The organism is Lachnoclostridium sp. An14 (assembly GCF_002160755.1).
GTDB lineage: Bacteria > Bacillota > Clostridia > Lachnospirales > Lachnospiraceae > Lachnoclostridium_A.
On the sequence record NZ_NFLE01000013.1, the window covers coordinates 57,672 to 108,598 of the forward strand.

Sequence of the window (50,927 nt, forward strand, 5' to 3'; positions counted from 1 at the left end):
GGCGGCCCTAAAAGAGCCGGGGATCATCGGCCTGGCCAACCGCCTGGTACACGTGGAGCCTCAGTACGAGGGGCTGGCGGACTACCTGTTAGGCCGGGTGGTGGTGGCGGAAAACATCGACTGCGCCATCGCCGTAGCCAGGAAGTACCGCTATTCCCTGCGGATCGTCACCCTGGAAGGCGAGCTGTTGAGCGCCGGAGGTTCCATGACGGGAGGCGCCTTTAAAAACACCAGCAACCTCCTTGGACGCCGCCGGGAGATTGAGGAGCTGGAGGAGGCCTGCAAAAAGGCCCTGGTCCAGGTGGACGAGATCCAGAAGGACCTGGCCTTAAACGAGGGCCTGCTCTCCGAGGAAAAAGAGCATCTGGAGTCCATCAAAAGCTCCAGACAGGACGCAGTGCTGCGCCGGAATACGGTGCAGATCGGCATTTCCGGCCTGGAGGAGAAGAAGGCAGAGATCGCCGAGTCCTCCACCGACATGGTGCGGGAGAATAAGGACCTGGAGGAACAGCTGCGGGACATCGCCGCCAGCCAGAGCGAGCTGGGAAACGAGGAGCGGCAGCTGGAGGAGAAAAACGCCTCCATCACCCAGGAAATCGACGAATTAAACGGCAGGCTGGAGCAGGAAAAGCAGGCCAGCGTCCTGCGGAGAGAGGAGCTGGCGAAGGCCCAGTTAGAGACCTCCGGCCTGCATCAGAAACACCAGTTTGCCTTAGAAAATATCCGCCGCGTCCGGGAGGAGATGAAACGCCTGGACGAGGAAAAGCAGAGCCTTGGAAACGGGGCCGGCGACAGCAGCCAGGCCATCGCGGAAAAGGAGGCGGAGATCGGCCGCTTGACAGAGCTCATCGAAAACGCGGAGAAAAACGCCACCCGCCTGGCAGAGGAGCTCTCCGCCGCCACCCGCGACCGGGAGGAGCGGACGGCCAGGCAGAGCACCTTCTTTGAAAAGCGGGAGGAGCTCTCCGGGGAGGTGTCCCGCCTGGACAAGGAGATGTTCCGTCTCCAGAGCCAGGGAGAAAAGCTGGCGGAGCGTCTGGACAGCTACGTGGACTATATGTGGAGCGAGTACGAGCTCACCTATTCCCGGGCCGAGGCCCTGCGGGACGATGGCCTGCCGGGGCTTTCAGAGTTGAAAAAGCAGGTGGAGTCCTTAAAGGCCGCCATCCGTGCCCTGGGAAATGTAAACGTGAACGCCATCGAGGATTACAAGGAGATTTCCGAGCGGTATGAGTTCATGAAAGGCCAGCACGAGGACCTGGTGAAAGCGGAGGCCGTGCTCTTAAACATCATTGAGGAGCTGGACGCCGGTATGAGGCGGCAGTTTGAGGAGAAGTTCCGGGAGATCCGCGGCGAGTTCGACAAGGTATTTAAGGAAATGTTCGGCGGCGGAAACGGAAAGCTGGAGCTTTTGGAGGACGAGGACATCCTGGAGGCGGGCATCCAGATCATCGCCCAGCCGCCGGGAAAGAAACTGCAGAACATGATGCAGCTCTCCGGCGGGGAAAAGGCCCTGACGGCCATCGCCCTGCTGTTTGCCATCCAGAATTTAAAGCCGTCCCCGTTCTGCCTGCTGGACGAGATCGAGGCGGCCCTGGACGATTCCAACGTGGACCGTTTCGCCAATTACCTGCACAAGCTGACAAAGTACACCCAGTTTATCGTCATCACCCACAGGAGAGGCACTATGGTGGCAGCGGACCGGCTCTACGGCATCACCATGCAGGAGAAAGGCGTTTCCACCCTGGTGAGCGTCAACCTGATCGAGGACGATCTGGACAAATAAAAGGGATACAAAATGGACATGACCGCTAACGCGGTCATCACAAATCATGAAAGCCAGATGGCTCCACGCCTACGGCGTTCCCGCCATCTGCCGACGGTATTCGAAATCCGGGCTGCCGCCCTACTTTCTCATACCGTCTTGCCCGTCTGATGCCGATATATCTATGCGCGAGGGCGCGCCCATCTATATCGTCGCCATCCGGGGCTTTCATAGTAAATAGGAGGAAAAGTGTATGGAGGAGCAGAAAAAAGGATTTTTTGGCAGGCTGGTGGAGGGCCTGACCAAGACCAGGAACAACATCGTGTCGGGAATCGACTCCATTTTCAGCGGATTTTCCGCCATCGACGACGACTTTTATGAGGAGATTGAGGAAACCCTCATCATGGGCGATCTGGGGATCCAGACCACCACGTCCATCATCGAGCACCTGCGCCAGACCGTAAAGGAGCAGCACATCAAGGAGCCTGCGGAGTGCAAGCAGATTCTCATCGACAGCATCAAAAAGCAGATGGACCTGGGGGAAAACGCCTACGAGTTTGAAAACCGCAAGTCCGTGGTGTTAGTCATCGGCGTCAACGGCGTGGGAAAGACCACCTCCGTAGGAAAGCTGGCGGGGCAGCTAAAGGACAGCGGCCGCAAGGTGCTTTTGGGGGCGGCGGACACCTTCCGCGCCGGAGCCATCGAGCAGCTGACGGAGTGGGCCAACCGGGCGGGGGTGGACATCATCGCCCAGCAGGAGGGCTCTGACCCGGCCGCCGTGGTCTACGACGCCGTCTCCGCGGCCAAATCCAGGAACGCGGACGTGCTGATCTGCGACACCGCCGGCCGCCTTCACAACAAGAAGAACCTGATGGAGGAGTTAAAAAAGATCAACCGCATCATCGACAAGGAGTACCCGGAGGCCTACCGGGAGAACCTGGTGGTACTGGACGGCACCACCGGGCAGAACGCCCTGTCCCAGGCCAGACAGTTTATGGAGGTGGCGGACGTGACCGGCATCATCCTCACCAAGCTGGACGGCACCGCAAAGGGCGGCATCGCCGTGGCCATCCAGTCGGAGCTTGGCATCCCGGTGAAGTATATCGGGATCGGTGAGAAGATCGACGACCTGCAAAAATTTGACGCCGGCGCCTTTGTCAACGCGCTGTTCGACATAAAAGAAAACTGAAGAAACGGACCGGAGGGGGAAAAGTATGGGCCGGTTTGATGTGAAGACTCCTTTGAGGAGCAATCTGCATTATTTTTTGAAATGGACATTTATATCCTGCGTCATCGGGATTGCGGTGGGGCTTGTGGGAGCGGTGTTTGGCCGGGCGATCACCTGGGTTACCGCCTTCTGGCATGATCATTCCTGGACGCTGTTTCTGGCGCCTGCCGCGGGCCTGGCCATCGTCTGGCTGTACCGCACCTTCCACGAGGAGGGCAACCGGGGCACCAACCTGGTGCTGGAGGCCATCTCCGCCAACGAGGAGGTATCCCTGGCCACGGCGCCTCTGATTTTCTTAGGGACGCTGCTGACCCATTTCGTGTCCGGCTCTGCCGGACGGGAGGGGGCGGCCCTGCAGCTGGGAGGCAGCCTGGGAAACCAGCTGGGAAAGTGGATGCGGCTGGACGAAAAGGATAAAAAGATCGCCGTGATGTGCGGCATGAGCGCCTGTTTCGCGGCGCTGTTTGGCACGCCCATGGCGGCGGGGATCTTTTCCCTGGAGGTGGTGAGCATCGGCGTGCTGTACTACGCGGCCCTGGTGCCCTGCGTGTTTGCCTCCTTTATCGGGGCGGCCATCTCCCGGCAGTTCGGAAACCTGCCGGAGCAGTTTCTGCTGGAGGGGGCGCCGGCTTTCGGCATTTCGGAGGCGGTGTTTACCGTGGGCCTTGGGGTGGCCTGCGCCCTGGTAAGCGTCCTGTTCTGTATCATCCTGCACCAGTCGGAAAAGCTGTACCGGAAATATTTTCCAAACAGCTACCTGCGGATCCTGGCGGGCAGCGTCCTCTTTGTGGGCCTGACTCTCCTGGTGGGAAACCGGGAGTACAACGGCAGCGGCATCCATCTGGTGGCGGAGATCATGGAGGGAGGACAGGTGGGCCTGTTTGCCTTCCTGTTAAAAATGGTGTTTACCGCCGTGGCCCTGGGCGCCGGCTTTAAGGGCGGAGAGATCGTTCCCACCCTGTGCGTAGGGGCGGCCTTCGGCGCGGCGGTGTCCCAGATCACCGGCATGGATCAGGCCCTCTGCGCGGCCTGCGGCATGGCGGCCCTGTTTGTGGGCGTCACCAACTGTCCCATCGCCTCGGTGATCCTGGCCTTTGAGATGTTTGGCTATGGGGCCATGCCCTACTTTGCCATTATCGTGGCGGTGAGCTTTACCCTGTCCGGCTACTACGGACTGTACAAGAGCCAGAAATTTGTGTACTCCAAGCTGAAGGCGGAGTATATCAATATTCGCTCTCACGAGTGAGGAAACTTGGAAATAGGCTGTCTGTGGGACGGAGGTGAGAATGTCTGCGGTACACGGACAAATGAAGGTGTCCGCAGTACACGGACAGACGGGAGAGAAAGAAAGGAGGCGTTTTCCTGGTGAAGATCATCATTTCCCCGGCGAAGAAAATGGAGACGGAGACGGACCTGATGGAGGCCTTGGGAGAGCCGGTGTTTCTGGAGCGGGCGGAGCGGATCCGGGACGTGCTGCGGGGGCTTTCCAGGGAGGAGTTAAAGGAGCTCTACCAGGCCAACGACAGCATTACGGAGTTAAACTACCGCCGCCTCCAGGAGATGGATGTCCGCCGGGGGCTGACACCGGCGGTACTGTCCTATGTGGGCATTCAGTACCAGTCCATGGCGCCGCGGGTGTTTACGGACCGCCAGTGGGAGTACGTGAGGGACCACCTCTGTATTTTAAGCGGGTTTTACGGCATTTTAAAGGCCATGGACGGGGTAGTGCCCTACCGGCTGGAGATGCAGGCGAAACTGTCTGTGGACGGGAGCCGAGATCTGTACGGATACTGGGGAGACGCCCTTTACCGGGAGCTGACGGCGGGAGAGGAGCGGCCGGTGATCGTAAATCTGGCCTCCAAGGAGTACAGCCGCGCCGTGGAGCCCTATCTGCGGCCGGAGGACCGTTTCATCACCTGTGTGTTCGGGGAGCTGGCCCAGGATAAAAAGGGAAACCCGAAGGTAAAGGTGAAGGCCACCCAGGCCAAGATGGCCAGGGGCAGCATGGTGCGATACCTGGCTGCGGTTCAGGGGGAGGAGCCGGAGGTGATGAAGGAATTCCGGGAGGACGGGTTCCGGTTTTCGAAGGAGCTTTCTGCGGAGAACGAGTACGTGTTTTTAAAGTGAGAGCCGCCGTTTCTCTGCGGAAGGCAGAGGCGGAAAAACGGCGCGGAACAGGGGAGTTTTCCCGTGATTTTCCAGAAGTTTTTCAGGGATTTCACAGAGGGTTTTCCGGAAAAGACTGAAAGAAGGTCTTGAAAAATACCTGGAAAAAATTTTTTCACAGGGGATTGACAAGCCGGAAAAACAGCGCTATGATACACCTAAATTCATAGTTCGCGATGACGAGGAGGAGTAGTCGGACGGGAATCTACAGAGAGCTGCCGGTTGGTGCAAGGCAGTGAGGAAGGTCCGGTGAATATCACCTCAGAGCTTTCGGGCTGAAACGGTTTGCAGTAAGCCTGGACGGAGAACAGCCGTTATCCTGTTGCCCATTGTCAGATGGGAGCGAGTGGCCGTGCAAGCGGCAAAAAGAGTGGTACCGCAGAGGTTTGAGCCTTTGTCTCTTGGAGTAGAGACAAGGGCTTTTTTGTTTCCTGTGAAACAAAACCGCATTTCCGGATTTCCTCCAATCCTGGAAACGCGGCGTTTCCAGGAGGAGGGAAACAGCCATTCCTTTCGCTGCGGAACGGTGTCTGAGGGCAGAGATGCCGGCAGACCGGACGAGAGGTTGTCAGGACGCCCCGGATCAGGTTCCGGGGCGGGTAAAAAACCTGGGTCAGCCGCAGCCGCCCGCCCGGCCCTCGCCGGTCGCGGAGATGGAGAATGATAGGGAAAAGGAGAAACTGTTATGGAAACATTAAAAAAGGTAACCGGATTTGTAAGCCGAAATATGGCAGTGATCGTGATCGCTGTGGCGGCCCTGGCGCTGTTTGCACCCTCCACCGTCAGCTTTTTAAAGACCAGCTACGTCAATCCCCTGCTTGGCATCGTGATGTTCGGCATGGGACTGACCCTGAAACCGGGAGATTTTAAGGTAGTGTTCAGCCGCCCGAAGGACGTGGTCATCGGCTGCATCGCCCAGTTTACGGTGATGCCTCTGCTGGCCTTCGGCCTGACGAAACTCTTTGGCCTCTCCCCGGAGTTGGCCATCGGCGTGATCCTGGTGGGAACCTGCCCCGGCGGCACTTCCTCCAACGTGATGACCTACCTGTCCAAGGGAGATGTGCCCCTGTCTGTGGGAATGACGGCTGTTTCCACGGTGCTCGCTCCCTTCCTCACCCCCTTCCTCACCTACGTTTACGCAGGCGCCAGGGTGGACGTGGATATGATGAGTATGTTTGTCTCCATCGTGCAGGTGGTGATCGTGCCCATCGCTGCAGGTTTCGTCATCAACCATTTCTTCCAGAAGTTTACGGAGGCTGTGGTGGAGGTTCTGCCCCTGGTGTCCACCACCGCCATTGTGGCCATTGTAGCGGCCGTGGTTTCCGCCAACTCCGCCAAGCTTATGACCTCCGGCCTTCTGATCGTGGCCGTGGTAATTCTTCACAACGTGCTGGGGTACGTCCTGGGCTACGGCATCGGCAAGGCGTTAAAGCTGGATGTGACCAAGTGCCGCGCCATCTCCATCGAGGTGGGAATGCAGAACTCCGGCCTGGCCACCTCCCTGGCGGCCACCCACTTTGCCCAGTATCCCCTGGCCACCATTCCAGGGGCGGTGTTCAGCGTGTGGCATAACGTGTCCGGAGCCATTCTGGCAAACTTCTTTGCGAGAAACGCGGAAGGTCAGAAGAATGAGAGTGCCGCGGGCACCGAAAGGACGGCCCAGGCGTAAGGAAGGACGGGACGGAAAGCGGCCCGCTGCCATGAAAAATTTGTTACAGAAATTTGTTATAGAAAACGGTTATAGGAATCTGCCGTAGAAATTTGTCCTGGAGATCTGGTGACATGACGGCAGCAGGAGAGGAAACGGACTGTCTGATCCGCGGAGAAATGGGCCGCGGGCGGGCAGTCCGTTTTGCGCGGAGCCGGGAGGCGGGAAACGCGGGAGGGGATGGGGGAGATGCTGCGGAGAATTTGGTGGCATTTAAAATGCTTTTAAACAAAATTGCTGAAATAACTCTTAAATAAAAATGACATCTTTTTTTGAGAAAATAGTTGACATATACCAATAACAGAGGTATAGTTAACATATGCCAATAATATCCTGGAAGAAGGAGGACACAGATGGCGAGACCGGTAAAGGGAAAGCAGGTGGAGCGGCTGCCCAGATACAGCCGTTTTCAAGCGGAAGGCAGGGGAGAAACGAGCCATGGGATCCGGATGGCGGTGGAGGAGTACGAGACGATCCGTCTCATCGACTATCTGGAGCTGACCCAGGAGGAGTGCGCTGTCCGTATGGGCGTAGGCCGCGGGACGGTGCAGAGCCTGTACGCGTCCGCCAGGAAAAAGCTGGCCAGGTTTCTGGTGGAGGGAGCCGGGCTGGTGATCGACGGCGGTGAGTTTGTGCTGCGCGGGCCGGAGCATCCGGCCGTTTCCGGGATAGGGCCGGCAGGGAAAGGAGATTTTACGATGAAAATTGCAGTGACATATGAAAATGGAGAGGTATTCCAGCATTTCGGACATTCGGAACAGTTTAAGATTTACGAGACGGAGAACGGGGCCATCGTCTCCTCCCAGGTAGTGGATACCAACGGCAGCGGCCACGGCGCCCTGGCCGGTTTCCTGGCGGACAGAGGGGTGGAGGTGCTCATCTGCGGCGGCATCGGAATGGGAGCGAAAAACGCCCTGGCAGAGGCCGGCATCCGCTTATACCCCGGGGCTTCCGGCGACGCGGACCGTCAGGTGGAGGCGTTCTTAGCAGGCAGCCTGTCCTACAATCCGGATACCCAGTGCAGCCATCATCACGGCCACGGCGAGGGACACTCCTGTGGGGAGCACGAAGGCCACGGACATAGCTGCGGCGGCCACGGACACACCTGCGGCTGATGAAAGTGGCGGCGGCCAGAACCCGCTGAGAATAAAGAACGAAGACAAAACGTACCGGCAGAACCTGAAAAAGGCGTTGCCGGTACGTTTTTGTCCGTGGTGGACGTACGTTCGGAAGGGATGAGTGGAGGGAGGACGCAGGGCTTATTTTGCGGTGCAGGCCGGAAAATGCTTTGCGCCGTCCCGTTTTTGCGGTATAATGGGGAAAGCGTTTTAAAGGGGGAACAGATGAGATGACAGCAGTAATCACAGAAAAAATCATGGAGATGGTATTTTTGCTGGCGGTGGGAGCCGCCGTGCTGAAAACTGGGGTGATCGACGGGGCAGCGAATAAGAAACTGTCCAACTTTCTCCTTATGGTGGTTTCCCCGGCCCTGATCATCAGCTCCTATCAGATGGAGTTTGAGCCCCGTCTGCTCACGGAGCTGCTGCTCACCGTTGCCCTGTCGGCGGTGAGTTTCGCGGCCATCATTTTTCTGTGCCATTTCATTCTCCCGCCCCGTCCGGGGTTAGACAGCCCGGTGGAGAAGATGGCGGTGATTTACTCCAACTGCGGCTTTATCGGCATTCCCCTGATCAACGGCATCCTGGGGGCGGAAGGGGTGTTCTGCATGACCGCCTACACCACCGTCTTCAACGTGCTGGTGTGGACCCACGGGGTGATCCTTATGAGCGGAGGCGGGGAGCACGTGCGGGTTCGGGATATGTGGAGAAACCTGGTCACTCCGGCGGTGATCGCCGTGGTGACCGGCCTGTGCCTGTTTCTGACCGGGACCAGGCTGCCGGAGGTGGTGGCAAACCCCATTTCCAGCGTGGGAAATATGAATACCCCCATCGCCATGATCGTGGCGGGGGCGAACCTGGCCCAGGGCAACCTTCTGGACAGCTTAAGGAAGGTCCGGGTGTACTACATCAGCTTTTTAAAACTTCTGGTGGCCCCGGCGGTGACGGCTCTGCTGTTATTTGTGCTTTCCCCCAGCTTTCCCGTGTCCCTGACCATTTTCATCGCCGCCGCCTGCCCGGCCGGCGCCATGGGCACCATGTTTGCCCTCCGCTACAACCGGGACAGCGGCTACGCGTCGGAGCTCTTTGCCGTCTCCACCCTGCTGTCCATGGTGACCATCCCCCTGCTCTCCGCGGCGGTGCTGCCGTTTTTTGTTTAACAGGAAACAGTGCTTCCTGTTAAACAAAAATGCTCCGCAAGGAGGCGCACTCCGCGCCAAGCGCGCACTTTTTTAGGTGAGGACGGGACGGATCACGCCTTCTGTAAAAACCCTTGACAAACCCCATGCCCGTGACTATAATCGAACGTGAACAGAAAACCCAGAAAAGCGAAGATGGGGACAGTACAGAGCAGGCAGCCATGCAGAGAGAGGCGCGTTTGGTGCGAGCGCCTTATGGAGGCAGTTTTTGGAAAACCACCCCGGAGCGTCCCTTAATCGGGAACGGTGATTCCGTTATCATCAGAAATGAAGTGGTCCGGCGCGCGGCGCGCGGCGGGCAAGCAGGGTGGAACCGCGATGAAAGATCGTCCCTTGCCGTAGGCGCTACGGCAGGGGACTTTTTATTATTTAACAGGGAACTGCGTTTCCCGTGACACGAGAGCCTCTGGCGGGATGCGCACATTGTTGCTTTATTTGTTTTCAGAGAGGAGAGATACCATGAAAATTACGTTAAAAGACGGCTCCGTAAAGGAGTACGGACAGTCCATGGCTGTCATTGACATTGCGAGAGACTTAAGCGAGGGGCTGGCCAGAGTGGCCTGCGCCGGCGAGGTAAACGGCGAGGTGGTGGACCTGCGCACGGTGGTAGACCAGGACGCCCAGGTAAACATTCTCACCGCAAACGACGAGGGCGGACTTTCCACCCTGCGCCACACCGCCAGCCATGTGATGGCCCAGGCCATCAAGCGCCTGTACCCGAATACCAAGCTGGCCATTGGCCCGTCCATCTCCGACGGTTTCTACTATGACGTGGATCCGGAGAACCCCCTTACGGCCGACGATATGGCAAAGATTGAGGGAGAGATGAAAAAGATCGTGAAGGAGGCCCTTCCCATCGAGCGTTTCACCCTTCCCAGGGAGGAGGCCATCGCCCTGATGAAGGAGAAGGACGAGCCCTACAAGGTGGAGCTTATCGAGGACCTTCCGGAGGGAGAGGAGATCAGCTTTTACAGACAGGGCGAGTTTACGGACCTGTGCGCCGGCCCTCACCTGATGAACACCAAGGATCTGGGCAAGGCCTATAAGCTGATGAACCTGGCAGGCGCCTACTGGAGAGGCAGCGAGAAGAATAAGATGCTCACCCGCGTGTACGCCACGGCGTTTGCGAAGAAGGCAGATTTAGAGGCCTACATCACCATGATGGAGGAGGCCAAAAAGAGAGACCACAGAAAGATCGGCAAGGAGCTGGGCCTGTTTATGATGCACGAGGCCGGTCCTGGATTCCCCTTCTTCCTTCCCAAGGGAATGGTGTTAAAGAACACCCTGTTAGATTACTGGAGAGAGATTCACCGCAAGGCGGGCTACGTGGAGATTTCCACCCCCATCATCTTAAACAGGAGCCTGTGGGAGACCTCCGGCCACTGGGATCACTATAAGGAGAATATGTACACCACCGTCATCGACGGCGAGGACTACGCCATTAAGCCCATGAACTGCCCCGGCGGCGTGCTGGTATACGCCTCCGAGCCCCGTTCCTACAGAGACCTGCCCCTGCGCATGGGCGAGCTGGGACTGGTACACCGCCACGAGAAATCCGGCCAGCTTCACGGCCTGATGCGGGTGCGCTGCTTTACCCAGGACGACGCTCACATTTTCATGACGCCGGAGCAGATCAAGGACGAGATCAAAGGCGTTGCCAACTTAATCGACCAGGTGTATTCCCTGTTCGGGTTCAAGTACCATGTGGAACTCTCCACCAGACCGGAGGACAGCATGGGAAGCGACGAGGACTGGGAGATGGCTACGGACGGCCTGAGAAGTGCCTTGGACGAGCTGGGACTTCCCTACGTGGTAAACGAGGGCGACGGCGCGTTCTACGGCCCGAAGATCGACTTCCATCTGGAGGACTGCATCGGCCGTACCTGGCAGTGCGGAACCATCCAGCTGGATTTCCAGCTGCCCCAGCGGTTTGAGCTGGAGTACACGGGAGCGGACGGGGAGAAACACCGCCCCATCATGATTCACCGGGTGGCCTTCGGCTCCATCGAGCGGTTTATCGGCATTCTGATCGAGCACTTCGCAGGGGCCTTCCCCACCTGGCTGGCTCCGGTGCAGGTAAAGGTTCTGCCCATCTCCGATAAGCATATGGCTTACGCGGAGGAAGTGACGAAGACTCTGTTTGACGCCGGTATCCGCGCGGAGGTGGATACCCGTTCCGAGAAGATCGGCTACAAGATCCGCGAGGCGCAGATGATGAAGATTCCCTATATGCTGGTGGTTGGCCAGAAAGAGGAGGAGGAGAAGACCGTTTCCGTGAGGAGCCGGTTTGCCGGTGACGAGGGCAGCCTGGAGCTGGCGGCTTTCATTGCGAAACTCCAGGAGGAAATCGCCTCCAGAACGAACCGTCCCGTAGAGAAGGCGGAGGAGAAATAAAAATCATTTGACCGATCCGGTTTTCATAAAAAATGCGTGCATCCGCCGGAGGCTTTTGTGCTATAGGGAACGCGGTTTCCAATGACATGAACGTGTGCGCAGCTGCGCATACCCACGTCAGCAGCTATCTTCCTCTGCGCGGAGCGCGAAAAAACGCCCATGAATAAAATGGGCGTTTTTGCATATCCTAAGGGTGTTTCAGACAATATTCATCACCGAAGGAGGAATGTGCGATGACAAAGCTGGACTGTAATGTGACAAGCTGCGTGCATAACGCGGACAACTGCTGCTGCAAGCAGGAGATCATCGTGGAGGGCAGCTCCGCCAACAAGCGCTGCGACACCTGCTGCGGCAGTTTCGACGAGAGCAGGGACGGTTCCTTTAAAAATATGTTCAAGTCCCCGGAAAGCCGCCTGGAAATCGAGTGTGAGGCGGTAAACTGCGTGTACAACGCCAGCCGGCGCTGCACCGCGGACCGTGTGGGAATCACCGGCCTGGGGGCCAGCAAGGCGGGAGACACGGAGTGCTCCACCTTTAAAGCCAGATAGGAGACTGGAAAGCAATAGGACGAAAAATCAGGAAAGCGGGGCTGTTTCGCGGATTGCTGCGGGGCGGCTCCGTTTTGTCATGTCATAATAGGAAAAAGCGTCCCCCTATGACACAAAAGCCTCCGGCGGGAGGCGCATTCCGCAGGGAGGAAACTGGCCGCTGCCGCAGCCGCGCTCCGGCGCGCGTGTGCGCTGCTGCGCACACTTTTTGTGTTTTCCGGGCGCGGAAGGGCTGTTGGAAAAAGAAAAAGGGGACGGCGTCGCGGCCGTTTCCGGGCGGGGGCCGCTATCTGTTGGAAATTTGATAAAATTTTCTGATTTTTGTGATGGGTCACAGTGAAATCCGGTACACAAATGGAGTAGAATAAAGTATAATCAGAATAAAGCATAAATGCGGGAAGGGGGTAAGAGGATGATCAGGATTCTGACGCTCATGGAAAACCGGATGGGAGAGCACAAAGGGCTGACAGCGGAGCACGGCCTGTCCTTTCTGATTGAGGGGGACGGGAAACGGATCCTTTTTGACTGCGGCAGCGGGGAGAACACCCTGAAAAATGCCGTGAAGCTGAACGTGGATCCGGCATCCGTGGACATTCTGGCCTTCAGCCACAGCCATTACGACCACGCCGCCGGCTTTCTCAGCCTGGCGGAGCAGGGCCTGCGGGCGGAAACGTACATAGGGGAAGGATTTTTCCAGGAAAAGTACGCAGACTGCGGACAGGGAAAATACACCTACCTGGGCTGCGGCTTTTCCGAGGCGTATTTAAGGGACCATGTCTCCTCCCTCACAGTAAACCAGGGAACGGTGCGTCTGACGGACCACTGTGTGCTGGAGACGTCATTTCCCCGCGTCCATGCCTTTGAGCAGGTTCCGTCCCGTTTCGTGAAATGGGATGGGAAGGAGATGGCGCAGGACCTTTTTGAGGATGAACAGTGCCTGGTGCTGGATTTGGGAGAGGAGATCGCCGTGGTGGTGGGCTGCAGCCATCCGGGGATCCTAAATATGCTGTCTGAGGTGCGCCGCCGCTGGCAAAAGCCCATCTGCGCCGTGCTGGGCGGCACCCATCTGGTGGAGGCGGACGAGGAACGGACCAGGCAGACCATCCGGGAAATGAAGGCCATGGGGATCCGGAACCTGGGCTTAAACCACTGCTCCGGCGCCCAGGCGGAGGAATGGATCGACCAGGACGAGACGGTGATCCACACCCACCTGTCGGTGGGGGCCTGTATGTTTATGGAGTAAGGCGCGGATACGAGGGAGAAGGAAGGAGACGGCATGGCGTTTGCGGGATATGCCCAGGACTTTGTGGAGGCCACTTCCAAGCTGGTGAAGGGAAGAACCATCAATATCATGGACCGGAGAGGCTGCATCGTCGCCTCCACGGAGAAGGAGCGGATCGGCACCTTCCATGCGGGAGCCTACGAGGTGCTCCAGACGGGGGAGCCGGTGCTGATCTCCGAGGAAAATGTGGAACGCTACCCGGGAGCCAAAAAGGGATACAACCTGCCCATCTGGAACGGGGACCGGATGGAAGGGGTGATCGGCATTTTCGGAAATCCGGAGGAGGTGGAGGACATCGCGAACCTCCTTCGGGTCTACGTCACCCAGTATTTTAAGACCCGCACCAGCGCCAGGCGGGAGCGCCTGGAGACGGAGGTACGCCAGCAGATTCTCCTCCGCCTTCTCTCCGGAGAGGAGGCAGAGGAGGGGATGGACTGGGAAATGTTGGGGGTGCGGCTCCGTTACCCGGCCCGGGTGATGGCGGTGCGCTCCGGCCAGTACCGGCGGGAGACCAGCTCCTATCCCAGAATTGAAAAGCTGATGTTAGAAAATGCCTTGCTGCGGCCGGAGCGGGATCTTTACGGAATGGTGGGGAACTGCTATATCGCCCTGGTATCCGGCCTTACTCAGGAGCGGCTGCCAGCCTATCTGGAAAGCCTGCGGCTGTTTCTGGAGACCAGGGGATTTAAGGAAGTGCGGATCGCCCTGGGAGAGGAATGCGCCGGAAAGGAACAGGTGCCCATTTCTTATAAGGAAGCAACGGCTCTCTTAAAAGACCGGGATGCAGGAATGGTGTCCTCCATCAGCGACCCCGGCTGCCGGATGCGGTACTACAAGGCCGTGCTGGCCGGCGGGGAGGCGGAGGCGTTTTTAAACCGGCTCCAGCAGCGGGCCCTGGCCGACATGGACCGGGAAAGCCTGTTTCAGTGCCTGGACACGGCAAAGGCCTACTACGGCTGGGACCGAAGCGTCCAGAAGGCGGCGCAGCAGCTCCACATCCACAAGAACACGCTGCTGTACCGCATGGGACGGCTGTATAAATGTCTGGGGCTGGAGGAGGAAGGGGATTACACAAAAGAGTTTTTTATCCGGCTGCTGATTGTGCGGCTGGAGAGATAGAAAAAGGAGGTAGAGAGTATGTCAGGAGCTTTTATGTTTGCGGTGATTATCCTATCGGTGGTGGCTATGGTGCTTGCCATCTCCAAGTGGAACCAGCACCCGTTTCTGGTGCTGACCATCATTGCGGTCGTGGTGGGCCTGCTGTGCGGAATGGACACAGAGACGGTGATCACCACGGTGAAAAACGGATTCGGTAATATTTTAGCCAGCATCGGCATTGTGATCCTGTGCGGCACCATTATCGGAACGGTGTTAGAGAAAACGGGCGCGGCCCTCACCATGGCCAACAGCATTCTGAAGGTGGTGGGAAAGAAAAACAGCGTGCTCACCATGGGCCTCACCGGCTATGTGACCGGCATTCCCGTGTTCTGTGATTCCGGTTTCGTTATTTTAAGCCCCATTTCCAGGGCCCTCGCCAGCCAGTCCAACATTTCTCTGGCAGTGATGGCCACAGCCCTGTCCGGCGGCCTGTACGCCACCCACTGTCTCGTTCCGCCCACTCCCGGCCCCATCGCCATGGCCGGAACCCTGGAGGCGGATCTGGGACTGACCATTTTGATCGGCCTGATTATTTCCATCCCGGCTACGGCGGTAGCCATCCTGTACGCGAAAAAGGTGTCTGCCACCGTACAGATCGACGCCAACCCGGAGTACACCGTGGAGGAGCTGCAGGCCAAATACGGAAAGCTTCCGGGAGTGCTCCACAGCTTTTCCCCCATCCTGCTGCCCATTATCCTCATCGCCTTTAAGTCCGTGGGAGACTTCCCCAGCAATCCTCTGGGCACCGGGATGTTAAAGACGGTGGTATCCTTTATCGGAAACCCGGTGATCGCCCTGTTGATCGGCGTATACCTTTCCTTCACCCTGATCCCGAAGGAGGAGAAGAAAAACACCTTAAAATGGGTGGGAGAGGGCGTCACCAACTCCGCCGGCATTCTTGCCATCACCGGAGCGGGCGGTTCCTTCGGAGCCATTCTTCAGGCTCTGCCCATCGCGGATCAGCTCACCGGTATGCTGGGCAATGTGGGCCCGGTGGCAGGCATTTTAGTGGCCTTTGCCATCGCCTCCTGCTTAAAGCTGGCCATGGGCGCGTCCACCGTTGCCATGATCACCACCTCCGCCATGGTGGCTCCCATGATGGCCGGCCTGGGGCTGACCTCGGACATCGCCAAGGTGCTGATGATTATGGCCATCGGCGCAGGCTCCATGACAGCCTCCCACGCCAACGACTCCTATTTCTGGGTAGTATCCCAGTTCTCCGACATGAACACCTCCCAGGCCTATAAGTGCCAGACCGGCATGACGGCTGTGATGGGAATTACCACGATTATTGTGGTGACAGCGCTGGCGTTTTTCTTCGCGTAAGCGGTATGTGAAAGGGGCGGTCCCAGGCGGGCCGCCCTATGTTTCTGTGCGGACGCGCTGTCATAAAAAAGGTCACAAGGGTGACAAAAAATATAATCTGGAAAAAATAGTTGACAACCAGGGCGGCATATGCTATCATAACAAAAGTTGTGAGAACGACTGACAGGAAAGCAGGTATCCGCCTCACCCTGGCACGAGCAAGTGACCTGGGTTCATATCGCAAGCACCCCGCGGGAAAGCTGATAAAAGGCTTTGCAGGGAAATGGGAATGGCTCTGAAAGGAGAATGTTTGCGGCACAGACGACGGCGGATGGGATGTTTTTTCCCATCTGTTTTTTTGTCCAATTCACTTTGGAGGTGCACGGCTATTAGCGATTTAATGATTAACGAGCAGATTCGCGACAAAGAGGTCCGTCTGATCGGAGAGAATGGGGAGCAGCTGGGGATCATGTCCGCGAAGGAGGCCTACAAGATGGCTCAGGACGCGGAGCTGGATCTGGTAAAGATCGCCCCGACGGCAAAGCCGCCTGTATGCAAGATCATCGACTACGGAAAGTATTGCTACGAGCAGGCGAGAAAAGAAAAGGAAGCCAAGAAGAAACAGAAGGTCATCGAGGTGAAGGAGGTTCGCTTATCTCCCAACATCGACACCAATGATCTGAACACCAAGACCAGCGCGGCCAGAAAGTTCCTGGAGAAGGGCAACAAAGTAAAGGTCACCCTGCGTTTCAGAGGCCGTGAGATGGCGCATATGTCAAAGTCCAAGTACATTCTGGACGATTTCGCGGAGAGCTTATCCGACATCGCTGTCATCGACAAGCCGTCCAAGGTGGAGGGACGGACTATGGTCATGTTTTTAACTGCAAAGCGTTAAAAAATAGACAACTATCAAGGAGGAAAATACAATGCCGAAATTAAAAACAAGCAGAGCTGCTGCAAAGCGTTTCAAAGTAACGGGAACAGGAAAGTTAGTAAGAAATAAGGCTTACAAATCTCACATCTTAACTAAGAAGTCCACAAAGAGAAAGAGAAATCTTAGAAAAGATATTATTACCGACGCTACCAACGCAAAGGTAATGAAGAAGATTTTACCGTATCTGTAAGGATTTTTGAAATTAAGAAGGAGGAAATTGACCGATGGCAAGAGTAAAAGGCGGTTTAAACGCAAAGAAGAAACACAATAGAATCTTGAAGATGGCGAAGGGCTACAGAGGCGCCCGTTCCAAACAGTACCGGATCGCAAAGCAGTCCGTAATGAGAGCTCTGACCAGCTCCTATGCTGGACGTAAGGAGAGAAAGAGACAGTTCAGACAGCTGTGGATCGCCCGTATCAACGCGGCTGCCCGCATCAACGGCTTATCCTACAGCAAGTTCATGTACGGCTTAAAGCAGGCCGGCGTGGAGATGAACAGAAAGATCCTTTCTGACATGGCCATCAACGACGCAGAGGGCTTTGCAAAATTAGCTGAGCTGGCAAAATCCAAGCTGGCTTAAGGAAACCCGGCCCATAGTGCGACGGAAACGAACATCAGAAATAAAGACTGCTGCAGACAGAAGAACCCGCGAAGGGGGCTCTGGCTGCGGCAGTTTTTTGTATTTAACAGGAAACTGCGCTCCCTGCAGCACAAAAAGCCCCCAGCGGGAAACGCACTCTCCGCAAAGGAAACCGGCCGCTGGCGCAGCCGCGCTCCGGCGGGCCGCCCCTCCCAACCGCTCCAGGGCGAAAAAGATTGACAGTATTTGGGAACAGGAGTATAATTTTGAGAAATCAGCCTGTTTTTAGCGGAAAGACATTTGGACGTCACGGAGAGAAGTCCAGGATGAAAAAACGGGCAAATACATAGTTGTGAGGGAAAAGTATGGTTCGATATTTTGCGAAACGGATCGGCATCATGATCATCGCCCTGTTCATGATCGCGCTGGTGACCTTTGTCATCATGCACTCCATTCCAGGCGGCCCCTTTACCAGCGACCGAAAGACGTCGCCGGAGGTGGAGGCGGCCTTAAATGCCAAGTTCAATCTGGACGCTCCCCTTCCGGAGCAGTTTTTCGACTATGTGGGCGGGCTGCTCCACGGAGATTTCGGCCCCTCCTACAAATACCCCGGAAAAACGGTAAACGACTTCATCTACAACGGATTCCCCGTCTCCGCCAAGTTAGGCGGAATCACCATCCTGTTTGTGCTGCTGGCGGCCATCCCCATGGGTGTGGTAGCGGCGGTGAAAAACGGAAAATGGGTGGACATGGCGGTGATGGCCCTGGCCACCATCGGGGTGACGATCCCGTCGTTTATCATCGCCTCCCTGCTCATTTACCTGTTTTCCTACCGGTTAAACTGGCTGCCCACCTACGGCATTGACACCTGGAAGGGCTACATCCTGCCGGTGGTGGCCTTGGGCGGCTATTCCATCAGCTACATGGCCAGACTCATGCGCTCCAGCCTGCTGGAGGTCATGGGGCAGGACTACATCCGCACCGCCAGGGCCAAGGGCCTCTCGGAGGTAAAGGTGGTATTCCGCCACGCCATGAGAAATGCCCTGATCCCGGTGATCACCGTGCTGGGCCCCACCATCGCCAACCTGATGACGGGAAGTTTCGTGATTGAGAAAATCTTCGCCATCCCCGGACTGGGCGGCTACCTGGTAAACAGTGTGACCCAGAGAGACTACACCACCATCATGGGCGTGACCATTTTTTACGCCACCTTTCTCATGGTGATGATCTTTGTGGTGGACATTTTCTACTGCCTGATTGATCCCAGGATCAAATACGAATAGGATGAGGTTAGAAGACATGGATAATAAATGGGAAATGCTCCCGTCCTCCAGCGAGGACCGGGAAAAGATATGGACAAAGAACAGGACCTTTGCCGGGGACGTGTGGTTCCGGTTCCGCCGGAAACCTACGGCCATCGCCGGTTTCGTCCTGATCGTTCTGCTCCTTCTGTTTGCCCTGGCTGGGCCGCTGTTTACGGACTACAGCTATTCCGTGCAGAATCTGGAGGTGGTGAATATCCCTCCGGTGATGAAGGTGTTTGACGCCCCGGACGGAAACGGCTCCCTCTACATCACCCAGGGCTTAAAAGTGCTCTACGTCAACCCGGACGGCACTCTGGGAGACCAGTTAAAGAAGGTGCGGGAGGATTCGGAGATGAGCATGACCATCTACGACTACAACGGCGCGGAGGTGGGCCTCTACTACGGCCAGAAACCCTACGTGATCGCCGATCCCGCCACCAAGGTGATCTATCCCAGCTCCACCGTCCGCAACGCCTCCTACCTGCTGGGCACGGACTCCCTGGGGAGAGACATTCTCACCAGGCTCATGTACGGCATCCGGGTATCCCTGCTGGTGGCCTTCATCGCCGCGGCGGTGAATATGGTCATCGGCGTGCTCTACGGCGGGATCTCCGGCTATCTGGGGGGAAACGTGGACACGGTACTCATGCGTGTAGTGGATATTATCAATACCATTCCCCTGACGCTGTACGTGATCCTGATTGTGGTGCTGCTTGGCTCCGGCCTTCAGAGCATCATCGTGGCCCTGGGAAGCGTGTACTGGGTGGATATGGCCAGAGTGGTGAGAGGCCAGGTGTTAAGCTTAAAACAGCAGGAATTCGTGCTGGCGGCCAAGACCATCGGCTCCTCCACCAAAACCATCCTCTTTCAGCACCTGATCCCCAACGCCATGGGCTCCATCCTGGTGACGGTGACCATGCTGATCCCGTCGGCCATCTTTATGGAGGCGTTTTTAAGTTTCCTGGGCATCGGGCTTCAGCCGCCTTTAGCCAGCCTTGGCACCATGTGCAACGACGCCACGGCCAACCTGCGGACCTGTCCGTACCAGATGTTCATACCGGCCCTGGGAATCTGCCTGATCATGTTCGCCTTCAATTTTGTAGGCGACGGCCTGCGGGATGCCCTGGACCCGAAACTGAAGAAATAGGAGTGGGAAAATGGAACCAATCTTGACCATAGAGAATCTGAAAACATCATTTATGACCAGCAACGGCGAGGTGCAGGCCGTCCGCGGAGTGAGCTTTACCGTGGGAAAGGGGGAGATCGTCGGGCTGGTGGGAGAGTCGGGAAGCGGAAAGAGCGTCACCTCCATGTCCATTTTACGGCTGCTGGCGGACACCGCCAGGATCAAGGAGGGAAAAATCCTCTTTGAGGGGGAAGATCTGGCGAAATGCTCCAAGGCCCAGATGAGAAAAATCCGGGGCGGAAAGATTTCCATGATCTTCCAGGATCCCATGTCCTCCTTAAACCCCCTGATTCCCGTAGGAAAACAGGTGGCGGAGATGATCCGGGAGCACCATCCGGAAAAGAGCGGGGAGGAGATCCGCAAAGAGGTGCTGGAGCTGTTTGCCAGGGTCCGCATCCCGGAGCCGGAAAAACGGTATAAATCCTTCCCTCACGAGTTTTCCGGCGGAATGCGCCAGCGGGTGATGATCGCCATGGCCCTGGCCAACCGGCCGGAGCTTTTGATCGCCGACGAGCCCACCACGGCCCTGGACGTGACCATTCAGGACCAGATTTTAAAGCAGCTGCGGGAGCTGGAGAAACAGTTTGGCACCAGCATCATTTTCATCACCCACGATCTGGGGGTGGTGGCAGAGCTCTGTGACCGGGTGATCGTGCTGTATGGCGGCCTGGTGATGGAGGAGGCTCCCATCGACGATATTTTTGAGAATCCGAAACATCCCTACACCCTGGGGCTATTGGCCTCCATCCCGTCGGTGGACCAGGACAAGAGCCGCAGGCTGCAGCCCATTCCCGGTTCGCCGCCGGATATGACGAAACCGCCGGAGGGCTGTCCCTTCGCCCCCCGCTGCAAATACGCCAGAGTGATCTGCGGGCGGGAGCTGCCGGAAATGACGGAGATCTCCCAGGGGCACCGTTCCCGGTGCTGGCTGCTGGATCCGGAGGCGCCGGCGGAGAACAACCCGTTCGCGGAGACGGGAGAGAGGGGGGAGAGCCATGAGTGAGACGGCCATGCTGGAGGTGAAAAACCTCACCAAGCATTTCAAGGCGGGCCGCGGACAGGTGGTCCACGCCGTGGACAATGTGAGCTTTGTGCTGAAAAAGGGAAAGACCCTGGGGCTGGTGGGAGAGTCCGGCTGCGGCAAATCCAGCTGCGCCAGGACGGTGATCCGCATCTATGAGCCCACGGAAGGAACCATCCTTCTGGACGGCCAGGACATTTCCCATATGAAACAGAGGGAGTTAAAGCCTCTGCGGCGGAAAATGCAGATGATTTTCCAGGATCCCTACGCCTCCTTAAACGCCAGGATGACGGTGCGGGACATTATCGCCGAGCCCCTTCTGGCCCACGGGGTGGTGAAGAAGAAGGACCAGGCCAACGAGCTGGTTTACCCCATGCTGGAGCGGGTGGGGCTCACCAAGGAGCACGCCAACCGCTACGCTCACGAGTTTTCCGGGGGCCAGCGCCAGCGGGTGGGGATCGCCAGAGCCCTGATTTTACAGCCGGAGCTGGTGATCTGCGACGAGCCCATTTCCGCCCTGGACGTGTCCATCCAGGCCCAGGTGATCAACCTGCTGCGGGATTTCCAGGAGGAAAAAGGAGTTTCCTACCTGTTTATCGCCCATGACCTGTCCATGGTGCGCTACGTGTCCGACGACGTGGGAGTGATGTACTTAGGACAGCTGGTGGAGGTGTGCGAGTCGGGAGAGATCTATAAAAATCCCCTCCATCCCTACACGAAGGGCCTTCTCGGCAGCATTCCCATCGCCAACCCCAGGCTGGCGCGGGAGAAGGAAAAGAGCAGCATCGAGGGAGACATTCCCAGCCCCATCGCGCCTCCGTCCGGGTGCCGGTTCCACACCCGCTGTCCCTTCGCGAGACCGGAGTGCGGGGAACGGGCGCCGGTGTTAAAGGACGTGGGAGGCGGCCATATGGTGGCCTGCCATTTATACGGATAAGGCGCGTCGGGATCCCCATATTATGATTTCCTGGATATGGACAGGAGATCTGGGTGAAAAGGTTGAACCGGCCCCTTCACCGGGGCCGTGGCAATAAAAAGAAAAAAGGAGGAGTTTAATTATGAAAAAGAAACTCACCACCGTGCTGGCCCTCGGTCTGGCCTGCACGGCTATGCTGGCCGGCTGCGGCGGAGGAACCACGGAAACCCAGCCTCAGACCATCGCGGAGCCCACATCCGCGGCAGAGACAGAGACCGCCGCGGAGACGGCAGAGCCCACGGGAGCTCAGGAGCTGACCTTCGTGCTCAACAATGAGCCGGACAGCTTAGATCCGTCCTACACCAGCAATTCCTTCGCCTCCCCGTTTATCACCAACCTGTTTGAGGGCCTGGTGACCTACGACGAGAACGGCGAGCTGGCTCCTGGAAACGCGGAGTCCTGGGAGGCCAACGAGGATATGACGGTCTACACCTTCCACCTTCGGGAGGGCTTAAAGTGGAGCGACGGCAGCCCGCTGACGGCGCAGGATTACGTGTATTCTGCCCTTCACGTGATGACGCCTGCCACCACGGCGCAGTACGTGAACATGATGACCGACTACATTGTAAACGGCCAGGAGTACTATGACGGCACCGCGGCCGTCGAGGATGTAGGCGTAAAGGCCCTGGACGACAATACCATCCAGTACACCTTAAAGCAGCCCACCCCCTTCTTCGCGGATGTGGCCAGTATGTGGGTGTATGCCCCGGTACAGGAGGCCACAGTAGAGGCCAACGGCGACAAGTGGTCCACCGCGGCCGACACCTACGTTTCCAACGGCCCGTTCAAGGTATCTGAGATCAACATGGGTGAGAGCGTAGTGCTCACGAAAAATGAAAATTACTGGAACGCGGAGAATGTGACTCTGGAGAAACTGACCTTCCGCTACATTCTGGATCTCTCCACTGCCCTGACCGCCTATGAAAACGGCGAGGTAGACGGCGTGAGAAACATCCCCGCCGGAGACATTGCCCGCTTAAAGGCAGAGGGCGCCGGCACCCACACCGCCAATATCTACGGCACGGTGTACTACAACTTCAACTGCCAGGCTGAGCCCTACAACAATCCTCTGGTGCGCAAGGCCTTAAACCTGGCCATTGACAGAGAGTCCCTGATCAACAACGTGGCTCAGGTAGACGCCCAGCCTGCCTACAGCATCCTGGCTCCCGGCTACGTGATGGATGGCAAGGACATCCTGGAGGGACGCTCCGACTTTGAGCTGTCTCCCAACGCGGACGTGGAGGCGGCCCAGGCAGCCCTGGCTGAGGCCGGCTATCCCGGCGGCGAGGGATTCCCCACGGTACAGCTGTCCTTCTATTCTGATGACACGGTGAAGAAGGTGGCGGAAGCCATCAAGGAGATGTGGGAGACCAACCTGGGCATCAGCGTGGAGGTGACCTCCGCGGAGTGGGCCGTATTCTACAGCGCCGTTCAGAGCGGAGACTACGAGGTAGCCGCCATGGGCTGGAGCGCCGACTATATCAACCCCATGAGTTTCCTGCCTCTGCTGTCCACGGACAACGTGCTCAACACCACCTCTTACAGCAACGCAGAGTACGACGCCCTGGTAGAGCAGGTGAAGGTGGAGAGCGATCCGGCCAAGTTTGCGGAGCTGGTGAATCAGGCGGACGCCGTAGCCTCCTCCGAGTATCCGGTGATGCCGCTGTACTACAAGGCGGACACCTACCTGTTAAAGGACTACGTAACCGGCGTTTACATGGATTCCTCTGCCCACCTGTTCTTCAAGAACGCCAAGGTGTCCAAGTAAGATGATGAAATGTGTGATTGAGACAAAGGGATTCGGGAACATGGTCTTTGACCTGTTCCCGGAGCTGGCTCCGATAACGGTGGAAAATTTCGTAAAGACGGCGGAGAGCGGCTTTTACGACGGTCTGGCCTGGTGCCGGATCGTGAAGGATTACGTGATCCAGGGCGGTTCCCCGGACAATGACATCATGACGGACAGCGACTGGCATATCAAAGGGGAGTTTGCGGAAAACGGGATTGCCAACCCCATTCCCCACTGCCGCGGAGCCATTTCCATGGCCAGAGATCCCGGTTTTGATACCGCTGGCACTCAGTTTTTCGTGGTGCACAAGGACGCTCACAAGCTGGACGGCCGGTATGCGGCCTTCGGACAGATGACGGAAGGGTTTGACGTGCTGGACCGGATCGCGGAGGTCCCCACCAGCGGGAAAGAGACCTGGAACCGGCCTTTGGAGATGCCGGTGATCGAGCGCATCTGCATTGTGAGAGACGGAGATGACGGAGTAAAATAAGAAATTCCCAGATTACAGATCAGCCTCCTCCCGGAGGTTCCGGCCTTTGGCCGGGATTGGACGGGGGGGAGGCTGATTTTTTTGTGTCAGTAGGAAACGAAACTGCGTCCCCTATGACACAAAAGTTTCCGGCGGATGCGCACACTTGTTTATGACATAGGAAACGGTTCAGGGCCGGAAGGAGATATTGAGGCTCTGGATGTAAGCGGATTCCCGGAGAACAGAATTTAAGGCCGCGTTGGGGTACTGGGCCAGGAGTTCCTGGACGATGGCCAGGCCGTGGCCGCGGCCGGTCCCTTTGCTGGTGGTTCCGGGGCGGATGCCCGTCCGTTTCCGCTCCTCTGTCACCGGGTTTTTCAGGATGTAGGAGCAGCCTTCACTGCTGCCGGCCACCTTGAGGGAGAGGACGCCGCCGGGGATGAGGGCCGTTTCCTCCATGGCGTTGTCCAGAAGGATGCCTAAGATCCTGGTCAGGTCGATGATGTCCATGCCAGTCTGAAATTCCTCCGGGAGAAGGGACACTTCCAGCTGAACGGAGACGCCCTGCTGGGCAGACTGGGCCGTTTTCAGATAAAGGAAGGCCCGCAAAGATTCTGAGGGGATCTTCCACAGGCGGGACTGGAGCTCGCTCTGGCGGATGGCCGTCTCCGAGTAGGGGTAGATGGTTTCCCAGAAAAACTGTTTCATTTCCGGATCATCGCTTCGATCCACAAAATTTCCCATGGTAAAAAAGATATTTTTGATGTCGTGGCGCAGTCCCTCCATGGCAGAGACGGATGCCTGCAGGTTTTGGTAGTAGGAAACCATGTTTTCCCGCTCCCACCGGTGGAAGGTGTCGCTGTCCCGGTAGAGGGCGACGCGCAGCAAAAGGGTGATAAAGAGCGCCTGGGCCGCGAGGAAAAACAGGCAAAGGGCGGGAATCAGCAGGGCCACAAGGGCGTTCTGCATCCGCATCGCCGTAAAGGGCAGATAGATCAGAGTGAAGCTGATCAGGATAAACAGGGAGAAGAAGAAAAAATAGTGCTCGATCTTCCCGTATTTTCTGCCCAGGGAATTCCAGGACTCCAGCCGGGTCTGGAAATGGCTCCGGACGGCGAAGGCGGCGGCGATCAGGCAGGCTGATACGGCGGTCACAGCGGTCACGGTGCCCCGAGCGTTGGTTCCAAGGAGGGCCCCCAAGCGGGGCTGGAGAAGCGGAACAGCCAGCTCGTACAGGTACATGGAGAGGGAGAGGAACACAAAGAGGAAGTAGCAGAGAAAATGACTGCCCCGCAGGGTTCCCATCTCCATCCGGAGGGTCAGGTAGAGGACGAAAAACAGGATCCAGAAGATCCACAGGTGGCCCACCACGGAGCTGGTGCTGTTGAACAGCCGGGCGGGGATGCACAGGGCCGCGAAAAAGAAGGCCTGATCCAGGGGCCGCAGGGGTACCAGATTGAGGATTTTTAACTCCCCTGTCAGCAGGGCGGCCAGGCAGAAGGAGAAAAACCATTCGGAGCGAATGCTGGAAATCCACACGAAAGCTGCCTGCAGGAGAGCGAGTGCCAGGGCCGCCGCCCACTCCGCCGTGCCCCGAAGACGCCGTTTCAGCAGGAAGGCGGCAAGGGCAAACGGGGAAACGTGGAGGACATACCAGATCAGCTCCCCGGCGGCCTGGAAAGCCAGTTCCCCCACACTTACAAGGTAGGGTCCGTCTCCGAAAATGTTGATCACAGCCGTCCTCCTTTCTCATTGGAAAAGCAGAGGGCGGCGATTTCCTTCCGTTTGCTGAGGGCGCAGGCCACCGTTTCCCCGTTTGACAGCCGGACCAGGCCCTTGGTCACGGAGACGGCGTGGCGCCGGTTGATCAGGACAGAGCGGTGGCAGCGGATGAAATCTTCGCCCAAAAGCTCTTTGGCGTGCTCAATGGTATCCCGGACGGTGATGGCGGAGCCGTCGAAGGTGTGGTAGCAGATGGTGTGGGCCACGGATTTTACGGAGTCCACGTAGGCGATGTCCGGGATGGAGAGCTCTACGGTCTCGTCGATCCCAAGGGGCAGGGTGAGCCGGGGAACCGTTTCGGAGGGAGATGCTTCAGGAGCCGCCATTTGCAGGTATTTTACGTATTCCGCCACCATGCGGCCCGTATCCGGCGTCTTTTCCACAAAACCGAAGGCCCGGATGCCGCTTTTTAGAATGTCCATGCCCTTGTCGCCGTGGCTGGTGACAAAGACGATCTTTGCGTCGGCGTCTCTCTGGTAGATACATTTTACCAGGTCGATGCCGTTGAGGGCGGCCTGGCCGAAGTCGTAGTCCAGGAAGTAGAGGAAGGGGCCGCCGGCATTCTGAAGGTAGTTTAACAGTTCGCCGCCGGAGGAGGCGATGCAGCAGATCTGGGCCTCCACCTGGCAGATCTGGATGGCCTGGTTTATCAGACCGGCCGCCAGACGCAGGGTGAACTGGTCGTCGTCGCAGAGAATGAGTTTTAACAAGGAATTTCCTTCTTTCTATATAAAAATGCTTTCTGTATTTTATCAAATTATGGGCTGGAAGGAAAGGCTTTGTCCGGAACGGCCGTTTTTTGTCCGGAATGAAGGGGGAGGGGAAGAATTGGAGACGGCGGGAGAGGTCACGGGACAAAAGACGCAAAAAGAAAGAAAAATGTGGTAGGCTCTCGTGTGAATGATTGTAAAAGGAGGAATTCACATGAAGATACAGGGAACGAAACGGGTGCTTGGTGTGGCGCTGGCGGCGGTGCTGCTTGCTGGCTGCGGCAGTTTTCCGTCCGGGGAACCGGGAGGAGACGGGACGTCCACGGTTTTTGAAGGTGAAAACGGGAGCGGGGAGAATGCTGCGGTTTCCGGAGACGGGAGCCTGGATGGAGAGCGGGGCCGCGGAGAACGGGGCGGCAGAGGAGAGGACGGCGTGGCTGTGACGGAGATGAGGGAACGGGGCCTGGTGTTTTCCATAGATCAGCGCCTGCAGGCGCTGGGAGCGCAGATAGAGCCTTATAACTATAATTTGCAGGGCTATCCCACGGCGTCCATCTATTACTATTACCGTCCCGTCACCGATCCGCTGATGGATGAGGCGGTCCGGGTGCAAAGGGAAAGCCCGGAGCTTGCGACGGCGGAATACTTTGAGGATTTGTATGAGACCATCTGGGCCCATTCCCGGTGCCTTTTGCAGATGACCCTGATTCCGGAGGAGGAGTATGGGCGGCTGCTCCAGGAAGGCGCATCCTTAGACGAGCTTTCCGGGTGGGATCACACAGAGGAATTCGGCAGAAATGACGGCTATGTGTACCTGGCCTCTGTCCCGGAATTTGACACCTCAGAGCTGGGCGAGGAAGAAATTTCCCAGTATATGGAGTGCCGCGCCGCCATGGAGGAGGTGAAGGCAGGCCTGACCTTTCTCCCGGTGGAGCTGGAGAAAAACGATACGGAGCTGGGGACGGGCGTTCCCGCCTTTGTCACCAGGGATCTGGAGGGAAATGTGGTGACGGAGGAGATTTTTAAAGGAAAAGATCTGACGGTGGTAAACGTGTGGGGGACGTTTTGTGTGCCCTGTGTGGAGGAAATGCCGGAGCTTGGGCGTTGGGCGGAAGAACTGCCGGACCGTGTCCAGCTGCTGGGGCTGGTCTGTGACATTGAGGGGGAGGCGGACGAGACCCATCGGGAGCTGGCCAGGGAAATCACCAAACGGGCCGGGGCGGACTTTATCCAGCTGGAAGGAAATGAGGACTGGAAGGAATTTCTAGATGGAATCGTAGGCGTTCCCACTACCTTTTTCGTGGACGGGGAAGGAAACCTGGTGGGAGAACCGGTGGTAGGGGCAGACGTGGACGGCTACAGAGCGTTTGTGGAGGAGTATCTGAATGAAATGGAATAGAACGATAAAAACGGGGATTTCCTGGGGGCTTTTGGGAATGTCGCTCTCATTTTTGGCCTGGGGCATGGCCCGCGGGGAGGCGGAAATCGTGCTCCAGAAGGCGGTGCGCATCTGTCTGGAATGTATCGGTTTAGGATAGGAGGCGGGAAAATGAAACAAATTCGTCCGTTGAAAACGTGGAAACGAAAGCTGGTGCAGCTGGCGGCCTTCGGATTCACCAATTCCCATGTGGGAAACATTCCCGGCGGCAAGCTGTACACAGGCCCCTGGAAACAGTTCTGCAGTCCGGGGCTGCACTGCTATTCCTGCCCGGCGGCCTCCTTTGCCTGCCCCATCGGCGCCCTTCAGGCGGTTTCCGGCTCTATGAATTACGATTTCAGCTTTTACGTCACCGGCTTTCTGCTGGCGGTGGGCGTCCTTCTGGGGCGTTTCGCCTGCGGGTGGCTCTGTCCTTTCGGGCTGGTTCAGGAGCTGCTATACCGGCTGCCCTTCCGGAAACGGAAATTGCTCAAGGGGCTGCGGTGGGGAAAATACCTGGTGTTGGCAGTTTTTGTGCTGATTTTGCCGGTGGCGGCGACGAACTATATGGGGATGGGGAAACCGGCCTTCTGTCAGTTTATCTGCCCCTCCGGCACCTTGTTTGGGGGGATTCCTCTTTTGAGCACCCATCCGGAGCTGCGAAATACCGTAGGAGGCCTTTTTGGCCTGAAACTGGCAGTGCTGGGGGCCGTGTGTTTCGGCAGCGGGATGGTGTTCCGGTTTTTCTGCCGGGTGCTGTGCCCGCTGGGAGCCATTTACGGCCTTCTCAACCGGGTGAGTTTCTACCATCTGGAGGTGGATCGGAGCCGGTGCGTAAACTGTGGGAAATGCAGAGACCGGTGCCCGATGGAGGGGGATCCGGTGAAGGATCCAGGCTCGCCGGAGTGCATCCGGTGTGGGGCCTGCAAGGAAACGTGTCTGAAAAACGCCATCCGCCTGGGATTTGGAACGAAAAAAGAGAAAAAAGGAGAATGATATGATTGAAATGAGAGGAAATAGAACGGGGAAGACGTCCTGTGGGAAACCGGGACGGCTGCTGGCGCTGGACGCAGTTCGGGGACTGGCGGTGGTGGGAATGTATGTGCAGCATTTTGCCCTCAATGAGAGAAACAGCTTTGTGTCGGGAAACACCATGATTTTATTTATGCTCTGCTCCGGCATTTCTTACAGCCTTATGGGAAGGCGGATGGAGGCGGGGGAGACGCCGGGGGCGTTTCGCGCCAGGGTTCTAGCCCGTGCGGTGTTTATCGACCTGGTGGGATACGGGCTGATTCTGTTAAACGGGCCGTTTGCCGTGGTGCTCCCGGCCTACGCCATGATGTTTTTGCTGGCGCTTTTGCTGATGGGCTGTTCCGCGGGGAGGCTGATGGCAGTGGCGGCGGTTCTCTTTGCGGCGGCGCCGCCGCTGATGATGGTGGGGCTGAGCCTGTTTGAGGGGGCGGCGATCCTGGGGGATCTGGCCGGTGGGCCACTGTCGGCCCTGGCCTGGATGCCGGTGTTTGTCACGGGGATGGCATTAGGCCGGATGAATCTAAGGTCGCCGAAGGTGGCGGCCGGCATGGCAGCGCTGGGGGCGGCTGTGCTGGTTCCGGTGAAGCTCTTTGCGGTGTGGGCACTGACGGGGCTGCGGGCGGCGGTGGAGAGCTGGATGGTGCAGACTCCTTACCGGGAGCCGGACCTTTTCGCCGTCTGGCCCCGCAATACGGCGCCGGTGCAGTGGCATCTGCTTTTTATTGATATGCCCCAGGGCGGCTCTATGTTTGAGCTGCTCATCGGAACGGGCGGGGCTCTGATGGTGCTGGGGGCGTTTTTGCTGGCGGAAAACAGGCTGCCGTCCCTATACCGGCCCCTGGCCTGCGTGGGGAAAAACGCCCTGACCCTCTACGCGTTCCAGTTCCTGCTGGCCTGGGCGCTGGCCCTGGCAGGAATAGAGGTGACGGCCCTAGAATTGGGGGCTTACTGGCTGGGGGATGTGCTGGTGGCAGGAATGGTGGTGGCGGCAGGCTGCTGGATGGCGAGATGGCCGGTGATGGGGCTGGAGAGAGGGTTGAAGTGGTTTGAGGGGAAGTTTCGGTAGGAGGAGCGGGGCAGGAGAGGCGGTGTTTCCGCCTCCGATTTCCTTCCGTTTGCTTTGCCGGTTTCTTCCGGTTCCTGTGTCAGCGGTGGAGTTCTTCGATGACGATTTTTATGGGAGAACAGGAGCCGCTGTTGCACAGGCTTTCCGAAACGCTGCAGGCGGCAACCCCCAGGGAGAGATCCATTTTCGCCTTCAACACAATCCGGTCGCCTGCTTTGGAGAGGGGCTTTTCCACGGAGATCCGGCCGTCCTCATGGAGTTTTGTGTACATGAACAGGTTGATCGGGGTGATGAGGGGGCGGCGCTCCCCCAGGGCCGTATTGATGTTGTCCAGGCAGTTGGGGTGGCCGGTTCCGTTGTGGTAAAAGAACGCATACATTTCCGGACGGCAGCAGGGGTGAAGCAGGTCGTGCTCGCCCACGTCGTCGGAGACCACCTCCATCATGGGCCGGTACAGATTGGTATAAATGGTGTCGCCGGTGCGCAGTTTCAGGGACTCGTTGCAGTCGATGGTCACTCTTGGGGAAAGAAATTCCCCCGGATTTCCCTTTGCCTCGGCAAAAAAGTCCACCACCTGGCCGCCTTCCAGGTCAATGACGGTGATGGTGTCATTCTGTTTCACATCTATTTTCATTCCGGAGCAGGCCGGGATGGTGTATTCTTTGATCATTTGGTTCCTCCTGGTATAGGGATAACTGCCGGGTTCGATGCTTATTCCACAGTTACGCGGAACCGGCAGCATTCGCCGCCGCCCAAAACCGTTTCCATGGTGGTCACCGTGATGGTTTTTCCCGGCAGCAGCTGTTCCAGAATATACAGCACGCTTTGTCTGGAGCATTCACAGTGGTTCGGGGATTTGGCGGTCCCGGCGGCGGCTTCGGGACAGACGCATTTTGGGTAGCCGATTTCGTAGAGATGCCCCGGTTCCAGGACTTTGCCGAAAAAACCTTCCGTATTTCCGTACCGTTTGTACTGCTCGTCCAGGCTGTTCCCGCATTCCTGAAACTGCTGCCTCTGAACCGGCAGGACGGTGTGCTGGACACAGGCTGCCGCTTTGTCTCTGTAATTCATAGGTTCGCCTCCTTTCGATGAAATGGTGGCTGTTGGGAATGACAATTTTATTCTACTACAGTTTTTAAGGGATGGGAATCTTCCTTTTTACTCTAGGGATAATTGGGGAGTGGTGTGGCCGGGCGGAATGAAGGATGACAAACAGGGCGGAAGGCTTTATAATGTAGGCAGAAATACGCGCGGAGGTGAGACCATGAAAAGAAGGATTTCCATTTTGACAGCGGCAGTGGCTGCATCGCTGCTGTTTGCCGCGCCGGCCTTGGGGGCGGAAGGGGGCGGAGCCGGAAACGGGAGCGATTTTGCCGCGGCTGCCGGGACAATGGGTTCTGCCGCGTCTGGATTTGCCGTTTTGCGGTCCGCGTCCGGTTCCGGGCTGCCATCCGTTTCCGATCCGTTTTCCCTTCCACCCCAGATCACGGCGGGGGAGAAGGACGTGGCGGGTCTGGCACTCTGGGAGGCGGCCCAGGAGAGACAGAGAGGCCGTTCCTTTGCGGAGGCAGAGATGGAGGGAGCGTGGTCCGTGGAAATTTCCGGGCTGAGCCTGCGGGTGCCCTTTTCCGGTGCGGCCCGGTTTGAGGGACTGGGGACGGACGGTCTGAGGGGGCAGCTGACGGTGGAGAGCGGTTTTGGCGGCGGACAGCGGGAGTACCGGTTTCAGGATGGGGCAGTTCTGGTAAAAGACGGGGATGTGGAGACGGCAACATCCATTTCTCCGGAGGAATGGCGCCATTTTTCGGAAAATCTCATGAACTATACCACCTACGATCTGAGTTTTGTGGAAACTCTGTGGGTGAGCGGCCGGGAGGCGGAGCGGGAGGATCGCAGCACCGTGCTCTCCTATGAGTTAAATGGACAGGGGGCGGCCGGCCGGATTGAGCCGGTGGCAAAGCAGGCCCTGTCAGAGGCCGGGATCACCGTGGCGGAGGAGACGGGCTGGCTGAAACTGGATCAGGTGCGTGGCGAGCTCACCATCAGCTCGGCTGGCTATATGGCGGTGGACCGCCTGTGGGCAAAGGGAGCCATCCGCACCGGAAATCAGGAGGTGCCGGTGGGCTTTGAAATTTCCATCGTGTACGGGGAGCCGTGACGGGAAACGGGAAAGACAGAAGTGAAAGATCAGGGGATACACAGGCCAGGGATTTCCGGTCTGTGTGTTTTATTGCAGTAGGAAACGGTGTTTGCTGCGGCGCAAGGCACAAAAGCCTCCGGCGGGAGGCGCGATCCCTGCGGAGGGAAATGGCGGCTGACGCGGCCGCGTTCCGGCGCAGGTATGGGCTGCTGCGCTCATTTTTTTGCCTATTTCCGGCAGTGTCGAAACAGGGAGTCTGAACGGTTGCCAGAATGTTCGTGAAATTTTGGGAAAATATTGTATTTTGTGAGGCGATTGGATAAAATAGAGGAGAGGAAACGAACGAGCGGTTCCGGTTTGCGGCCAGCTGTTTTTCGGCTCCCGTTCCTCCCGTTTCCCTATCTGTGTCAGGACATCAAATGAGAGGAAAGAGAGGGCTTATGGAGAGACGAGAGCTTGGGGAGATTTTGGATCAGTACCGGAGGGAGGGGGAACCTCTGCCCCAGGAGGAACTGGTGGCAATGCTGCGGGAGATCCAGGACGCTCTTGGCTGCATTCCCCAGGGAGTGCGGGCGGAGGCTGCCAGGGCAGCGGGGGTGAAGGAGACCACGGTGGACGCCATCGTGAAACTGTATCCCAGCTTAAAGGCGGCGGCCTACCGGCACCAGATCACGGTCTGCCAGGGGAGAAACTGCGGGCCGAAGGGCGGAAACTCCGTCTGGAGAGAGGTCTGTGACCTGCTGCAGCCGGACCGGGATGGCATTTCCGCCGACGGGCAGTTTCTGGTGCGGACGGTAGCCTGCATGAAACGGTGCAGGACGGCCCCCAATGTGGAGATTGACGGGGTGGTTTACCCGGCAGTCCAGGCGGGGGAGGCAAAACGAAGGATTGAGGAATTGATGGAGAAGGAGGTTTGAGAAACATGAAACAGAATGGGAAAAGACGTCTGCTGCCGTTGCTCCTGACGGCGGCGGTGACCACGATGTCGGCGGCATCCTGGATGACGGTGTACGGGGCGGAGAATCCGGATCAGGAGATTGTAATTCTCTACACCAACGACGTGCACTGCGGCGTGGACGACAACATCGGCTACGCGGGCCTGGCCCTATACGAGAAACAGATGCTGGCGGAAACGCCTTACGTGGCCCTGGTAGACGCCGGGGACGCGACCCAAGGTTCTCCCATCGGCACGCTGTCGGAAGGGGAGGACATTGTGGCCATCATGAACCAGGTGGGCTACGACTTTGCCGTTCCTGGAAATCACGAATTTGACTACGGCATGGAACAGTTTCTGCGGCTGGCGGATCAGCTGGAATGCGGATACTATTCCTGCAACTTTACGGACCTTCGCACCGGGGAGACGGTGTTTTCTCCCTATAAAATGATGGATTTCGGGGAGACCCAGGTGGCCCTGGTGGGCGCCAGCACCCCGGAGAGCTTTACCAAATCCACCCCCAAGTATTTCCAGGACGGGGCGGGAAACTACATATACGGATTCTGTGAGGACGCCAGCGGACAGGCCATGTACACCAGGGTGCAGAGCACGGTGGACGAGGCCAGACAGGCGGGTGCCGACTACGTGATCCTGGTGGGCCATCTGGGCAACGCGGGGATCACGGAGCGCTGGAGCTCCGCGGCGATTGTGGCCAATACCACCGGCATCGACGCCGTGATCGACGGCCATTCCCACGAGACGGTGCCCTCCGCCACAGTCAGCAATAAGAACGGCGAGGCCATTCCCATTACCCAGACCGGCACCAAGCTGGCCAACATCGGAAAAATGACCATCGGCACCGACGGCTCCATCACCACGGAGCTGGTGTCGGAGGTGAGCGGAGAGGGGATGAACGCCTCCTATACCGTTCAGCCGGGAGACAGCCTTTCCCGGATCGCCAAGCGTGAGCTGGGCTCCTATGACCTGTGGAAGGTGATCTACGAGGCCAACCGCGGCCAGGTGAGCGATCCCAACGTCATCCGTCCCGGCCAGGTGCTGATCATCCCCGGCAGCCAGGGGACAGAGGGAGAAAAGGCGGAAGATCCGGCGACGGCCCAGTTCATCGCCCAGATCCAGGCCCGGTTTGAGGAGACGTTAAACACGGTGCTGGCCACCACCAGCGTGGATTTGACGGTCAATGACCCGGAGACGGGGCTGCGCCGGGTGCGGAGCGGGGAGACGAACCTGGGCGATCTGACGGCGGACGCCTACCGCTACGTGCTGGGAGCCGACATCGGATTCAGCAACGGCGGCGGCATCCGGGACAACATTGCCGCCGGAAATATCACCTACAACGACACCCTGCGGGTATTCCCCTACGGCAACATGGGCTGCGTGGTGGAGGCCACCGGCCAGCAGATCAAGGATGCCCTGGAGATGGGCGTGAAGAACTATCCGGAGGAGAGCGGCGGGTTCCAGCACGTGTCCGGCCTGACCTTTACGGTGGATTCCTCCATCCCCAGCAGCGTGCAGCTGGATGACAAGCGGAATTTCGTAGCCGTGACCGGCCCGTACCGGGTGACGGACATCCTGGTAAACGGCGAGCCCCTGGACGTGAACAAGACCTACACCGTGGCCTCCCACAACTATATGCTGAAAAACGGCGGCGACGGCATGAATATGTTCATGGGCTGCAACATTCTCCAGGACGAGGTGATGGCGGATGTGGACATCCTGTCCACCTACGTGCGGGACAACCTGGGCGGAACCGTGGGAGCGGAGTACGCCAACCCCGCTGGCCAGGGACGCATTACCATCAAATAATATGTATATCATCCCATGGGATGGGAGAAAAGCGGCAGGGAGAGGCGAATGCCTCTCCCTGAATCTGTGTTCTCTAAACGAAGTTTTTACGACACAAAAAAAGCTGCCGGAACTCCGACAGCTCTTTTCTCGTGCAGAAGAAGAGACTTGAACTCTCACGGTATTGCTACCACACGGACCTGAACCGTGCGCGTCTGCCAATTCCGCCACTTCTGCGAACCGTTCTCGTGAGAACCTGTCTCACAAGCACGTTTGTCATTATAAGGGATAAAAATCCATTTGTCAACCATTTTTTTGAAAAATTTTGAAAAGATTTGCCAAAAAATTTGGCAGACTTTTGGAAAAAAGGATTGCATTTAAAAATTGCCCGTGATATAATACCATACGTTAAGCGGGAGTGCTGGAATTGGCAGACAGGCAAGACTAAGGATCTTGTGGGTGTATGCTCGTGTGGGTTCAAGTCCCATCTCCCGCATAGTACGAAGGCGTATCCCCGTTGAGAGGATGCGCCTTTTGTCTTTGTCACGGAAACAGGTATCCGCAGCCGCGGGACTATGATTTCCCTGTGACAGCCCCCTTTGGGGCGATGCCGCGGGTGGAGACAGACCATCCGGCGGACAGAAAAACAAAGGATACGGCAGACAGAGCCGGGAAAAGGAGAGAACAGTTATGACGATCAGAGTTGGAATTTTAGGCTATGGAAATCTGGGCCGTGGAGTGGAGTGCGCGTTAAAGCAGAATCCGGACATGGAGCTGGCCGCAGTGTTTACCAGGAGAAACCCGGATTCCGTGAAGATCCTTACGGAGGGTGTAAAGGTATACCACGCGGACGAGGCGGAGAAGATGGCGGATCAGATTGATGTGATGATCCTCTGCGGCGGAAGCGCCACCGACCTGCCGGTGCAGACTCCGAAGTTCGCGAAATTATTCAACGTGGTAGACAGCTTTGACACCCACGCAAAGATCCCGGAGCACTTCGCGGCAGTGGACGCGGCGGCAAAAGAGGGCGGCCACGTGGGCATGATCTCCGTGGGCTGGGATCCCGGTATGTTTTCTTTAAACCGCCTCTACGCCGAGTGCGTGCTGCCGGTGGGGAGCAACTACACCTTCTGGGGCAAAGGCGTGAGCCAGGGCCATTCTGACGCCATCCGCCGAGTGGAGGGAGTAAAGGACGCCAGACAGTACACCATTCCCGTGGACGCCGCCCTGGACGCGGTGAGGAGCGGCAGCAATCCGGAGCTGACCACCAGAGAGAAACACACCAGAGAGTGCTTTGTAGTGGCGGAGGAAGGGGCCGACTTAGCCCGCATTGAGCAGGAGATCAAGACCATGCCCAACTACTTTGCCGACTACGACACCACCGTGCACTTCATCAGCGAGGAGGAGCTTTTGAGAGACCACGCGGGAATCCCCCACGGCGGTTTCGTGATCCGCAGCGGAAAGACCGGCTGGAACCAGGAGAACACCCACGTGATCGAGTACAGCTTAAAGCTGGATTCCAACCCGGAGTTTACCTCCAGCATTCTGGTGGCCTACGCCCGGGCGGCATACCGCATGGCAAAAGAGGGCCAGAGCGGCTGCAAGACCGTATTTGACGTGGCTCCCGCTTACCTGACGGCTAAGAGCGGCGAGGAGTTAAGGAAAGAAATGCTGTAAAGAGGGCTTGCCAGAAACAGGGAAAACGTCTACAATAGAGAAGGCAGAAGAATGCCCCGGAAACGGCGGCAGAAAAGTACATGGAAGTATGGAGGAACAACGATGCTTACATTGGAACACATTTCCTTCGAGGTGCAGGAGGGGAGCACGGAAAAGGAAATCATTAAGGACTTAAGCCTTACTCTTGATGATAATAAGTTTATTGTCATAACCGGACCCAATGGGGGCGGCAAATCGACGTTGGCCCGGCTTATTGCCGGCGTGGCAAAGCCTACGTCCGGACGGATTTATTTTGACGGAACGGACATTACCGACGCCAGCATCACGGAGCGCGCCAATATGGGAATCAGTTTCGCGTTCCAGCAGCCGGTGCGCTTTAAAGGGGTGCAGGTGATCGACCTGCTCCGTCTGGCGGCGAAAAAGACCCTGTCCGTGGCAGATGCCTGCAAATACCTCTCTGAGGTGGGACTCTGCGCCAAGGACTATATCAACCGCGAGGTGAACGCCAGCCTTTCCGGCGGCGAGCTGAAACGGATAGAGATCGCCACCGTGCTGGCAAGGGGGACGAAACTGTCCATCTTTGACGAGCCGGAGGCGGGGATCGACCTGTGGAGTTTCCAGAACCTGATCCAGGTGTTTGAGAAGATGCGCGGGGAGATCCACGACAGTTCCATCCTGATCATTTCCCACCAGGAGCGGATTTTGAGCATCGCTGACGAGATCGTGGTGATCGCCGACGGCGAGATCCGCAACCAGGGACCGCGGGAGGAAATCCTGCCGGATCTTTTGGGAACGCCGTCCGCGGTGGACGTGTGCAGAAGTTACGAAGGAGGGAACTAAGGATGGACCAGATTCAGATGACACTGCTCAGAGAGATTGCCGACCTTCACGGAGTTCCGGAGGGCGCCTACAACATCCGTTCCAACGGAAAGCTGGACAGCCGCAACACCACGGCCAACATCGACATCGTTTCCAAGGAAAACGGCACCGGCATCGACATCATCATCAAGCCGGGGACGGTTCACGAGAGCGTCCACATCCCGGTGATTTTAAGTGAGAGCGGCTTAAACGACGTGGTTTACAATGATTTCTACATCGGAGAGAATTCCGACGTGGTGATCGTGGCGGGCTGCGGCATCCACAACTGCGGAAACCAGGATTCCGAGCATGACGGCATCCACCGGTTCCACGTAGGCAAAAACGCCAAGGTGAAGTACGTGGAAAAGCACTACGGCGAGGGGGATGGAAACGGCAAGCGGATCTTAAACCCGGTGACGGAGGTCCACATGGACGAAGGCAGCTACATGGAGATGGAGATGGTCCAGATCAAGGGCGTGGACTCTACGGACCGGAAAACGGAGATGGATCTGGCGGCAGGGGCCAAGGTGGTCATCAAGGAGCGCCTGCTGACCCACGGTAGCCAGACGGCAGTGAGCGAGATCAGCGCCCATTTAAACGGCGAGGGCTCCAGCGCCAACATCATTTCCCGTTCCGTGGCCAAGGATTCTTCCTATCAGAAGTTCGTGTCCCGGCTCTTTGGAAACGCGGCCTGCAGCGGCCATTCCGAGTGTGACTCCATCATCATGGGCGACGCCAAGATCCAGGCGGTGCCGGAGATCGTGGCGGAGTGCACCGACGCGGCCTTAATCCACGAGGCGGCCATCGGAAAGATCGCCGGAGAGCAGATCATAAAGCTGATGACCCTGGGACTGACGGAGGAGGAAGCGGAGGCCCAGATCGTAAACGGATTCTTGAAATAAGCGGCAGAAGGAGGATGTTCCCGGAAGGGCGTCCTCCTTGTTTGCATCGCGGGAAGGTTAGGGAAAGGAGGAGCAAATGGAACCGATTTATCAGGTGGACAACAGGGAAACCGTAAGGGAACGGTTCGTGATGACGAAACGGATGGTAAGGATTTCCGGCCGTCTGTATAAGCAGGAACGAAACAGCGGAATACAGGTGGTTTTGAGGATCATCGCCGTGGGGCTGTTGCTGTTAGCGATGCTGAAAATCGAGATGGCAGTGGTGGAACCTTTGCTTTTTTCCGGGCAGACGGTTTCGTTTGTGGCCTGGATGCTGTTTTGGGCCGGATTTTTGGGCGCCTGCAGCCTTCCTTCTGTGAGAATACAGCTGGTGCTGCTGCTTTCCGGCTACTATGGAAAGAAAAAACGGCGGGAAGGAGAGAGGTGGCTGTTTGGCGAGGAGAAATTTGGCACAGGAAAAGAAGGGCAGGACTGGATCAAATACTCCTCCATTCACCGGATCTGGGAGGACAGCGAGGGGCTCTACCTGTTTTTCGGCCCGAGCATAGCACTCTACCTGCGCTGGCGTGGGATTTCCGGGCCGGACGGGGCCGATGGGTTCCGCCGGTTTTTAAAGGAACGGTGGGAGCGGCCCCGGACGGATGGGCCGGCGGAAGAAGACAGCCCTGCTTTCCAGGAAACAGTCCGGGAGAGAGAGGACGCGCCCTATGTGATCTGTGAGGTCTGGGACGAGGAGTGGCAGAATGGGCTCTGTGCCATTGTCCGCAGGAGAAACTGGCGGATTTGGGCGGCCGTTATGGCCGTGGCCCTGGCCTACGTGGTCTTCCGGGAGCGAGAGATGCTGTTTTCCGGCGACGGTTTGAGCATGGCGGTGGGCTGGGGGATCGTAGGATGTCTGTGGGCGGTCTGCGCGGTGACGGAGGCGGTGTCCAACAGCAGAAAACGCATTCTGGACACCCTCCGGAAGAACAACAATCCCGGCACGGCGGGACAGCACATTACCTACTGGGCCGGCGGGAAGGGGATTTTCTTTAACGGCAACGCGGGAAACGGATGCCTGCCCTACCAGGCGATCCACTCCGCTAAGGAGACAAAGGAAGGCTTTGTGGTGAGGTTTCGCGGCAACAAAGGCGTCCTTTATATCAGAAAATCCAGCTTTACCCAGGGCGACCCCGCCTGCTTTCTGTCTTTCCTGCGCGGACAGATGGAGGAGACGAAACGGAAATAGGACGGGAAACAGGAAAAATAAGGGGATAAAAGCAGGAAAAACAGGAAATTTCCCCTTGCAATTTCCCATTCTTTATGATAAACTGTCTCGGTATGAAAAATAAGAGATGTTCCTCTGTTACGGAATGGAATGGTATTAAGAACATCGAATAGATTCAGGAGGTTCAAAATGAACGATATTATCAAGAACATTGAGGCAGCACAGTTAAAGGAGAGCATCCCGGAGTTCCACGTTGGCGATACCGTAAAGGTATACAACAAGATCAAAGAGGGAAACCGTGAGAGAATCCAGGTATTCGAGGGCACCGTGATCAAGAGACAGAACGGCGGCGCCAGAGAGACCTTCACCGTGAGAAAGAATTCCAACGGCATCGGCGTTGAGAAGACCTGGCCGGTACACTCCCCCTTCGTTGACAACATCGAGGTTGTGAGAAAGGGTAAAGTACGGAGAGCAAAACTCTACTACTTAAGAGACAGAGTCGGCAAGGCGGCTAAGGTAAAAGAATTAGTAAAATAATGCAGCGGTAAGTGAAAAGGGACAATGCAAATTGTCCCTTTCTTATCATATTTCTATAGGACGGAAACGAGGGAAAGCGAGTGGATTTTTATCAGGATGAGGAAAAAAATCTGCTCCGGCGCATCCTGAATTGGGGTGTCGATATTATTCTTGTGGTAGCTTTTGCCTGGTTTACGGTGTATATGTTCGGAACCGAGGTAAAGATCGCGGGAAATTCCATGGCCCCGGCTCTGGAGAGCGGGGATGTGGTGCTGATGAACCGCCTGCCAGGCGTCCTGTTTGGCCCTGGCCGGTTTGACCTGGTGGTGTTTGAACGGGAAGATAAAAAGACAAATGTCAAGCGGGTGATCGGACTGCCGGGAGAGACGGTGCAGATCACCGCCGGCTACGTGTTTATCGACGGCCAGCCTCTGAAGGCGGAGAATGGCCTGAGCCAGGTATCCCTGGCCGGTCTGGCGGAGCATCCCATTACCCTGGGAAAGGATGAATACTTCCTGCTCGGCGACAACCGGGACAGCAGTGAGGACAGCAGGTTCATCAATATCGGAAATGTGAAACGGGAGCAGATTAAGGGAACCGTTTGGATTCGAATATTACCGGTCATCCGATTCGGGCTGACCGGCTGACAGATAGAGAAAAGGCCCGTCTGGAAGGCGGGCCGTATTGGAAACAGAGACAAGGAAACAGCAGATTGGAGGCAGCATGAACATTCAGTGGTATCCGGGACATATGACAAAGGCGAAACGGGCGATGCAGGAGGATTTAAAGCTCATCGACCTGATTATCGAGCTGGTGGACGCCCGCGTGCCTTTAAGCAGCCGCAATCCGGACATTGACCAGCTGGGCCGCGGGAAGGCCCGGTTGGTTTTGTTAAATAAATCCGACATGGCGGACGAGCGATACAGCGAGGCCTGGGCCGGCTATTTTAAGGATCAGGGCTGCCATGTGGTAAAGGTGAATTCCCGCTCCGGCTCCGGCTTAAAGCAGATCAACGCCGCCGTGCAGGAGGCCTGCCGGGAGAAAATCGAGAGAGACCGGAGGCGGGGCATTTTAAACCGCCCGGTGCGGGCCATGGTGGTGGGCATCCCCAACGTGGGAAAATCCACCTTTATCAACTCCTTCGCGGGAAAGGCCTGCGCCAAAACGGGAAACAAGCCGGGCGTCACCAAGGGAAACCAGTGGATCCGCTTAAGCAAGACCCTGGAGCTTTTGGACACCCCCGGCATTCTCTGGCCCCGGTTTGAGGACCAGAGCGTGGGGCTGAAACTGGCCTTTATCGGCTCCATCAACGACGAGATCCTGCAAAAGGAGGAGCTGGCGGCGGAGCTTTTGCGTTTCCTGGCGGGGGCGTACCCGAAGGCTTTGGAAACGCGGTACGGGCTGGAGCTCTCCCTGGAGGAGACAGGGCTTTCCCAGGCGTACCAGGGTCTGGAGGCCATCGCCAGAGCCAGGGGCTGCCTGACGAAGGGGAGCGGGCTGGACACTGCCAAGGCGGCGGCTTTGCTGTTGGACGATTTCCGCAGCGGACGGCTGGGGCGGATCACCCTGGAGCTGCCCCCGGGCTGCGAGCGGACAGCAGGCGCCCGGAAACCGTCGGAGGATTCTGAAAGAAATTCCGAGACAGATTCCAAAACAGCAAAGACCCATTCCCCGCGGGAGGACGGCTGATGGCGAGGAAATGGACGGAGGAACGGCTGGCCGCGGAGCGGGAACGCCTGGCAGCCATGCGGGAATATGAAAATACGTACGCCGCGGTGGAGGCCATCTGCGGCGTGGACGAGGCGGGGAGAGGCCCTTTGGCCGGCCCGGTGGTGGCCGGAGCGGTGATTCTGCCGAAGGACTGTGAGATCCTCTGCTTAAATGATTCCAAAAAGCTCTCGGAGAAGAAACGGGAGGAGCTGTACCTGGAGATCCAGGAGAAGGCTGTGGCCTGGAGCGTGGGCATTGTGGGCCCGGACGTGATTGACGAGATCAACATTTTGCAGGCCACCTATGAGGCTATGCGCCAGGCCATCGGGAAACTGAAGGTGCGGCCGGGCCTGCTGCTCAACGACGCGGTGACCATCCCCGGCGTGGACATCATGCAGGTGCCCATTGTCAAGGGGGACGCTAAGAGCGTGTCCATCGCGGCGGCCAGCATTATGGCAAAAGTGACCAGGGATCACATGATGGAGGAGTATGACCGGCTCTACCCGGAATACGGTTTCGCGAAACACAAGGGTTACGGGACGGCAGTTCACACCGCGGCCATCCGGGAGCACGGCCCCTGCCCCATTCACAGGCGGAGCTTTATCACCAAATTTGTGTAGTTACATAGAAGGCGCCCATGAATAATCGAAGAAAAGGCAGCATCCGGGAACACCTGGCGGCTGCCTATTTAGCAGAACAGGGTCTGGAGATCCTGGAGTACAACTATCGGACGGCCAGAGGGGAAATCGACCTGGTGGCCCGGGAGGGGGATACTCTGGTGTTTGTGGAGGTGAAGTACAGGAAAGACAGCCGCATGGGTTTTCCCCAGGAGGCAGTCACCCGTTCCAAGCAGCAGACCATCCGCCAGACGGCGGCGGCCTACCTGGCAGAGCGGACGGAAGGAGCCGGACATCCGTGCCGGTTTGACGTGGTGGCCGTGCTGGGGGAGGAAATCACCTGGATCCGGAACGCGTTTTAAAGCAGGCAGCAAGGAGGATGGAGCGATGGAGACAATCCACTGGAAGAAAAAGGACAGACCGGACAGTTTAAAGACTGTAACGAGGGAGGGAGTGACCTATCTCGCCTTCCCTGCCCTGGAGGAGACGGGGCTGGTGGCCCACGGATTTTCCACCAGGCTGGGAGGAGTGAGCGAGGGGGCATTTTCCACCATGAATTTCTCCTTTACCAGAGGGGATGACCCGGAGCGGGTGCGGGAAAATTACCGGCGGATGGCGAAGGCCCTGGGGGTGGAGACGGAGAGTATGACCCTCACCTACCAGACCCACACGGTGAACGTGCGGAGGGTGACTGCCGCCGACCGGGGCAAAGGCGTGGTCAGAGAGCGGGATTACCGGGATGTGGACGGCCTGATCACTGACGAACCGGGGATCACTCTGGTGACCTTTTTTGCCGACTGTGTGCCCCTCTATTTCCTGGATCCGGTGCGCAGGGCCATCGGGCTGTCCCACTCCGGCTGGAGGGGCACGGTGGCCCGCATGGGGAGAGTGACCGCGGAGCGGATGAGGGAGGAGTTCGGCTCCCAGCCGGAGGATCTCATCGCCTGCGTGGGCCCCAGCATCTGCCAGGACTGCTACGAGGTGGGCGAGGAGGTGGCGGAGGCGTTCCGGAAGGAATTTGATCCCCGCTGGCACGGAGACATCCTGGCGCCCGGCAGACAGGCCGGAAAGTACCAGCTGGACCTGTGGCGGGCCAACGAGATCATTCTCCTGGAGGCCGGCCTCCGCCCGGAACACCTGCACGTAACCAACATCTGCACCTGCTGCAACCCGGAACTCCTCTATTCCCATAGGCGGATGGGGGAAAGGAGAGGGAATCTTTGTGCGTTTTTGGGGTTGAGGGATGGGATGGGAGAGAGGTTATAACAAAAAAAGTGTGCGCTGTTGCGCACACTTTTTTCCTGTCACTGAATTTCCACCAGCACCTCAATTTCGCAGGCAATGCCTCCGGGGAGAGCGTTGGTGCCGATGGCACTTCTGGCGGGAAGTCCAGTTTCCGGCCCGAACAGATCCATAAGGAGCTGGGAGGCTCCGTTGATCACCTGGGGCTGCTGGGTGAAGTCGTCGGTGCAGTTTACAAAAGCCAAAACCTTTACAAACCGTTTGATTCGGTTTAAATCCCCCAGTTCTTTGTCCAGGTTGGCCAAAAGGTTCAGCATACAGCGGCGGGCGGCCTCCTGTCCTTCCTCCACAGACAGCTCTCTGCCCAGCTTTCCGATGACTGTGGAGCCGTCATTCTGGTCCGGGCCGCAGCCGGAACAGTATAAGAAATTTTCACCGAAGGCCTGTACCGGCGTGTAAAGGCCGCCTTTGGGCGGCGGAGTGGGAAGGGACAGGTTCATTTCTTTTAAATTCTGATAGATGTCTGACATAGCGTTTCGATTCCTTTCTTTTCAAATTTTCCTTTTCTGTGACGATGAAAAGAGTCTTTGGTTTCTAACAAAAAGTTGAGATATATCAAAACTGATAAGAACAAAATAGCACATCATGTTGAAAAAAGCAATATATTTTCAACAAAAAGTAAAAAAATATGCAGAAATTAAGGAGATATATTGACAAAAAGTTGAAACAGAGATAGAATAAATTCAACAAAAAGTTGAGAGCTTCTATTTTGCAGGAAAGGAGAAGAATATGGACGGAAAAACAGAAAGAGCGTTGGAGCTGTTAAAAGACCTCATCGCCTTTGACACTTCCAATCTTCCGGGAAATGAAAAAAGCTGTGCCTGTTACCTGGAGACAGTGCTGGGGCAGGACGGGTTTGAGACAGTGGTGCAGGTGCTGCCGGAATATCCAGAGCGTGCCAATCTCATCGCCTCCATCGGAAATAAGGAAGGGACCCATTTGATTTATAACGGACATCTGGATGTAGTTCCAGCGGGAGAAGGCTGGCACAGTGATCCCTTCCAGGCGGTGATCCAGGACGGAAAGCTGTACGGCAGAGGGGCCTGCGACATGAAGGGCGGGGTGGCGGCCATGGCGGCAGCAGCTCTGGCTTTGAAGGAAGAAGGTTTCCCTTTTCATGGAGGGCAACTAGTATTAGTGTTTGTTTGTGATGAAGAACTCCACGATATGGGTATCAAGCATTACATTGCCTCCCCGAAATTTGTGAAGGCGGATTATGGGGTGATCAGCGAGCCCAGCGGAGGCAAATTCTGCCTGGCCCACCGGGGAGTTGCCAGGTATGAGATTTCTGTACTGGGGGTAAGCTGTCACGCCGGAGCCCCGGAAAACGGAATCAATGCCATGACCAATGCGGGCTACGTTCTGTTGGCCTTGGAGCGCCTGTCTCAAAGTCTGGCATCGCGGACTCATGAGATCCTGCCGCCGCCCACTTTGGCCCCCACAGTGATAAACGGAGGTTTGAAGGATAACATCGTGCCGGATCTGATTCGAATTCAAGTGGATAGGCGAATGCTGCCGGGGGAGACCATAGAGAGCTGTCAGAAGGAGATCGAGGAGGTGCTGGATCAGGTGAAACGGAAGCGTGCCGGCTTTGACTATTCCATCCGGCCTTACGTGTGCCTGAATGCCGGTTACGTGGCAAGGGACAGCGAGATCGTAAAAATCTGCAATAAGGTTTACGAGAGGTCTTTGGGAAAAGAGGCGGTCAACACATTTTTCTCCGGAGGAAACGATCAGAATTTTCTGGTGGATGCAGGGGTGCCGACTCTGGTATTCGGTCCGGGAAAGATGGAACAGGCCCACACGGTGGACGAGTACGTGGAAATCGAGGAGATCAGGGAGAGCACGGAGTTTTTCTATCAGCTTGCAAAAGAAATTTTGCAGTAAAGGAGGGTACATATGGGTACAAAAGCAGCAAAGACATCGTGGCTGACCAGGCTGGAACGGGCCGGGAACCGGCTGCCGGATCCGGCGGTGCTGTTTATCATCATGGGAATCGCAATTCTGGTGATTTCCGCAGTGGGAGAGGGGCTTGGATGGCAGGTGGAAAATCCCGCCACAGGAGAATTGATCATAGTGACCAGTCTGCTGACTCCGGACGGAATCCGTAAAATTGTAAACAGTATGCTGACCAACCTGTCCGGTTTCGGGCCTCTGCCGTCGGTGATTTTGGTGATGATGGGGCTGGGAGTGGCAGAAGGAACAGGACTTTTGAAGGCGCTGCTGACCAAAAGCGTCAGCAAGCTGCCGAGAAGTATGGTTACGGTAGTGCTGATTTTCATTGCCATCAGTTCCAATGTGGCTTCGGATTCTGGATTTATCGTGCTACCGCCGCTGGCAGCGCTGATCTTCCTCTCCATGGGCCAGCATCCGTTTATCGGAATCGCGGCCACTTACGGGGCGGTGGCGGCTGGCTTTAACGCCTGTATTTTCCTGTGTACAGGGGATGTGCTGGTGGCAGGAATGACGGAGACGGCAGCTCATATTATAGACCCTACAGTGACGGTGAATCCAGCGGTAAACTACTATTTTATGGCTTTTTCCTGTTTCCCGCTGGCGTTCTTGGGCGCATGGGTGACGAAAAAGTTTGTGGCGCCCAGATATCAGGATTTGTCCGGGATTGAGGCGGGGGATGAGAAATTGGAGGAGCTCACTCCCATTCAGTTAAAAGGATTAAAACGGGCAGGAATTGCCGCCTTAGCGGTGTTAGCGATCATCGGGATCGGGATTTTGCCCGGGGGCGTTCTGCGGGATCCGTCCGGGACGATCATTCCATCGCCTCTGTTAAACGGCATGGTATTTTTCATGACGGTTATTTTCCTGGTGCCGGGGATTGTCTACGGAAAAACGGTGGGGATGATCAAAAAAGATTCTGACGCAGTTCGTCTGGCGGCAGGAGGAGTGGCCAGCATCTCTGGCTTTCTGGTTCTGGCTTTTGTAGCCTCCCAGTTTATCGCCTGGTTTGGCTGGAGCAATCTGGGAATCTTTGTGGCTATCAGCGGTGCGGACGCTTTGCAGAACATTGGACTGACGGGAATCCCCCTGGCGGTGGGAGTGGTGTTCCTCTGCTGCGTCATCAACATTTTTATCGGCAGTCAGACAGCAAAATGGGCGTTGATTTCCAGCATCTTCGTGCCGATGCTGATGCTCTTGGGATTTGATCCGGCTTATACTCAGGTACTGTACCGGATCGGCGACTCCGTCACCAATCCCATAAGCCCCTTGTTTACCTATTTTCCGCTGATGGTGGGTTTCCTGAGAAAATATGATAAGAAAGCGGGTATGGGCACGGCATTTTCCCTGATGCTGCCCTATTCCATTTCCTTCCTGGTCATCTGGCTGATCATGCTGGTCATCTGGACAGTGCTGGGACTGCCCCTTGGCCCTGGTGGAAATATTTGGCTGTGATGGGAGGTATGACATGAAACGATATCGTCAGGTTTGCAGAAGGTGCAAAAAAAGTTGGGACGAAGACGCCTACCGCTGCCCGGACTGCGGCGGCACCCTTCACTCCGTTTATGAGTTTCGTGACCGGGAATATCTGAAAACGATGATGAAAAACGCGGAGACCTTCTGGGATTACAGGGCGCTGTTCCCTGTGGCGGAAACTGGGAAACGGATCACCATGGGAGAGGGAAAAACACCTCTGGTTGCCGCGGAGCGCCTGGGGATAGAAGGATTGTTTCTGAAAAACGAAGGAATGAACCCCTCCGGTACTTTTAAGGACCGGTGCATGAGCATTTCATTCAGCAAAGCACTGGAGCTTGGAGCCAGAGGAGTGGTGATCGGTTCGGCGGGAAATGCGGGGGCAGCGGCTGCTGCCTACGCCGCCAGGGCAGGAATCCCCTGTTATGTAATGGTTCCAGCCAGCACTCCGTCCCAGAGGATTGCTATGATTGCTCATTATGGAGCCAGGGTAATTCCGGTGGAGGGATCCGTGACGGACTGCATTGAGCTGATCGGCCAGGTGTGCGAGACATACGGATGGCACAATGTGACGACAGCTGCCCCTTACAATCCTTTTCAGGCGGACGCAGAGAAAACGATTGCTTACGAAGTTGCGAAACAACTCTCGTGGCAGGTTCCGGACTGGATCGCCGTTCCCGTGGGCGGCGGAGGAATTTTATCCGGTATTTATGAAGGATTTCAAGATCTTCTAGCCCTGGGACTGACAGACCGCCTTCCCAGGATGATTGCGGCTCAGGAAACTGGTTGCAATCCTCTGGTACGGGCGTTCCGGGAGAAAAAAGCGCCGGGGGAGATTGAGAGAATCGAGCATCCTCAGGGGATTGCGGTGGCAATCGCCGACGCGTTCCCTCTGGATGGGGAAACGGCTTTGGCGGCAGTTTACCAGTCTCAGGGCTGGGCCGACGATGCCGATGATGAGGAAATTCGCAGGGCGCAGTCCCTGCTGGGCCGGCGGGAGGGGATCTTTGCTGAGTCAGCCAGCGCGGCCGCCTATGTGGTGGTGGAGAAGATGAGACGGTCTGGAAAGATCCGTGACGGAGAGTGTGTGGTATGTGTGGTTACAGGAAACGGAGTGAAGGAGCTGCCCCGCATCGAAGGGGAAATGGAGCTGCCGGAGCCAGTGGCCTGTGAGATTTCTGCTTTAAAACGGTATCTGGCCAGCCAATTCCAAATTTAGGCTGTGTATTGTAAAAATAATTTCTGTAAGTTATTATTGTAAAAAGGAAAGAACTGGAAAATCAGGAGGATATACGCGAGATGAGTTATATTTCAGATCATTTAGAAATGCTTACAGGAATTGGGGAGTGTATTGCGGCTCAGTTTGGGCCGGACTGTGAGGTGGTGCTTCACGATCTCACGAGGCCTTATGACAATACCATAGTGGCTATCTGGAACGGCCACGTGACAGGCCGGAAAGTGGGCGGTTCCGGAACAAACACCGGATTGGAAATTCTCCGCGGGACGGCCCAGCCAAAGGATACCTACCATTATATCAATACTACTCCCGATGGGAAGATTCTCAGATCCTCCAGCAAGTATTTTAAGGATGGGGAAGGAAATGTGGTGGGCAGTCTTTGCATTAACTATGACATTACTGGCCTGGTGAAATTTCAGAAAACTTTGCAGAACATCACGGAGCCGGATAAAAAGGACACCCAGAAAGAGGTCTTTACCAGCAATGTGGATGAGCTGTTGGATGCCATGCTTTTGGATGCTGTGCACTATACAGGAAAAGCACTTGAGGAGTTGGAAAAAGAGGACAAGGTCGCGATTGTACATTATTTAGATGGGAAAGGAGCGTTCCTCATCAAGAAGTCGGCGGAACGGGTAGCTGATTTTCTGGGAATCTCCCGGTTTACGGTCTATAATTACTTAAACGAAGGTCAGTAGGCGGACGGGAGAGCAGGAACAAGGTGGAGATATGCCGGAAATCGTTACGATCGGAGAGACGATGGTTTCCCTGGCTCCCGGAAAAAGCGGATTTCTGCGCTATGCGGATTCTTTTTCGCCGGGAGTGGCGGGGGCAGAGAGCAATGTGGCGGTTTATGCCAGCCGTTTCGGACATACGTCTGGATGGATCAGCCGTCTGGGGGAGGATGAATTTGGGTATCTGATCCAGAATGCGGTCCGGGCGGAGGGCGTGGACGCCAGTCAGGTAAAATTTGTGGAAGGCGGACGCACCGGCGTCATGTTCCGGCAGATGCTGACGGGACGGGAAACTTCGGTGTTCTATTATCGAAACGGTTCTGCCGCGTCGGGGATGGATGGAACGGATCTGCCGGAAACGTATTTGCGGGAGGCGAAGATTCTCCATTTGACCGGAATCACGCCGGTGCTCAGTGAAAGCTGCCTGGAAATGACGCAAAAAGCCATAAAAATGGCCAGGGACTGGGGCTGTATGGTCAGCTTTGATCCCAATGTGCGGAAGAAACTATGGGGCGGACAGGATTACCGCGGCGTTTTAAGGGAAATGGCTCTGGAGGCGGATATTGTGCTGCTGGGGCTGGAGGAAGGGCGAATGCTGTTTGAGACGGAGGATCCGGAATCGCTTTTAAAGCTGCTGTTTCAAAAAGGACGGGCTAAGTATGTAGCCGTGAAAAACGGGGACCGCGGCGCTGTGGCCGCTACCAGGGAGGAATCGGTGGAAATTCCTCCGTACCCTTGCCATTGTGTAGACCCCATTGGCGCGGGAGATGCCTTTAACGCTGGTTTCCTGTGCGGGATTTTGGAGAATCTGCCTGTGGAGCAGTGCGGGAAAATGGGGGCAGCCGCTGGGGCTATGGCTACGGAGTGTGTGGGTGATACGGGAGGATGTCCCTCTCGCCGTTATCTGGAGGACTTCCTTTGGGGACGGGAGGAGGTGGCGAGATGATGCGGGAATTATTGAGGAAAGCACCCATCTGCGCCATCCTGAGAAATGTGCCTTCGGAACTTTTGGAGACCTATGGGGAAACGGTGTTTCGCGGTGGAATCCGGATGTTTGAAGTGGCGATGAATTCTCAGGACGGCCCCAGGCAGATCGAGCGGCTGAAACAGCATTTTAAGGACCGGCCGGAGGTAAAGGTCGGAGCCGGGACGGTGACGACGCCAGACCGGTGCAGGGAGGCAGAGATGGCGGGAGCTGATTTTTTTCTCACCCCGTCCGTGTCAGAATATACCCTGAAATTCTGCAGGGAGCGGCAGATTTCCCTTCTTCCCGGCGTTATGACGCCGTCGGATGTGGCCCTGTGCCTGGAATATGGATATACGGTGATGAAACTGTTTCCGGCGGGAGATTTACCACCCCGATATATTGACAGCCTGAAAGGCCCCTTTGATGGGACGGACTACGTGGCAGTGGGAGGCGTGAACCGGGAGAATGTGAGGTCCTTTTTTGACAGAGGGTTCATCGGCGTGGGGATCGGCGGCAACCTGATTCCCAAGGAGTATGTGATAGAGGGACGCTGGGATCTGGCGAAATATTTCGTGAGAGATCTGGTGAAGGCAGCAGGCTGCAATAACCCCCAATTCTGAAGAACTTATTTTCGACTATCCAAAGGGAGGCAATCGCCGGACCGCCTAAAAAACGGTCCGCCCGTTTCCTCCCTTTTCTACGTCTCCCCACCTTCCCTGCAAAATATGCTACAATTATCCCATCCCCCCGCACATCCCCCAC

The 50,927-nt window shown here is 56.9% G+C and carries 48 protein-coding genes, 2 tRNA genes, 1 pseudogene and 2 other annotated features (1 of these 53 only partly in view); of the genes and pseudogenes, 45 read left to right on the forward strand and 6 right to left on the reverse strand.

The genetic code is table 11. The features are described 5' to 3' along the window. The 21 genes from smc to B5E84_RS09435 all read left to right on the forward strand — a co-directional run. Positions 1 to 1,786 carry the 3' portion of a chromosome segregation protein SMC gene (smc, locus tag B5E84_RS09320; RefSeq protein ID WP_087222001.1) on the forward strand. 1,775 nt of this gene lie to the left of the window's left edge, so the window shows 1,786 of its 3,561 coding nt (coding positions 1,776-3,561); its start codon lies off the left edge, out of view; its stop codon occupies positions 1,784 to 1,786. Between the two features lie 232 nt (positions 1,787 to 2,018). Next, positions 2,019 to 2,954 carry a signal recognition particle-docking protein FtsY gene (gene ftsY / locus B5E84_RS09325; protein ID WP_087222003.1) on the forward strand — a complete coding sequence of 312 codons (936 nt, stop codon included), beginning with the start codon at positions 2,019 to 2,021 and terminating at the stop codon, positions 2,952 to 2,954. 25 nt (positions 2,955 to 2,979) lie between these two features. Beyond that, the gene (locus B5E84_RS09330; protein WP_087222005.1) at positions 2,980 to 4,239 is read left to right on the forward strand and encodes a chloride channel protein; all 1,260 of its coding nucleotides are present in this window, start codon (positions 2,980 to 2,982) and stop codon (positions 4,237 to 4,239) included. Between the two features lie 119 nt (positions 4,240 to 4,358). Next, complete coding sequence (yaaA, locus tag B5E84_RS09335; RefSeq protein WP_087222007.1) at positions 4,359 to 5,120, forward strand: peroxide stress protein YaaA; 762 nt, start codon at positions 4,359 to 4,361, stop codon at positions 5,118 to 5,120. A 206-nt stretch (positions 5,121 to 5,326) separates the two neighbouring features. Continuing rightward, positions 5,327 to 5,564 (forward strand) — a binding site (T-box leader). A gap of 280 nt (positions 5,565 to 5,844) precedes the next feature. Beyond that, a complete protein-coding gene (locus B5E84_RS09340; RefSeq protein WP_087222009.1) occupies positions 5,845 to 6,828 on the forward strand; it encodes a bile acid:sodium symporter family protein in 984 nt (327 codons plus the stop codon). 392 nt (positions 6,829 to 7,220) lie between these two features. After that, positions 7,221 to 7,982 carry a NifB/NifX family molybdenum-iron cluster-binding protein gene (locus tag B5E84_RS09350; RefSeq protein WP_087222014.1) on the forward strand — a complete coding sequence of 254 codons (762 nt, stop codon included), beginning with the start codon at positions 7,221 to 7,223 and terminating at the stop codon, positions 7,980 to 7,982. A 233-nt stretch (positions 7,983 to 8,215) separates the two neighbouring features. Then, entirely contained in the window at positions 8,216 to 9,145 is a 930-nt protein-coding gene (locus B5E84_RS09355; protein ID WP_087222016.1) for an AEC family transporter, read from the forward strand. A gap of 162 nt (positions 9,146 to 9,307) precedes the next feature. After that, positions 9,308 to 9,521: a binding site (T-box leader), on the forward strand. 122 nt (positions 9,522 to 9,643) lie between these two features. Continuing rightward, the gene (thrS, locus tag B5E84_RS09365) at positions 9,644 to 11,578 is read left to right on the forward strand and encodes a threonine--tRNA ligase (RefSeq protein ID WP_087222020.1); all 1,935 of its coding nucleotides are present in this window, start codon (positions 9,644 to 9,646) and stop codon (positions 11,576 to 11,578) included. Positions 11,579 to 11,811: 233 nt separating this feature from the next. Beyond that, the gene (locus B5E84_RS09370; protein WP_087222022.1) at positions 11,812 to 12,126 is read left to right on the forward strand and encodes a DUF1540 domain-containing protein; all 315 of its coding nucleotides are present in this window, start codon (positions 11,812 to 11,814) and stop codon (positions 12,124 to 12,126) included. Positions 12,127 to 12,538: 412 nt separating this feature from the next. Then, on the forward strand, positions 12,539 to 13,369 hold the full coding sequence (locus B5E84_RS09380; protein WP_162612835.1) for an MBL fold metallo-hydrolase: 831 nt from the start codon (positions 12,539 to 12,541) through the stop codon (positions 13,367 to 13,369). 33 nt (positions 13,370 to 13,402) lie between these two features. Further along, the gene (locus B5E84_RS09385) at positions 13,403 to 14,527 is read left to right on the forward strand and encodes a CdaR family transcriptional regulator (protein WP_087222028.1); all 1,125 of its coding nucleotides are present in this window, start codon (positions 13,403 to 13,405) and stop codon (positions 14,525 to 14,527) included. An 18-nt stretch (positions 14,528 to 14,545) separates the two neighbouring features. Beyond that, positions 14,546 to 15,892, forward strand: a complete 1,347-nt coding sequence (locus tag B5E84_RS09390; RefSeq protein ID WP_087222030.1) for a GntP family permease — start codon at positions 14,546 to 14,548, stop codon at positions 15,890 to 15,892. A gap of 379 nt (positions 15,893 to 16,271) precedes the next feature. After that, positions 16,272 to 16,766 (forward strand): translation initiation factor IF-3, encoded by a 495-nt coding sequence (gene infC / locus B5E84_RS09395; protein ID WP_087222032.1) that lies wholly within the window; start codon positions 16,272 to 16,274, stop codon positions 16,764 to 16,766. Between the two features lie 31 nt (positions 16,767 to 16,797). Next, on the forward strand, positions 16,798 to 16,995 hold the full coding sequence (gene rpmI / locus B5E84_RS09400; protein WP_087222034.1) for a 50S ribosomal protein L35: 198 nt from the start codon (positions 16,798 to 16,800) through the stop codon (positions 16,993 to 16,995). A gap of 34 nt (positions 16,996 to 17,029) precedes the next feature. Next, entirely contained in the window at positions 17,030 to 17,386 is a 357-nt protein-coding gene (rplT, locus tag B5E84_RS09405; protein ID WP_087222036.1) for a 50S ribosomal protein L20, read from the forward strand. Positions 17,387 to 17,751: 365 nt separating this feature from the next. Further along, positions 17,752 to 18,669, forward strand: coding sequence for an ABC transporter permease (locus B5E84_RS09410; protein ID WP_087222038.1), 918 nt, complete (start codon positions 17,752 to 17,754; stop codon positions 18,667 to 18,669). A 16-nt stretch (positions 18,670 to 18,685) separates the two neighbouring features. Next, complete coding sequence (locus B5E84_RS09415; protein WP_087222040.1) at positions 18,686 to 19,837, forward strand: ABC transporter permease; 1,152 nt, start codon at positions 18,686 to 18,688, stop codon at positions 19,835 to 19,837. Positions 19,838 to 19,847: 10 nt separating this feature from the next. Further along, positions 19,848 to 20,879: an ABC transporter ATP-binding protein gene (locus B5E84_RS09420; RefSeq protein WP_087222042.1), complete on the forward strand. Its 1,032-nt coding sequence runs from the start codon at positions 19,848 to 19,850 to the stop codon at positions 20,877 to 20,879. Then, positions 20,872 to 21,834: an ABC transporter ATP-binding protein gene (locus B5E84_RS09425; RefSeq protein WP_087222044.1), complete on the forward strand. Its 963-nt coding sequence runs from the start codon at positions 20,872 to 20,874 to the stop codon at positions 21,832 to 21,834. The genes B5E84_RS09420 and B5E84_RS09425 overlap by 8 nt, the downstream gene beginning before the upstream one ends. A 121-nt stretch (positions 21,835 to 21,955) precedes the next feature. Beyond that, entirely contained in the window at positions 21,956 to 23,641 is a 1,686-nt protein-coding gene (locus B5E84_RS09430; protein ID WP_087222046.1) for a peptide ABC transporter substrate-binding protein, read from the forward strand. A gap of 1 nt (position 23,642) precedes the next feature. Then, the gene (locus B5E84_RS09435; RefSeq protein WP_087222048.1) at positions 23,643 to 24,152 is read left to right on the forward strand and encodes a peptidylprolyl isomerase; all 510 of its coding nucleotides are present in this window, start codon (positions 23,643 to 23,645) and stop codon (positions 24,150 to 24,152) included. A 168-nt stretch (positions 24,153 to 24,320) separates the two neighbouring features. Here the strand turns inward: B5E84_RS09435 and B5E84_RS09440 are convergent, their stop codons facing one another. Beyond that, on the reverse strand, positions 24,321 to 25,865 hold the full coding sequence (locus B5E84_RS09440; protein ID WP_087222049.1) for a GHKL domain-containing protein: 1,545 nt from the start codon (positions 25,863 to 25,865) through the stop codon (positions 24,321 to 24,323). Continuing rightward, positions 25,862 to 26,623 carry a LytR/AlgR family response regulator transcription factor gene (locus B5E84_RS09445; RefSeq protein WP_087222050.1) on the reverse strand — a complete coding sequence of 254 codons (762 nt, stop codon included), beginning with the start codon at positions 26,621 to 26,623 and terminating at the stop codon, positions 25,862 to 25,864. The genes B5E84_RS09440 and B5E84_RS09445 overlap by 4 nt, the downstream gene beginning before the upstream one ends. Positions 26,624 to 26,837: 214 nt before the next feature. Here B5E84_RS09445 and B5E84_RS09455 point away from each other — a divergent pair, with 214 nt between their 5' ends. From B5E84_RS09455 to B5E84_RS21220, 4 genes are read left to right on the forward strand one after another with little or no spacing between them, the layout of a single operon-like run. Then, on the forward strand, positions 26,838 to 28,022 hold the full coding sequence (locus B5E84_RS09455) for a TlpA family protein disulfide reductase (protein WP_162612836.1): 1,185 nt from the start codon (positions 26,838 to 26,840) through the stop codon (positions 28,020 to 28,022). Beyond that, positions 28,009 to 28,161 (forward strand): CD1871A family CXXC motif-containing protein, encoded by a 153-nt coding sequence (locus B5E84_RS20605; protein ID WP_162612833.1) that lies wholly within the window; start codon positions 28,009 to 28,011, stop codon positions 28,159 to 28,161. Before B5E84_RS09455 ends, B5E84_RS20605 begins: the two co-directional genes overlap by 14 nt. Positions 28,162 to 28,172: 11 nt before the next feature. Continuing rightward, on the forward strand, positions 28,173 to 29,036 hold the full coding sequence (locus B5E84_RS09465; protein ID WP_087222056.1) for a 4Fe-4S binding protein: 864 nt from the start codon (positions 28,173 to 28,175) through the stop codon (positions 29,034 to 29,036). 1 nt (position 29,037) lies between these two features. Beyond that, positions 29,038 to 30,138 (forward strand): hypothetical protein, encoded by a 1,101-nt coding sequence (locus B5E84_RS21220; protein WP_087222058.1) that lies wholly within the window; start codon positions 29,038 to 29,040, stop codon positions 30,136 to 30,138. A gap of 79 nt (positions 30,139 to 30,217) precedes the next feature. Here B5E84_RS21220 and B5E84_RS09475 read toward each other — a convergent pair whose 3' ends face one another. Together B5E84_RS09475 and B5E84_RS09480 are read right to left on the reverse strand one after the other, a co-directional pair. Beyond that, positions 30,218 to 30,808 (reverse strand): DUF1989 domain-containing protein, encoded by a 591-nt coding sequence (locus B5E84_RS09475; RefSeq protein WP_087222060.1) that lies wholly within the window; start codon positions 30,806 to 30,808, stop codon positions 30,218 to 30,220. 41 nt (positions 30,809 to 30,849) lie between these two features. After that, positions 30,850 to 31,209 (reverse strand): hypothetical protein, encoded by a 360-nt coding sequence (locus B5E84_RS09480; RefSeq protein WP_087222062.1) that lies wholly within the window; start codon positions 31,207 to 31,209, stop codon positions 30,850 to 30,852. 193 nt (positions 31,210 to 31,402) lie between these two features. Between B5E84_RS09480 and B5E84_RS09485 the strand changes: the two genes are divergently transcribed. The 3 genes from B5E84_RS09485 to B5E84_RS09495 all read left to right on the forward strand — a co-directional run bounded on the left by B5E84_RS09485 (position 31,403) and on the right by B5E84_RS09495 (position 35,036). After that, positions 31,403 to 32,296, forward strand: coding sequence for a hypothetical protein (locus tag B5E84_RS09485; RefSeq protein ID WP_143469201.1), 894 nt, complete (start codon positions 31,403 to 31,405; stop codon positions 32,294 to 32,296). Between the two features lie 422 nt (positions 32,297 to 32,718). Continuing rightward, the gene (locus B5E84_RS09490) at positions 32,719 to 33,195 is read left to right on the forward strand and encodes an NADH-quinone oxidoreductase subunit NuoE family protein (RefSeq protein WP_162612837.1); all 477 of its coding nucleotides are present in this window, start codon (positions 32,719 to 32,721) and stop codon (positions 33,193 to 33,195) included. A 5-nt stretch (positions 33,196 to 33,200) separates the two neighbouring features. Beyond that, positions 33,201 to 35,036 carry a 5'-nucleotidase C-terminal domain-containing protein gene (locus B5E84_RS09495; protein ID WP_087222068.1) on the forward strand — a complete coding sequence of 612 codons (1,836 nt, stop codon included), beginning with the start codon at positions 33,201 to 33,203 and terminating at the stop codon, positions 35,034 to 35,036. A 132-nt stretch (positions 35,037 to 35,168) separates the two neighbouring features. Here the strand turns inward: B5E84_RS09495 and B5E84_RS09500 are convergent. Next, positions 35,169 to 35,252: transfer RNA gene (locus B5E84_RS09500), tRNA-Leu, on the reverse strand. A gap of 175 nt (positions 35,253 to 35,427) precedes the next feature. Between B5E84_RS09500 and B5E84_RS09505 the strand changes: the two genes are divergently transcribed. The 11 genes and pseudogenes from B5E84_RS09505 (at position 35,428) to pgeF (ending at position 43,768) form a co-directional block, all read left to right on the forward strand. Then, positions 35,428 to 35,511 (forward strand) — tRNA-Leu (locus B5E84_RS09505). Positions 35,512 to 35,705: 194 nt separating this feature from the next. Beyond that, entirely contained in the window at positions 35,706 to 36,692 is a 987-nt protein-coding gene (locus B5E84_RS09510; RefSeq protein WP_087222070.1) for a diaminopimelate dehydrogenase, read from the forward strand. A 102-nt stretch (positions 36,693 to 36,794) separates the two neighbouring features. Next, the gene (locus B5E84_RS09515) at positions 36,795 to 37,532 is read left to right on the forward strand and encodes an ABC transporter ATP-binding protein (RefSeq protein WP_087222072.1); all 738 of its coding nucleotides are present in this window, start codon (positions 36,795 to 36,797) and stop codon (positions 37,530 to 37,532) included. Between the two features lie 2 nt (positions 37,533 to 37,534). Then, positions 37,535 to 38,452, forward strand: coding sequence for a SufB/SufD family protein (locus B5E84_RS09520; RefSeq protein WP_087222074.1), 918 nt, complete (start codon positions 37,535 to 37,537; stop codon positions 38,450 to 38,452). A 76-nt stretch (positions 38,453 to 38,528) separates the two neighbouring features. Next, the gene (locus tag B5E84_RS09525; RefSeq protein WP_087222076.1) at positions 38,529 to 39,680 is read left to right on the forward strand and encodes a YcxB family protein; all 1,152 of its coding nucleotides are present in this window, start codon (positions 38,529 to 38,531) and stop codon (positions 39,678 to 39,680) included. A gap of 168 nt (positions 39,681 to 39,848) precedes the next feature. Next, a complete protein-coding gene (rplS, locus tag B5E84_RS09530; protein ID WP_087222078.1) occupies positions 39,849 to 40,196 on the forward strand; it encodes a 50S ribosomal protein L19 in 348 nt (115 codons plus the stop codon). An 80-nt stretch (positions 40,197 to 40,276) separates the two neighbouring features. Continuing rightward, the gene (gene lepB, locus B5E84_RS09535) at positions 40,277 to 40,822 is read left to right on the forward strand and encodes a signal peptidase I (protein ID WP_087222080.1); all 546 of its coding nucleotides are present in this window, start codon (positions 40,277 to 40,279) and stop codon (positions 40,820 to 40,822) included. A gap of 76 nt (positions 40,823 to 40,898) precedes the next feature. Further along, a pseudogene (gene ylqF, locus B5E84_RS09540) lies at positions 40,899 to 41,753 on the forward strand (ribosome biogenesis GTPase YlqF); the annotation flags it as partial. Positions 41,754 to 41,863: 110 nt separating this feature from the next. Further along, positions 41,864 to 42,505 (forward strand): ribonuclease HII, encoded by a 642-nt coding sequence (locus tag B5E84_RS09545; protein ID WP_087222082.1) that lies wholly within the window; start codon positions 41,864 to 41,866, stop codon positions 42,503 to 42,505. Positions 42,506 to 42,522: 17 nt separating this feature from the next. After that, complete coding sequence (locus B5E84_RS09550) at positions 42,523 to 42,864, forward strand: YraN family protein (protein ID WP_087222084.1); 342 nt, start codon at positions 42,523 to 42,525, stop codon at positions 42,862 to 42,864. A 25-nt stretch (positions 42,865 to 42,889) separates the two neighbouring features. Beyond that, entirely contained in the window at positions 42,890 to 43,768 is an 879-nt protein-coding gene (gene pgeF, locus B5E84_RS09555) for a peptidoglycan editing factor PgeF (RefSeq protein ID WP_087222086.1), read from the forward strand. 38 nt (positions 43,769 to 43,806) lie between these two features. Here the strand turns inward: pgeF and B5E84_RS09560 are convergent, their stop codons facing one another. Then, a complete protein-coding gene (locus B5E84_RS09560) occupies positions 43,807 to 44,274 on the reverse strand; it encodes a RidA family protein (protein ID WP_087222088.1) in 468 nt (155 codons plus the stop codon). Positions 44,275 to 44,533: 259 nt separating this feature from the next. Here B5E84_RS09560 and B5E84_RS09565 point away from each other — a divergent pair, with 259 nt between their 5' ends. The 6 genes from B5E84_RS09565 to B5E84_RS09590 all read left to right on the forward strand — a co-directional run bounded on the left by B5E84_RS09565 (position 44,534) and on the right by B5E84_RS09590 (position 50,785). Continuing rightward, positions 44,534 to 45,691: a M20 family metallopeptidase gene (locus B5E84_RS09565; RefSeq protein ID WP_087222090.1), complete on the forward strand. Its 1,158-nt coding sequence runs from the start codon at positions 44,534 to 44,536 to the stop codon at positions 45,689 to 45,691. Between the two features lie 12 nt (positions 45,692 to 45,703). Continuing rightward, the gene (locus tag B5E84_RS09570) at positions 45,704 to 47,212 is read left to right on the forward strand and encodes an AbgT family transporter (RefSeq protein ID WP_087222091.1); all 1,509 of its coding nucleotides are present in this window, start codon (positions 45,704 to 45,706) and stop codon (positions 47,210 to 47,212) included. A 13-nt stretch (positions 47,213 to 47,225) separates the two neighbouring features. Next, complete coding sequence (thrC, locus tag B5E84_RS09575; RefSeq protein ID WP_087222093.1) at positions 47,226 to 48,449, forward strand: threonine synthase; 1,224 nt, start codon at positions 47,226 to 47,228, stop codon at positions 48,447 to 48,449. Between the two features lie 80 nt (positions 48,450 to 48,529). Then, on the forward strand, positions 48,530 to 49,162 hold the full coding sequence (locus tag B5E84_RS09580) for a helix-turn-helix transcriptional regulator (protein WP_087222095.1): 633 nt from the start codon (positions 48,530 to 48,532) through the stop codon (positions 49,160 to 49,162). Between the two features lie 31 nt (positions 49,163 to 49,193). Further along, positions 49,194 to 50,144: a sugar kinase gene (locus B5E84_RS09585; protein WP_087222097.1), complete on the forward strand. Its 951-nt coding sequence runs from the start codon at positions 49,194 to 49,196 to the stop codon at positions 50,142 to 50,144. Beyond that, positions 50,141 to 50,785 carry a bifunctional 4-hydroxy-2-oxoglutarate aldolase/2-dehydro-3-deoxy-phosphogluconate aldolase gene (locus B5E84_RS09590; RefSeq protein ID WP_242963333.1) on the forward strand — a complete coding sequence of 215 codons (645 nt, stop codon included), beginning with the start codon at positions 50,141 to 50,143 and terminating at the stop codon, positions 50,783 to 50,785. The genes B5E84_RS09585 and B5E84_RS09590 overlap by 4 nt, the downstream gene beginning before the upstream one ends. Positions 50,786 to 50,927 lie beyond the last annotated feature (142 nt).

Bases quoted from the DNA above. Each gene is read 5' to 3' on its own strand.
- rpmI (WP_087222034.1), top strand. From the start codon at position 16,798: ATGCCGAAATTAAAAACAAGCAGAGCTGCTGCAAAGCGTTTCAAAGTA.
- B5E84_RS09580 (WP_087222095.1), top strand. From the start codon at position 48,530: ATGAGTTATATTTCAGATCATTTAGAAATGCTTACAGGAATTGGGGAG.
- rplS (WP_087222078.1), top strand. From the start codon at position 39,849: ATGAACGATATTATCAAGAACATTGAGGCAGCACAGTTAAAGGAGAGC.
- B5E84_RS09430 (WP_087222046.1), top strand. From the start codon at position 21,956: ATGAAAAAGAAACTCACCACCGTGCTGGCCCTCGGTCTGGCCTGCACG.
- B5E84_RS09510 (WP_087222070.1), top strand. From the start codon at position 35,706: ATGACGATCAGAGTTGGAATTTTAGGCTATGGAAATCTGGGCCGTGGA.
- B5E84_RS09590 (WP_242963333.1), top strand. From the start codon at position 50,141: ATGATGCGGGAATTATTGAGGAAAGCACCCATCTGCGCCATCCTGAGA.
- B5E84_RS21220 (WP_087222058.1), top strand. From the start codon at position 29,038: ATGATTGAAATGAGAGGAAATAGAACGGGGAAGACGTCCTGTGGGAAA.
- B5E84_RS09520 (WP_087222074.1), top strand. From the start codon at position 37,535: ATGGACCAGATTCAGATGACACTGCTCAGAGAGATTGCCGACCTTCAC.
- B5E84_RS09465 (WP_087222056.1), top strand. From the start codon at position 28,173: ATGAAACAAATTCGTCCGTTGAAAACGTGGAAACGAAAGCTGGTGCAG.
- B5E84_RS09350 (WP_087222014.1), top strand. From the start codon at position 7,221: ATGGCGAGACCGGTAAAGGGAAAGCAGGTGGAGCGGCTGCCCAGATAC.
- B5E84_RS09425 (WP_087222044.1), top strand. From the start codon at position 20,872: ATGAGTGAGACGGCCATGCTGGAGGTGAAAAACCTCACCAAGCATTTC.
- B5E84_RS09525 (WP_087222076.1), top strand. From the start codon at position 38,529: ATGGAACCGATTTATCAGGTGGACAACAGGGAAACCGTAAGGGAACGG.
- rplT (WP_087222036.1), top strand. From the start codon at position 17,030: ATGGCAAGAGTAAAAGGCGGTTTAAACGCAAAGAAGAAACACAATAGA.
- B5E84_RS09570 (WP_087222091.1), top strand. From the start codon at position 45,704: ATGGGTACAAAAGCAGCAAAGACATCGTGGCTGACCAGGCTGGAACGG.
- ftsY (WP_087222003.1), top strand. From the start codon at position 2,019: ATGGAGGAGCAGAAAAAAGGATTTTTTGGCAGGCTGGTGGAGGGCCTG.
- B5E84_RS09370 (WP_087222022.1), top strand. From the start codon at position 11,812: ATGACAAAGCTGGACTGTAATGTGACAAGCTGCGTGCATAACGCGGAC.
- B5E84_RS09515 (WP_087222072.1), top strand. From the start codon at position 36,795: ATGCTTACATTGGAACACATTTCCTTCGAGGTGCAGGAGGGGAGCACG.
- B5E84_RS09480 (WP_087222062.1), bottom strand. From the start codon at position 31,209: ATGAATTACAGAGACAAAGCGGCAGCCTGTGTCCAGCACACCGTCCTG.
- B5E84_RS09585 (WP_087222097.1), top strand. From the start codon at position 49,194: ATGCCGGAAATCGTTACGATCGGAGAGACGATGGTTTCCCTGGCTCCC.
- infC (WP_087222032.1), top strand. From the start codon at position 16,272: ATGATTAACGAGCAGATTCGCGACAAAGAGGTCCGTCTGATCGGAGAG.
- B5E84_RS09420 (WP_087222042.1), top strand. From the start codon at position 19,848: ATGGAACCAATCTTGACCATAGAGAATCTGAAAACATCATTTATGACC.
- B5E84_RS09340 (WP_087222009.1), top strand. From the start codon at position 5,845: ATGGAAACATTAAAAAAGGTAACCGGATTTGTAAGCCGAAATATGGCA.
- thrS (WP_087222020.1), top strand. From the start codon at position 9,644: ATGAAAATTACGTTAAAAGACGGCTCCGTAAAGGAGTACGGACAGTCC.
- B5E84_RS09390 (WP_087222030.1), top strand. From the start codon at position 14,546: ATGTCAGGAGCTTTTATGTTTGCGGTGATTATCCTATCGGTGGTGGCT.
- B5E84_RS09455 (WP_162612836.1), top strand. From the start codon at position 26,838: ATGAAGATACAGGGAACGAAACGGGTGCTTGGTGTGGCGCTGGCGGCG.
- B5E84_RS20605 (WP_162612833.1), top strand. From the start codon at position 28,009: ATGAAATGGAATAGAACGATAAAAACGGGGATTTCCTGGGGGCTTTTG.
- B5E84_RS09410 (WP_087222038.1), top strand. From the start codon at position 17,752: ATGGTTCGATATTTTGCGAAACGGATCGGCATCATGATCATCGCCCTG.
- B5E84_RS09565 (WP_087222090.1), top strand. From the start codon at position 44,534: ATGGACGGAAAAACAGAAAGAGCGTTGGAGCTGTTAAAAGACCTCATC.
- pgeF (WP_087222086.1), top strand. From the start codon at position 42,890: ATGGAGACAATCCACTGGAAGAAAAAGGACAGACCGGACAGTTTAAAG.
- B5E84_RS09355 (WP_087222016.1), top strand. From the start codon at position 8,216: ATGACAGCAGTAATCACAGAAAAAATCATGGAGATGGTATTTTTGCTG.
- B5E84_RS09545 (WP_087222082.1), top strand. From the start codon at position 41,864: ATGGCGAGGAAATGGACGGAGGAACGGCTGGCCGCGGAGCGGGAACGC.
- B5E84_RS09485 (WP_143469201.1), top strand. From the start codon at position 31,403: ATGAAAAGAAGGATTTCCATTTTGACAGCGGCAGTGGCTGCATCGCTG.
- B5E84_RS09490 (WP_162612837.1), top strand. From the start codon at position 32,719: ATGGAGAGACGAGAGCTTGGGGAGATTTTGGATCAGTACCGGAGGGAG.
- B5E84_RS09435 (WP_087222048.1), top strand. From the start codon at position 23,643: ATGATGAAATGTGTGATTGAGACAAAGGGATTCGGGAACATGGTCTTT.
- B5E84_RS09495 (WP_087222068.1), top strand. From the start codon at position 33,201: ATGAAACAGAATGGGAAAAGACGTCTGCTGCCGTTGCTCCTGACGGCG.
- B5E84_RS09415 (WP_087222040.1), top strand. From the start codon at position 18,686: ATGGATAATAAATGGGAAATGCTCCCGTCCTCCAGCGAGGACCGGGAA.
- B5E84_RS09475 (WP_087222060.1), bottom strand. From the start codon at position 30,808: ATGATCAAAGAATACACCATCCCGGCCTGCTCCGGAATGAAAATAGAT.
- B5E84_RS09380 (WP_162612835.1), top strand. From the start codon at position 12,539: ATGATCAGGATTCTGACGCTCATGGAAAACCGGATGGGAGAGCACAAA.
- B5E84_RS09385 (WP_087222028.1), top strand. From the start codon at position 13,403: ATGGCGTTTGCGGGATATGCCCAGGACTTTGTGGAGGCCACTTCCAAG.
- B5E84_RS09560 (WP_087222088.1), bottom strand. From the start codon at position 44,274: ATGTCAGACATCTATCAGAATTTAAAAGAAATGAACCTGTCCCTTCCC.
- B5E84_RS09330 (WP_087222005.1), top strand. From the start codon at position 2,980: ATGGGCCGGTTTGATGTGAAGACTCCTTTGAGGAGCAATCTGCATTAT.
- thrC (WP_087222093.1), top strand. From the start codon at position 47,226: ATGAAACGATATCGTCAGGTTTGCAGAAGGTGCAAAAAAAGTTGGGAC.
- B5E84_RS09550 (WP_087222084.1), top strand. From the start codon at position 42,523: ATGAATAATCGAAGAAAAGGCAGCATCCGGGAACACCTGGCGGCTGCC.